This is a genomic window from Mycobacterium colombiense, from assembly GCF_001665835.1.
Taxonomy (GTDB): Bacteria; Actinomycetota; Actinomycetes; order Mycobacteriales; family Mycobacteriaceae; genus Mycobacterium; species Mycobacterium colombiense_A.
This window is the reverse complement of record NZ_LZSX01000088.1, coordinates 57044-113811: the sequence shown is the minus strand read 5'-3', so window position 1 is coordinate 113811 and position 56768 is coordinate 57044. Positions and strand designations below refer to the sequence as shown.

58 protein-coding genes and 1 pseudogene (2 of these 59 running past the window's edge) are annotated in these 56768 nt (G+C 67.3%); 40 read left to right on the top strand and 19 right to left on the bottom strand.

Features of this window, described 5'->3' with window-relative positions:
- The 5 genes in view from ftsX to prfB are tightly spaced (at most 43 nt apart) and all read right to left on the bottom strand, a layout consistent with a single transcriptional unit that may run on beyond the window.
- A protein-coding gene (ftsX, locus tag A5760_RS21435) for a permease-like cell division protein FtsX (protein WP_064884490.1) crosses the window boundary here: on the bottom strand, positions 1–143 show its start. The gene continues 751 nt to the left of window position 1, outside the view; only the first 143 of its 894 coding nucleotides appear in the window; it begins with the start codon at positions 141–143; its stop codon lies beyond the left edge, outside the window.
- Positions 144–833: a cell division ATP-binding protein FtsE gene (gene ftsE / locus A5760_RS21430; protein ID WP_064884670.1), complete on the bottom strand. Its 690-nt coding sequence runs from the start codon at positions 831–833 to the stop codon at positions 144–146.
- Positions 834–876: 43 nt separating this feature from the next.
- Positions 877–1374, bottom strand: a complete 498-nt coding sequence (locus A5760_RS21425; protein WP_064884488.1) for a hypothetical protein — start codon at positions 1372–1374, stop codon at positions 877–879.
- Positions 1371–2324 (bottom strand): mechanosensitive ion channel family protein, encoded by a 954-nt coding sequence (locus tag A5760_RS21420; RefSeq protein ID WP_064884486.1) that lies wholly within the window; start codon positions 2322–2324, stop codon positions 1371–1373. The genes A5760_RS21425 and A5760_RS21420 overlap by 4 nt, the downstream gene beginning before the upstream one ends.
- A 40-nt stretch (positions 2325–2364) precedes the next feature.
- The gene (gene prfB / locus A5760_RS21415; protein ID WP_064884484.1) at positions 2365–3486 is read right to left on the bottom strand and encodes a peptide chain release factor 2; all 1122 of its coding nucleotides are present in this window, start codon (positions 3484–3486) and stop codon (positions 2365–2367) included.
- 162 nt (positions 3487–3648) lie between these two features.
- Here prfB and A5760_RS21410 point away from each other — a divergent pair, with 162 nt between their 5' ends.
- The gene (locus tag A5760_RS21410) at positions 3649–5010 is read left to right on the top strand and encodes an FAD-dependent oxidoreductase (protein ID WP_064884482.1); all 1362 of its coding nucleotides are present in this window, start codon (positions 3649–3651) and stop codon (positions 5008–5010) included.
- Positions 5011–5072: 62 nt separating this feature from the next.
- Positions 5073–5504 carry a pyridoxamine 5'-phosphate oxidase family protein gene (locus tag A5760_RS21405; RefSeq protein WP_064884480.1) on the top strand — a complete coding sequence of 144 codons (432 nt, stop codon included), beginning with the start codon at positions 5073–5075 and terminating at the stop codon, positions 5502–5504.
- Here A5760_RS21405 and A5760_RS21400 read toward each other — a convergent pair.
- A complete protein-coding gene (locus A5760_RS21400) occupies positions 5446–5919 on the bottom strand; it encodes a group III truncated hemoglobin (RefSeq protein ID WP_064884478.1) in 474 nt (157 codons plus the stop codon). The two genes, A5760_RS21405 and A5760_RS21400, sit on opposite strands and share 59 nt — an antisense overlap.
- A gap of 206 nt (positions 5920–6125) precedes the next feature.
- Complete coding sequence (locus A5760_RS21395) at positions 6126–6923, bottom strand: universal stress protein (RefSeq protein WP_064884668.1); 798 nt, start codon at positions 6921–6923, stop codon at positions 6126–6128.
- Positions 6924–7058: 135 nt separating this feature from the next.
- On the opposite strand from A5760_RS21395, the pseudogene A5760_RS27025 reads away from it, so the two are divergent.
- The 3 genes and pseudogenes from A5760_RS27025 to A5760_RS21385 form a co-directional block, all read left to right on the top strand.
- A pseudogene (locus A5760_RS27025) lies at positions 7059–7166 on the top strand (slipin family protein); the annotation flags it as partial.
- Between the two features lie 438 nt (positions 7167–7604).
- Positions 7605–8771 (top strand): PPE family protein, encoded by a 1167-nt coding sequence (locus tag A5760_RS21390; protein ID WP_064884476.1) that lies wholly within the window; start codon positions 7605–7607, stop codon positions 8769–8771.
- Positions 8772–8863: 92 nt separating this feature from the next.
- On the top strand, positions 8864–9967 hold the full coding sequence (locus A5760_RS21385; protein WP_064884474.1) for a PPE family protein: 1104 nt from the start codon (positions 8864–8866) through the stop codon (positions 9965–9967).
- A gap of 8 nt (positions 9968–9975) precedes the next feature.
- Here A5760_RS21385 and A5760_RS21380 read toward each other — a convergent pair whose 3' ends face one another.
- Entirely contained in the window at positions 9976–10335 is a 360-nt protein-coding gene (locus tag A5760_RS21380) for a hypothetical protein (protein ID WP_064884472.1), read from the bottom strand.
- Between the two features lie 33 nt (positions 10336–10368).
- Here A5760_RS21380 and hisN point away from each other — a divergent pair, with 33 nt between their 5' ends.
- The 3 genes from hisN to A5760_RS21365 all read left to right on the top strand — a co-directional run bounded on the left by hisN (position 10369) and on the right by A5760_RS21365 (position 13888).
- Positions 10369–11160 carry a histidinol-phosphatase gene (hisN, locus tag A5760_RS21375; RefSeq protein ID WP_064884470.1) on the top strand — a complete coding sequence of 264 codons (792 nt, stop codon included), beginning with the start codon at positions 10369–10371 and terminating at the stop codon, positions 11158–11160.
- A gap of 86 nt (positions 11161–11246) precedes the next feature.
- Complete coding sequence (locus A5760_RS21370; RefSeq protein WP_064884468.1) at positions 11247–12650, top strand: acyl-CoA dehydrogenase family protein; 1404 nt, start codon at positions 11247–11249, stop codon at positions 12648–12650.
- 32 nt (positions 12651–12682) lie between these two features.
- Complete coding sequence (locus tag A5760_RS21365; protein ID WP_064884466.1) at positions 12683–13888, top strand: acyl-CoA dehydrogenase family protein; 1206 nt, start codon at positions 12683–12685, stop codon at positions 13886–13888.
- On the opposite strand, the gene A5760_RS21360 is transcribed toward A5760_RS21365, so the two are convergent.
- A complete protein-coding gene (locus A5760_RS21360) occupies positions 13881–14738 on the bottom strand; it encodes an oxidoreductase (protein ID WP_064884464.1) in 858 nt (285 codons plus the stop codon). The genes A5760_RS21365 and A5760_RS21360 overlap by 8 nt on opposite strands.
- A 22-nt stretch (positions 14739–14760) precedes the next feature.
- Here A5760_RS21360 and A5760_RS21355 point away from each other — a divergent pair, with 22 nt between their 5' ends.
- The 27 genes from A5760_RS21355 (at position 14761) to nuoN (ending at position 42009) form a co-directional block, all read left to right on the top strand.
- Positions 14761–15759, top strand: coding sequence for an oxidoreductase (locus tag A5760_RS21355; protein WP_064884462.1), 999 nt, complete (start codon positions 14761–14763; stop codon positions 15757–15759).
- Between the two features lie 32 nt (positions 15760–15791).
- The gene (locus A5760_RS21350; protein ID WP_064884460.1) at positions 15792–16763 is read left to right on the top strand and encodes an NADPH:quinone oxidoreductase family protein; all 972 of its coding nucleotides are present in this window, start codon (positions 15792–15794) and stop codon (positions 16761–16763) included.
- Positions 16764–16897: 134 nt separating this feature from the next.
- Positions 16898–17986 carry a homogentisate 1,2-dioxygenase gene (locus tag A5760_RS21345; protein ID WP_064884458.1) on the top strand — a complete coding sequence of 363 codons (1089 nt, stop codon included), beginning with the start codon at positions 16898–16900 and terminating at the stop codon, positions 17984–17986.
- Positions 17986–19188: an alpha/beta hydrolase family protein gene (locus A5760_RS21340; protein WP_064884456.1), complete on the top strand. Its 1203-nt coding sequence runs from the start codon at positions 17986–17988 to the stop codon at positions 19186–19188. Before A5760_RS21345 ends, A5760_RS21340 begins: the two co-directional genes overlap by 1 nt.
- On the top strand, positions 19185–20390 hold the full coding sequence (locus A5760_RS21335) for a CaiB/BaiF CoA transferase family protein (RefSeq protein WP_064884454.1): 1206 nt from the start codon (positions 19185–19187) through the stop codon (positions 20388–20390). Before A5760_RS21340 ends, A5760_RS21335 begins: the two co-directional genes overlap by 4 nt.
- Entirely contained in the window at positions 20387–21283 is an 897-nt protein-coding gene (locus tag A5760_RS21330) for a hydroxymethylglutaryl-CoA lyase (RefSeq protein ID WP_064884452.1), read from the top strand. Before A5760_RS21335 ends, A5760_RS21330 begins: the two co-directional genes overlap by 4 nt.
- 14 nt (positions 21284–21297) lie before the next feature.
- Entirely contained in the window at positions 21298–21942 is a 645-nt protein-coding gene (locus tag A5760_RS21325) for a TetR/AcrR family transcriptional regulator (protein WP_064884450.1), read from the top strand.
- Positions 21943–21950: 8 nt separating this feature from the next.
- Positions 21951–23189 (top strand): acyl-CoA dehydrogenase family protein, encoded by a 1239-nt coding sequence (locus A5760_RS21320; protein WP_064884448.1) that lies wholly within the window; start codon positions 21951–21953, stop codon positions 23187–23189.
- A complete protein-coding gene (locus tag A5760_RS21315) occupies positions 23189–24193 on the top strand; it encodes a phosphotransferase family protein (protein WP_064884446.1) in 1005 nt (334 codons plus the stop codon). The genes A5760_RS21320 and A5760_RS21315 overlap by 1 nt, the downstream gene beginning before the upstream one ends.
- Positions 24190–24528 carry a DUF6285 domain-containing protein gene (locus A5760_RS26765; RefSeq protein ID WP_064884444.1) on the top strand — a complete coding sequence of 113 codons (339 nt, stop codon included), beginning with the start codon at positions 24190–24192 and terminating at the stop codon, positions 24526–24528. The genes A5760_RS21315 and A5760_RS26765 overlap by 4 nt, the downstream gene beginning before the upstream one ends.
- Before the next feature lie 25 nt (positions 24529–24553).
- Positions 24554–24955 carry a nuclear transport factor 2 family protein gene (locus A5760_RS21305; RefSeq protein WP_064884442.1) on the top strand — a complete coding sequence of 134 codons (402 nt, stop codon included), beginning with the start codon at positions 24554–24556 and terminating at the stop codon, positions 24953–24955.
- 33 nt (positions 24956–24988) lie between these two features.
- Positions 24989–25525, top strand: a complete 537-nt coding sequence (locus A5760_RS21300) for a YceI family protein (protein WP_064884440.1) — start codon at positions 24989–24991, stop codon at positions 25523–25525.
- Between the two features lie 54 nt (positions 25526–25579).
- The gene (locus A5760_RS21295) at positions 25580–25993 is read left to right on the top strand and encodes a hypothetical protein (protein ID WP_064884439.1); all 414 of its coding nucleotides are present in this window, start codon (positions 25580–25582) and stop codon (positions 25991–25993) included.
- A 441-nt stretch (positions 25994–26434) separates the two neighbouring features.
- On the top strand, positions 26435–26812 hold the full coding sequence (locus A5760_RS21290) for an NADH-quinone oxidoreductase subunit A (RefSeq protein WP_064884437.1): 378 nt from the start codon (positions 26435–26437) through the stop codon (positions 26810–26812).
- Between the two features lie 8 nt (positions 26813–26820).
- Complete coding sequence (locus A5760_RS21285; protein WP_064884435.1) at positions 26821–27375, top strand: NuoB/complex I 20 kDa subunit family protein; 555 nt, start codon at positions 26821–26823, stop codon at positions 27373–27375.
- Positions 27372–28082 carry an NADH-quinone oxidoreductase subunit C gene (locus A5760_RS21280; RefSeq protein WP_064884433.1) on the top strand — a complete coding sequence of 237 codons (711 nt, stop codon included), beginning with the start codon at positions 27372–27374 and terminating at the stop codon, positions 28080–28082. Before A5760_RS21285 ends, A5760_RS21280 begins: the two co-directional genes overlap by 4 nt.
- Positions 28082–29407, top strand: coding sequence for an NADH dehydrogenase (quinone) subunit D (gene nuoD / locus A5760_RS21275; protein ID WP_064884431.1), 1326 nt, complete (start codon positions 28082–28084; stop codon positions 29405–29407). The genes A5760_RS21280 and nuoD overlap by 1 nt, the downstream gene beginning before the upstream one ends.
- A complete protein-coding gene (gene nuoE, locus A5760_RS21270) occupies positions 29404–30159 on the top strand; it encodes an NADH-quinone oxidoreductase subunit NuoE (RefSeq protein WP_064884429.1) in 756 nt (251 codons plus the stop codon). The genes nuoD and nuoE overlap by 4 nt, the downstream gene beginning before the upstream one ends.
- Entirely contained in the window at positions 30159–31499 is a 1341-nt protein-coding gene (gene nuoF / locus A5760_RS21265; protein WP_064884427.1) for an NADH-quinone oxidoreductase subunit NuoF, read from the top strand. Before nuoE ends, nuoF begins: the two co-directional genes overlap by 1 nt.
- A gap of 60 nt (positions 31500–31559) precedes the next feature.
- Positions 31560–33977, top strand: a complete 2418-nt coding sequence (locus tag A5760_RS21260) for an NADH-quinone oxidoreductase subunit G (RefSeq protein WP_064884425.1) — start codon at positions 31560–31562, stop codon at positions 33975–33977.
- A gap of 5 nt (positions 33978–33982) precedes the next feature.
- Complete coding sequence (gene nuoH, locus A5760_RS21255) at positions 33983–35254, top strand: NADH-quinone oxidoreductase subunit NuoH (RefSeq protein WP_064884666.1); 1272 nt, start codon at positions 33983–33985, stop codon at positions 35252–35254.
- Positions 35247–35792 (top strand): NADH-quinone oxidoreductase subunit NuoI, encoded by a 546-nt coding sequence (gene nuoI, locus A5760_RS21250; RefSeq protein ID WP_064884423.1) that lies wholly within the window; start codon positions 35247–35249, stop codon positions 35790–35792. The genes nuoH and nuoI overlap by 8 nt, the downstream gene beginning before the upstream one ends.
- A gap of 26 nt (positions 35793–35818) precedes the next feature.
- Positions 35819–36613, top strand: coding sequence for an NADH-quinone oxidoreductase subunit J (locus A5760_RS21245; protein WP_196772165.1), 795 nt, complete (start codon positions 35819–35821; stop codon positions 36611–36613).
- The gene (gene nuoK, locus A5760_RS21240) at positions 36610–36909 is read left to right on the top strand and encodes an NADH-quinone oxidoreductase subunit NuoK (protein ID WP_007772892.1); all 300 of its coding nucleotides are present in this window, start codon (positions 36610–36612) and stop codon (positions 36907–36909) included. The genes A5760_RS21245 and nuoK overlap by 4 nt, the downstream gene beginning before the upstream one ends.
- A 10-nt stretch (positions 36910–36919) precedes the next feature.
- Positions 36920–38806, top strand: a complete 1887-nt coding sequence (gene nuoL, locus A5760_RS21235) for an NADH-quinone oxidoreductase subunit L (protein ID WP_064884419.1) — start codon at positions 36920–36922, stop codon at positions 38804–38806.
- Positions 38807–38839: 33 nt separating this feature from the next.
- Positions 38840–40423 (top strand): NADH-quinone oxidoreductase subunit M, encoded by a 1584-nt coding sequence (locus tag A5760_RS21230; protein WP_064884417.1) that lies wholly within the window; start codon positions 38840–38842, stop codon positions 40421–40423.
- Complete coding sequence (gene nuoN / locus A5760_RS21225) at positions 40420–42009, top strand: NADH-quinone oxidoreductase subunit NuoN (protein WP_064884415.1); 1590 nt, start codon at positions 40420–40422, stop codon at positions 42007–42009. Before A5760_RS21230 ends, nuoN begins: the two co-directional genes overlap by 4 nt.
- 20 nt (positions 42010–42029) lie before the next feature.
- On the opposite strand, the gene A5760_RS21220 is transcribed toward nuoN, so the two are convergent.
- From A5760_RS21220 to A5760_RS21200, 5 genes are all read right to left on the bottom strand, one after another.
- The gene (locus A5760_RS21220) at positions 42030–42494 is read right to left on the bottom strand and encodes a hypothetical protein (protein ID WP_082279550.1); all 465 of its coding nucleotides are present in this window, start codon (positions 42492–42494) and stop codon (positions 42030–42032) included.
- Entirely contained in the window at positions 42487–43662 is a 1176-nt protein-coding gene (locus tag A5760_RS21215) for a DUF58 domain-containing protein (RefSeq protein WP_231122708.1), read from the bottom strand. The genes A5760_RS21220 and A5760_RS21215 overlap by 8 nt, the downstream gene beginning before the upstream one ends.
- Positions 43663–43750: 88 nt before the next feature.
- Positions 43751–44728, bottom strand: a complete 978-nt coding sequence (locus A5760_RS21210) for an AAA family ATPase (RefSeq protein WP_064884409.1) — start codon at positions 44726–44728, stop codon at positions 43751–43753.
- A 19-nt stretch (positions 44729–44747) separates the two neighbouring features.
- Positions 44748–45230, bottom strand: coding sequence for a hypothetical protein (locus A5760_RS21205; RefSeq protein WP_064884407.1), 483 nt, complete (start codon positions 45228–45230; stop codon positions 44748–44750).
- Positions 45227–46162 carry a DUF4129 domain-containing protein gene (locus tag A5760_RS21200; protein ID WP_064884405.1) on the bottom strand — a complete coding sequence of 312 codons (936 nt, stop codon included), beginning with the start codon at positions 46160–46162 and terminating at the stop codon, positions 45227–45229. The genes A5760_RS21205 and A5760_RS21200 overlap by 4 nt, the downstream gene beginning before the upstream one ends.
- A 197-nt stretch (positions 46163–46359) precedes the next feature.
- Here A5760_RS21200 and A5760_RS21195 point away from each other — a divergent pair, with 197 nt between their 5' ends.
- Positions 46360–47733 carry an HNH endonuclease signature motif containing protein gene (locus A5760_RS21195; RefSeq protein WP_419538267.1) on the top strand — a complete coding sequence of 458 codons (1374 nt, stop codon included), beginning with the start codon at positions 46360–46362 and terminating at the stop codon, positions 47731–47733.
- On the opposite strand, the gene A5760_RS21190 is transcribed toward A5760_RS21195, so the two are convergent.
- On the bottom strand, positions 47730–48611 hold the full coding sequence (locus tag A5760_RS21190; protein WP_064884403.1) for an SDR family NAD(P)-dependent oxidoreductase: 882 nt from the start codon (positions 48609–48611) through the stop codon (positions 47730–47732). The genes A5760_RS21195 and A5760_RS21190 overlap by 4 nt on opposite strands.
- Positions 48608–49210 carry a TetR/AcrR family transcriptional regulator gene (locus A5760_RS21185; protein ID WP_064884401.1) on the bottom strand — a complete coding sequence of 201 codons (603 nt, stop codon included), beginning with the start codon at positions 49208–49210 and terminating at the stop codon, positions 48608–48610. Before A5760_RS21185 ends, A5760_RS21190 begins: the two co-directional genes overlap by 4 nt.
- Positions 49211–49256: 46 nt before the next feature.
- Between A5760_RS21185 and A5760_RS21180 the strand changes: the two genes are divergently transcribed.
- Both A5760_RS21180 and A5760_RS21175 read left to right on the top strand, forming a co-directional pair.
- The gene (locus tag A5760_RS21180; RefSeq protein WP_064884399.1) at positions 49257–50393 is read left to right on the top strand and encodes a phosphotransferase family protein; all 1137 of its coding nucleotides are present in this window, start codon (positions 49257–49259) and stop codon (positions 50391–50393) included.
- Positions 50393–51508: a hypothetical protein gene (locus A5760_RS21175; protein WP_064884397.1), complete on the top strand. Its 1116-nt coding sequence runs from the start codon at positions 50393–50395 to the stop codon at positions 51506–51508. Before A5760_RS21180 ends, A5760_RS21175 begins: the two co-directional genes overlap by 1 nt.
- 1 nt (position 51509) lies before the next feature.
- Here A5760_RS21175 and A5760_RS21170 read toward each other — a convergent pair whose 3' ends face one another.
- Together A5760_RS21170 and A5760_RS21165 are read right to left on the bottom strand one after the other, a co-directional pair.
- On the bottom strand, positions 51510–52877 hold the full coding sequence (locus A5760_RS21170; RefSeq protein WP_064884395.1) for an LLM class flavin-dependent oxidoreductase: 1368 nt from the start codon (positions 52875–52877) through the stop codon (positions 51510–51512).
- A complete protein-coding gene (locus A5760_RS21165) occupies positions 52874–54190 on the bottom strand; it encodes an MFS transporter (protein ID WP_064884662.1) in 1317 nt (438 codons plus the stop codon). The genes A5760_RS21170 and A5760_RS21165 overlap by 4 nt, the downstream gene beginning before the upstream one ends.
- A gap of 145 nt (positions 54191–54335) precedes the next feature.
- Between A5760_RS21165 and A5760_RS21160 the strand changes: the two genes are divergently transcribed.
- Positions 54336–55682, top strand: coding sequence for a flavin monoamine oxidase family protein (locus A5760_RS21160; protein WP_064884393.1), 1347 nt, complete (start codon positions 54336–54338; stop codon positions 55680–55682).
- On the opposite strand, the gene A5760_RS21155 is transcribed toward A5760_RS21160, so the two are convergent.
- Positions 55677–56642, bottom strand: coding sequence for an alpha/beta fold hydrolase (locus A5760_RS21155; protein ID WP_064884660.1), 966 nt, complete (start codon positions 56640–56642; stop codon positions 55677–55679). The two genes, A5760_RS21160 and A5760_RS21155, sit on opposite strands and share 6 nt — an antisense overlap.
- A gap of 120 nt (positions 56643–56762) precedes the next feature.
- Here A5760_RS21155 and A5760_RS21150 point away from each other — a divergent pair, with 120 nt between their 5' ends.
- Positions 56763–56768 carry the 5' portion of a flavin monoamine oxidase family protein gene (locus A5760_RS21150; RefSeq protein ID WP_064884391.1) on the top strand. 1383 nt of this gene lie beyond the right edge of the window, so 6 of the gene's 1389 nt are visible here — the first part of the coding sequence; it begins with the start codon at positions 56763–56765; its stop codon lies off the right edge, out of view.

Here is a 56768-nt window from a genome sequence, read left to right as displayed (position 1 = left end):
GAGTTGTCGGCCAGCCGGACGACCAGCAGACCGCCGCCGAACAGGCCGATGGAGATCGCGGTCGTCAGGATCATCGCGGCCGTCATCGTGATGTTGCGACGAAACCCGGTCAGGACCTCGTTGAGTAGGAAACCGAAGCGCACTTAGCGGTCCATCCCATAGATGCCGCGCTGCTCGTCGCGAACCAGCCTGCCCAGCGACAACTCGACGACGCGCTGGCGCATCGAGTCGACGATGTGGTGATCGTGCGTTGCCATCAGCACCGTCGTCCCCGTGCGGTTGATCCGCTCCAACAAATCCATGATGTCCTTACTGGTATCTGGGTCGAGGTTGCCCGTCGGCTCGTCCGCCAGCAGGACCAGCGGCCGGTTGACGAACGCGCGGGCGATCGCCACCCGCTGCTGTTCACCACCGGACAACTCGTGGGGCAACCGATTGGCTTTGCCGGACAGGCCGACGGTTTCCAGCACGTCCGGCACCACCCGGTTGATCGCGTCGGTTCGTTTGCCGATCACTTCCAGCGCGAACGCGACGTTCTCGTAGACCGTCTTTTGCTGCAGCAGGCGGAAGTCCTGGAAAACGCAACCGATGACCTGGCGCAGCTTCGGGACGTGCCGCCCGCGCAGCTTGTTGACGTGGAACTTTGACACCCGGACGTCGCCGCTGGTCGGGTTCTCCGCGCCGAGCAGTAGCCGCATGAAGGTGGACTTGCCCGACCCCGACGGGCCGATCAGGAAGACGAATTCACCCTTGTCGATCTTGACGTTGACGTCTTCCAGCGCCGGGCGGGCCGACGCTTTGTACTTCTTACTGACATGGTCCAGGGTGATCATCACGGCACGCCAGTGTAGCGGTGAATTTCGCTGGCAGGCGACGTCAACTGGCCGGTGGCGGCGAAGTCGGCACCGGCCCGGGCCCCGGCTGGGGTTGCTGCGGCGGCGGTGTGGCGGGGCTTGAGCTGGGCGGGCAGAACGGCGCCGGCAGGATGCACGGCAGCTGCGGCAGCTGGAACGGCGGTGTGGTGGTCGTGGTCGTCGTCACCGGTGGTGGCGGCGGTGGCGGGGGCGGCGGCGTGCTCGTCGGCGTCGGCGTCGGGGTGTAGGTGACGGTCGCCGGCGGCGCCTGCAGGCGGCTGCGCGGCACCCAGGTGTAGTTGGGGTCGGGCACGAAGCCGGGCGGCACCACTTGCTGGGCCGGGGGCTTGGGCGCCGGTTCCGGGCGGTAGGTGTCGTAGACCCACCACACGACGAAGAAAGTGACGATCAATACGAACGTCGACGTGCGCATTCGCCCGCCGAACACGTGCTTCGGCCAGCGATGCTCCGCATCCGAGTCGTCGCCGCGCTTCTCGAGGATGTTCAGGGTGAACTTCAACGCTTCTGCACCGCACCTTGGACTTCATCATCGTTTTGCTGTTCGGCGGCCTGGGCGACCGGAACCGAGGGGTCTTCCACCAGGCCCACCCTCGCGTCCGCCGCGGTCACGATCCCGACGCGGGCCAGCGCCCGGATGACCAGCACACGCAGCTGCCGGCCGACCTCGAACTGCTTGCCGGGAAGCGTCCGGGCCACCAGACGCAACGTCACCGTGTCGACCGCGATGCTTTCCACACCCATCACGGTGGGTGGATCCAACAGCAGCTCCCCGAGCACGGGGTTGTCCATTGCGCGGGCGCATTCCTGATGCAAGACCTCGTTGACCCGGTTGAGGTCGGCGCTGGTCGACACGGGGATGTCCACCACCGCGCGGGCCCAATCCTTCGACAGGTTGACCACCTTGACGATCTGCCCGTTCGGAATGGTCAACACTTCCCCATCCGCTGACCGCAGCCGGGTCACCCGCAAGGTCACGTTCTCGACCGTGCCGCTGGCGTCCGTCGCGGACACCACGGTGATGGTGACCAGGTCTCCGAAGCCGTACTGGCGCTCCACCAGAATGAAGAAGCCCGCCAACAGGTCTCGTACCAACTGTTGTGCGCCGAAACCGAGCGCGGCGCCGACCACGGTGGCCGGCGCGACCAATCCGCCTACTGAGAACTGCAGCACGGACGAGATCTGCATGATGACCCAGATGCCAATAATGACGACCGACACCCAGGAGATCACCGATGCCAGCGCCTGCCGGTGCTTGGACGCTTCCGACCGCACCAGCGCATCGCTTTCGGCGAATCCCAGGTTGAGCTGGTGCGTCACCTGCTGCGCCACCCAGTTGACGAACCGGGCCGCCAGCACCGCGGCGATCAGGACCATGACGATCCGCAGACCCCGGGTGATGATCCACTCACCGAGCTCGCCCCGCCAGAAGTCGTGCCAGCGGTGCGTCATCGATGCGGCGAGAACGTCTCTTCCCGCAAGAAGGGTTGTGTTATTCGTCATCTTTTCGGTTGCGCCAACGGATTCCCGCTTCCAGGAACCCGTCGATGTCTCCATCCAGGACGGCCGCGGGATTGCCGACCTCGTACTCGGTCCGCAGATCCTTGACCATCTGATACGGCTGCAGAACGTAGGAGCGCATCTGGTTGCCCCACGAACTGCCACCTTCGCCTTTTAACGCGTCTAGCTCGGCGCGTTCTTCGGAACGCTTGCGCTCCAACAACTTTGCCTGAAGAACTCGCATCGCCGAAATCTTGTTCTGCAACTGCGATTTTTCGTTCTGACAAGTCACGACGATACCCGTTGGGATATGGGTTAAACGTACCGCAGAGTCGGTGGTGTTCACCGACTGGCCTCCCGGGCCACTCGAGCGGTAAACGTCAACGCGCACATCGCCTTCCGGAATGTCGATGTGGTCGGTGGTCTCCACCACCGGAAGCACCTCGACTTCGGCGAACGATGTCTGACGGCGGCTCTGGTTGTCAAACGGGCTGATTCGCACCAGCCGGTGGGTGCCCTGCTCCACGGACAGCGTGCCGTAGGCGAACGGGGCGTGCACGGCGAATGTCGCACTCTTGATGCCGGCTTCTTCGGCGTAGGACGTGTCGAACACCTCGACGGGATACTTGTGTTGCTCGGCCCACCGGATGTACATCCGCATCAGCATCTCGGCCCAGTCCGCGGCGTCCACTCCACCCGCGCCGGAACGGATGGTGACCAGCGCCTCGCGTTCGTCGTAGTCGCCCGACAGCAGGGTGCGCACCTCGGTGGCTTCGATGTCCGCGCGCAGCGCCTTCAGCTCGGCGTCGGCCTCGGCCAGCGCGTCCATTTTGCTGGCGGCGTCTCCACCTTCTTCGCCCGCCAGCTCGTAGAGCACCGGCAGATCGTCCAGGCGGCCCCGCAACTCCTCGACCCGGCGCAGCTCGCCCTGAGCGTGCGACAACTCGCTGGTCACCCGCTGGGCGCGCGCTTGGTCATCCCACAGTTGGGGATCGGATGCCTCGTGTTCGAGCTTCCCGATGCGCGCGCGCAGACCGTCCACATCGAGCACTCGCTCCACCGTGGTCAGGGTGGCGTCGAGGGCGGCGATATCGGCTTGACGGTCGGGTTCCACAGGCGACAACGTTACCGGGGCCCTCCGGGCAGCTTCCGCTCGCAGCGAGTGTCCAGGTCACGACCAGCGGTCATGCGTTTAGCATCGAGTCACGATCATGTGCGCCCCGCTTTGCGCGCGACAGTCCCTTGCGCGCATTCGGGCACGAATAGAAGGTCGAGAATGCGCCCTTACCACGTTGCAATCGTCGGCTCCGGACCGTCGGGCTTCTTCGCCGCGTCCTCCTTGCTGAAGGCGGCCGACGGGTCCGAAGACGTCGATGTCGCCGTCGACATGCTGGAGATGCTGCCCACCCCGTGGGGGCTGGTGCGCTCCGGCGTCGCGCCCGATCACCCGAAGATCAAGTCGATCAGCAAGCAGTTCGAGAAGACGTCCCAGGACCCGCGCTTCCGCTTCTTCGGCAACATCTCGGTCGGGGAACACGTGCAGGCCGACGAACTCGCGGAGCGCTACGACGCCGTCGTCTACGCGGTCGGCGCGCAATCCGACCGTGCGCTGAACATCCCCGGCGAGGACCTTCCGGGCAGCATCGCCGCCGTCGACTTTGTCGGCTGGTACAACGCGCACCCGAACTTCGAGGAGGCCACGCCCGATCTCTCGGGTTCCCGGGCCGTCGTCGTCGGTAACGGCAACGTCGCCCTCGACGTCGCGCGCATTCTGGTCACCGATCCCGAGGTGCTGGGACAGACCGACATCGCCGACCACGCGCTGGACTCGCTGCGCCCGTGCGGCGTCGACGAAGTGGTGGTGATCGGTCGACGCGGGCCGCTGCAGACCGCGTTCACCACCCTCGAACTCCGTGAGCTGGGAGACCTGGACAACGTCGACGTGATCGTCGACCCCGCCCAGCTGGAGGGCGTGAGCGACGAGGACGCGGCCGCGGCCGGCAAGACGGCCAAGCAGAACATCAACGTGCTGCGCGATTACGCGAAGCGCGACCCGCGCCCCGGACACCGCCGCATCGTGCTGCGCTTCATGACCTCCCCGATCGAGATCAAGGGCGACCAGAGGGTCGAAGGGATCGTGCTCGGCCGCAACGAGCTGGTCACCGATGACAACGGGCGGGTGTCCGCCAACGACACCGGCGAGCGGGAGGAGCTACCCGTTCAGCTGGTGGTGCGCTCGGTCGGCTATCGCGGCGTGCCCACCCCGGGGCTGCCGTTCGACGAGAAGACCGCAACGATCCCCAACAGCGGCGGCCGGGTCGAGGGCAGCCGCAACGAATACGTGGTCGGGTGGATCAAGCGCGGGCCGACCGGTGTCATCGGCACCAATAAGAAGGACTCCCAGGACACCGTGGACACGCTGCTCGCCGATTTGTCCGGCGCCGCCGGTCTGGCGGATTTCCCCGGCGACCACGCCGAAAAGCTGGCCGACTGGCTGGCATCGCGCCAGCCAAAGCTGGTCACCTCGGCGCACTGGGACCTCATCGACGCCCACGAGCGCGCGGCCGGCGAACCGCACGGACGTCCCCGCGTCAAGCTGCCGAGTTTGGCGAAGTTGCTTGGGGTCAGCCACGGCTGAGCCTGCTCCGGGAGTACGAAGGGCTCTACTCAATGCCGGTAATTCTCCGTAGCGTTGGGGGCGTGGGTAGCGACCAACCGGTAACCGTGCTTTCCGAGGACGAGAACTGGAATCTGTTAGGCAGTGTTTCGCTAGGCCGCCTGGTCACCAACTTCGCCGGTGAGCCCGAGATCTTTCCCGTCAACTTCGTCGTGCAAGACCGCACCGTGCTGTTCCGCACCGCCGAGGGCACCAAACTGTTCTCGGCCGTGGCCAATCACGCGGTGGTCTTCGAGGTCGACGACCACAACCTCATCGAGGGATGGAGCGTGATCGTGCGCGGTCGCGCGCGACTGCTGAAGGCAGACGCGGACATTCAACAAGCCGAACGCGCGCAGCTGTTGCCGTGGACGGCAACGCTCAAACCGCACTATGTGCGCATAACGCCGACCGAAGTCACCGGCCGTCATTTCCGGTTCGGTCCGGAGCCCGACCGCCACGAGCCGGTCGCGTGACGAGCAACTCGGGCGCGTCGGCGCCGGTCAGTCGCCGGTGCATGGCCCACGCGATCCGGCCGGCCTGAACTTTCGCCCGATCGGCCGCCGGCCCGCGATACATCTCGTCAACGGTGTTGTGCCACAAGGTGAGCCAGCGCCGGAAGTGACGATCCGACAGTGGGGCACGCCGGTGGATTTCGCGGTGCGCCTGCAACGCACTGCCGCGATAGAGGCCCGCTCGGAACAGCACGGTCTCCCAGAAGTCGCACATCGTCGAAACGTGGGTCTCCAACCCCGTGGCCCGCAACTCGGCGAACGGTTCGGCCAGGACCTCGTCGTCCAACGCCCGCCCGTAGAAGCGGCGCAGCAACGCCTCCACGTCGGCGCGGTCGACCAGGTCGACTCCCGCCTCGGCCGTCGTCAGCTGGCTCATAGTCAGCAACCCTTCGATATATCTGCAACTCCGAGTAACACCATCTTGGCGGAGAGCCCGGCCTCACAACAGGGCCATTGGTCCCTTGACACCGCCGCGAAAAACCGGGCGTGCGGGAGGAGATTCCCGGTATACGCAGGCCCCGGCTTCGATGAACGCTGTTGCAGAGCAGTATGTTTCAGATCACACTGCCAGTGCTGCCCGAGTTACAGGTTGCCGCAACGTATCGCAAGCACGGAGTGACCCTCGTGACACAGGGCCTCGGCCCGGTAGCAGTCGGTGACCAGCAGCTGTCCGGCATCGGGGTGGACGCGCAGATACCGGTCCACCCCGCCGGTGACGATCGCCGACTCGGCCTGCACGTCGGGATACAGCCGCATCCACCGCGCCAGCCTGCGATCCAATTGCCCTTGCGCTGAGGCCTTTCCGGGCGTCCCGTACCCAGCGCCCGCGGCTTTCGATACCGACACCGCCCGCAGCGTCGCTCGGCGCAGCCTCGCTTCGTCGAATGCGTGCCGCAGCACCGTGCCGTTGTCCACTTCGGCCACCACGTGGCTGACCCGGGGCGCCGTCGGACGGCTCGCCGACTGCTGGATCACGGCGACCGGACACACCGCGGAGCGGACCAGGGAGGCCGCGACGGCGGGTCCGCCGTGACAGGCATGGTTGAGTCCGATCTGCCCGATGCAGAGCATGACCGCAGACCTCGATGCCTCGAGCAGCTTGAAAACCGTCCTGCCCCAGAGAATTTCGGTTTCGATCTTGACCGGTTCGCCCACGGCGTCGACGGCCCGATGGGCATCGGTCAACGCGGCGCGGGCGACGGCAAGCCGGGTGTCACCGTCGCGCGCGCCCGATGAGTCGTGCGGATCGATGACATATACCAATCGCAGCGGAATGTCGCGGCTGACCGCCTCATCGATCGCCCATAAGGCCGCATGAATCGCCGCCCTGGATCCGTCGACACCTACCAGAATTGCGGGAGCTGGATATACGTTGCTCATCGCGACTTCCTTCATTGCGCGGTAGAAAAGTGTTCATTACACCGTTCAGGTGAGACTTTATGACCCGTAAACACCACTCCCCCAGAGGCATTGGTCCCGAAATAGGTGCCATTGGACCCTATGGTCCGCTCATACCGCGGCGAGCTGCAGGCCTCGGAGGAACTGCGCGAAGCCGCCGAGACCCTCTCGAAGAGTCCGGCGTTGCTGCAGCGTGTGGTCGATAACTTGAACCATCGCGGGTGACCCCGAGCGCACACCCACCAGATATCAAGCACTTCAAATACTTTCGTTGTTCAAAGGTGTAAATCTCGGCCCCGTCCTTGGTTAACAGAAGATGAACGTAAGATTAATGCAAGCTGAATTCTGCCCGGTCGCTGCCGGAAGATAGGCAAAACCCCGCACGCATCAGCCGCACCTGCGACTTTTGAAGGGCCCGAAAACCGAAGGTCCTTTGTAATGCCCCGCGCACACGCTCCGCCAACCCAGTAAAACGCGCCACGCTGACCGCTAGTCGGCGGTGGCGCGATCGCGCCGGGCTGCCCTCTCACCTGACGCGGGGTGAGCTTTGCCGACCCGCAAAGCGAATCCGGGAGCGGCCTTTTCTCAGAACACGCCGATGCGGCGAGCGCCGGCGCCAGTGGCGTTTACCCGAAAACCGCACTTTGAGGGGATGTATCACAGATGGATTGGGCTTTTGTTCCACCCGAAATCAATTCGGCCCGGATGTACACCGGCCCCGGATTGGCCTCGCTGTTAGCCGCCGCCGGAAGCTGGGACGCGCTGTCGGCCGAGCTGGCCTCCACCGCCGAGTCCTACGAATCGGTGCTCGCGGGCCTGAACCTGCAGTGGCGCGGCCCCGCCGCCGAGTCGATGGCGTATTCGGCCGCCCGCTACATGGGTTGGCTGCAAGCGACCGCCGAGCAGACGAAGCAGACGGCCATGCAGGCGCGGACGGCCGCGGCGGCCTACGAGCAGGCGTATGCGATGACCGTGCCGCCGCCGGTAATCACCGCCAACCGTGCGCTGCTGGCAACGCTGGTGGCGACGAACATCGTGGGGCAGAACACCGCTGCCATCGCCGACACCGAGGCGCAGTACTCCGACTTTTGGGCGCAGGACGCCGCCGCCATGGCCGGCTACTCGGCGTCGTCGACGGCGGCGACGACGCAGTTGCCCCGGTTCGTCACCGCGAACAAATCCACCACCGAATCCGGCGTGAACGCCCAGAACGCGGCCGTGGCCACGGCCAACACCAACGCGAGTGTGAATAAGGCTGCTGCGCAGATGTTTTCACCGCTGACCACGCAGCAACCGAATTCGGGAACGGGGGACGTCTACTACCTGGACGCATCGACAACGAGCTCGGGCAACAACGCCTTCCGTGTCCTCGACGCGATTCAGGGGACAGGCCTCGGCTTCAGCGCTCCCTACAACATGGAGCAGTTCGTGTCCGGCATCATCGGGGCGGAAAACAATTTGGGCATCCTGGCCAAGCCCGGGGCGGCCGCGGCCAATCTCGCTCCCGCGATCGCGGCGCCCGCACTCCGCGGCGCGACGGCAGGCCTCGGCGGTGGCTTGGGCAACGTCACCGCGACCCTCTCGCACGCCGGCACGATCGGGCCGATGTCGGTCCCCGCAAGCTGGGCCGCGCCCACGAGCACCCATATCTCGCCGCTGGAACCCGCGGGCTTCACCACGATTCCGGGGACCGAGGAGCCGATGGCGTCCGGGTATCCCGGGTACCCCGGCATGCCGGGCGGCGGTGCCGCGCGATCGGCCGGAGCGGGAGTCCCGCCACGCTACGGCGTGCGGCTCACCGTGATGCCACGCCCGCCAGCCGCCGGGTGACGTGCCGCCACTGGGCCAACTGCTGCCGGTCATAGGACGAACCTTTCGCCGCAAGCAGTTTCGCTTCACGCAGCTTTTAGAGCTGTAAGACAATGGAATTCGGCTTTCTTCCACCAGAGATGAACTCTGGCCGGATGTACGCGGGCCCCGGGTCGGGCTCGCTGCTGGCTGCCGCGGCAACCTGGGACTCACTGTCGGCCGAGCTCGGCATCACAGCCGCGGTGTACGAATCGGTGCTGTCCGGCCTGACCGGCTTGTTCTGGCACGGGCCCGCGGCCGGCGCGATGGCGGCGAGTGCGGCGCCCTATGTGGCGTGGCTGTACTCGACCGCCGAGGGTGCACAGCAGACGGCCATGCAGGCTCGGGCGGCCGCCGCGGCCTACGAGCTGGCGCATGCCATGACCGTGCCCCCGCCCGCGGTCGCGGCCAACCGCACTCAACTGGCCACGCTGGTGGCAACGAACTTCTTCGGCCAGAACACCGCGGCCATCGCGGCCACCGAAGCCCAGTACGCCGAATACTGGGCTCAGGATGCCGCAGCGATGTACGGGTATTCCGCCAGTTCTACTGCGGCGGTCCAGTTCTCGCCGTTCTCCTCCCCGCGCCAGACCACCACCACCGATGGGGTGACGGCGCAGCAGGACGCCGTCGCGCAAGCTGCCGCGAACGCCTCGAACTCGGGTACGGACCCGGGATCGCAGGTGGTGGTGGTGAATTCCTCGGCTTCCAATTCGTCGTCGGGACTCTTCCGAATCCTTGACACCATTCAGGGCGCCCAGACCACATTCAGATCCATTTTCACTGCCGAGGGGACTACTGCCGGAATCATCCAGGCCGACAAGAACTTAGGGATTCTGCCGACCCTGGGCGCGGTCCCGGCCGCGCTGCCCAAGGCTCCCGCGCTCAGCGGCGCGACGTCGGGACTGGGCAACGTCAACGCGGTGCTGGCGCGTGCCGAACGGATCGGCCCGATGTCGGTGCCCACCGGCTGGGCCAGCGCGACCGGCAACCAAGTCGCGGCATTGCCGGGCGGCGGCTGGTCCGACCTGACGGCGAGCGACGCGGTCGCCCGGCCCGGATCCGGGACGCCCGGCATCCCCGGGATCCCGGGCGGGACGGTCAGACGGGCAGCGCTGGTGGTCCCGCGCTACGGCAGGCGGATCACGGTGATGACGCGCCCACCCGCGGCCGGTTGACACCAAACTCAGCTCGTTGGGGGCTGCGGCGACTCGGGCGGCCCAGGCGGCGGTACCGCGGGAGCGAACTTCCAGTTGTCCGGATTCTTCGGCGAATACACCACCGGGAACAGCTGGCCGATGGTCGGCCATTGATTCACGTCCACGGCCATCCGCTGATACACCGCGTGCTCGTTGACGGTGGGCCCGTTGATCACGCCGGCGATGGTCACGAACTGCTCACCGGTGGCGTCGGGTCGGGGGCTTATCCCCGTCACCAGCAGCGTGCCGCTCAGCAGCTCACCGCGGGGACCGCGCGGGACGAACCGCTGAACAAGAAATACCCCCAATATCGCCACCAGCAGGAGCAGCAGTCCGAATTCCCACACGACGCCATGGTAGGTCCGTGATAAGACTGCGTCATGAATCGCACCGGCGATCTGGCGCTGGCGCTCACGCTGGCCGACCGCGCAGACACATTGACGTCCGCCCGCTTCGGCGCGCTGGACCTGCGCATCGACACCAAACCCGACCTGACGCCGGTGACCGACGCCGATCGCGCGGTGGAAACCGAACTGCGCGAGGTGCTCGGGCGCGAACGGCCGGACGACAGCATTGTCGGCGAAGAGTTCGGCGGCGACACCACCTTCACCGGACGTCAATGGATCATCGACCCGATCGACGGCACCAAGAACTTCGTGCGCGGGGTGCCGGTGTGGGCCACCCTGATCGCACTGCTACAAGACGGTGTCCCCGCCGTCGGTGTCGTCAGTGCCCCGGCATTGCAACGCCGGTGGTGGGCTGCGCACACCCGGGGCGCCTTCGTCACGGTCAACGGTGCGCCCGCGCGTCGGCTCTCGGTTTCCTCAGTGGCACAACTCAATTCGGCCAGCCTTTCGTTCTCCAGCCTGTCCGGGTGGGCGCAACTCGGGGTGCGGGACCAGTTCATCGCGCTGACCGACGCGGTGTGGCGGGTGCGCGCCTTCGGCGACTTTCTGTCCTACTGCCTGCTCGCGGAAGGCGCGGTCGATATCGCCGCCGAACCGGAAGTTTCGGTGTGGGACCTCGCCGCACTCGACGTCCTGGTGCGCGAAGCGGGCGGGTCGCTGACCGCATTGGATGGCACCGCGGGCCCCCATCACGGCAGCGCCGTGGCCACCAACGGCCTGCTGCACCAGCAGGTGCTGGGCAGCCTCTCGGCCCCGCGGGTGTGAATTAGTTAACAAGTGTTCTCTGCGATCTTACTCCGGAGTAAGATCGGAGCTATCCGCATTGCCCATCGACCTGAGGCTGCTGAAAAATGACCGGTTCCGGTTCCAAAGAGACTTCAAAACCCGCCCGCTCCCGCGTCAAACGGCGCGACCACAAGTCCGCGGTCGGGCTGCAACCACACAAGCGCACCGGCATCGACATCGCGATCGCGCTGATCACCCCGCTCGTCGGTCAGGAGTTCCTGGACAAGTACCAGCTGCGCGACCCGCTCAACCGCGCTCTGGGGTATGGCACGAAGACGGTCTTCTCCACGGCCGCCACTTCTTCCCGCGAGTTCAAGCGGATCCAGAACCTGCGCGGCGGGCCGACCCGGCTCAAGTCCAGCGGCAAGGACTACTTCGACCTGACGCCCGACGACGAGCAGAAGATGATCGTCGAGACTCTCGACGAGTTCGCCGAGGAGGTGCTGCGGCCCGCCGCGCACGACGCCGACGAGGCGGCGACCTACCCGCACGAACTGATCAGCAAGGCCGCCGAACTCGGTATCACCGCGATCAACATCCCCGAGGATTTCGACGGCATCGCCGCGCACCGGTCCAGTGTGACCAACGTGCTGGTCGCCGAGGCGCTGGCCTACGGCGACATGGGTCTGGCGCTGCCACTGCTGGCGCCGGGGGGCGTGGCCTCCGCGCTGACCCATTGGGGCAGCGCCGATCAGCAGGCCACCTACCTGCCCGAGTTCGCCGGTGAGAACGTGCCCCAGGCGTGCGTGGCCATCGCCGAGCCCCAACCGCTCTTCGACCCCACCCGGCTGAAGACCACCGCGGTGCGGACCCCGAGCGGGTACCGCCTCGACGGGGTGAAGTCGTTGGTCCCGGCCGCCGCCGACGCGGAGCTGTTCATCGTCGGCGCGCAGCTGGACGGCAAGCCGGCCTTGTTCATCGTCGAGTCTTCGTCGAAAGGCCTTACTGTCAAAGCGGATCCGAGCATGGGGATTCGCGCGGCGGCCCTGGGCCACCTGGAACTGTCCGGGGTGACGGTGCCGCCGAGCGCCCGGCTCGGTGAGGACGAGGCGACCGATGAGGATTACTCCGAGGCGATCGCGCTGGCCCGGCTGGGCTGGGCGGCGCTGACGGTCGGCACCTCCCACGCGGTGCTCGACTACGTCGTGCCGTACGTGAAGGAGCGCCAGGCCTTCGGTGAGCCGATCGCTCACCGGCAGGCGGTGGCCTTCATGTGCGCCAACATCGCCATCGAATTGGACGGGCTGCGGCTGATCACGTGGCGCGGCGCCGCACGGGCCGAGCAAGGCCTGCCGTTCGTCCGCGAGGCGGCCCTGGCCAAGCGGCTCGGCGCCGACAAGGGCATGCAGATCGGCCTGGACGGCGTTCAGCTGCTCGGCGGCCACGGCTACACGAAGGAGCACCCGGTCGAACGCTGGTACCGCGACCTGCGGGCCATCGGCGTCGCCGAGGGTGTCGTCGTCATCTAAGTCGTTATCCACCTCGAACTGAAAGTTCAATCATGGCAATCAATCTGGAACTTCCCCGCAAGATGCAAGCGGTGACGACGAAGACGCATCAGGGCGCCGCCGAGTTGATGCGACCGATCGCCCGCAAGTACGACCTCAAGGAGCACGCGTACCCGGTCGAGCTGGACACGCTGTTCAGTCTCTTCGAAGGGGCCTCGGAGTCAATCGAATTCGCGGGAGCGAACGCGCTGGGCGGCGAGGACGAAGAACGGGACAAGAACCACAACGGCGCCAACATGGCCGCACTGCTGCAGACGCTGGAAGCCAGCTGGGGCGACCTGGCGATGATGTTGTCCGTCCCCTATCAGGGGCTGGGGAACGCGGCCATCTCCGCCGTCGCCAACCAGGAGCAGCTGCAACGCCTGGGCAAGGTGTGGGCGGCGATGGCCATCACCGAGCCCGGCTTCGGGTCGGACTCGGCGGCCGTGTCGACGACCGCCACCCTGGACGGCGACGAGTACGTGATCAACGGCGAGAAGATCTTCGTCACCGCCGGATCCCGCGCCACCCACATCGTGGTGTGGGCGACGCTCGACAAGACACAGGGCCGCGCGGCGATCAAGTCGTTCGTCGTGCCGCGCGAGCACCCCGGTGTCACGGTCGAACGGCTCGAGCACAAGCTCGGCATCAAGGGTTCCGACACCGCGGTCATCCGGTTCGACAACGCCCGCATCCCGAAGGACAACCTGCTCGGCAACCCCGAAATCGAGGTGGGCAAGGGCTTTTCCGGAGTGATGGAGACCTTCGACAACACCCGGCCCATCGTCGCGGCGATGGCGGTCGGTGTCGGCCGCGCCGCGCTGGAGGAGATTCGCAAGATCCTCACCGAGGCCGGCGTGGAGATCTCCTACGACAAGCCCTCGCACGTCCAGAGCGCGGCGGCATCGGAGTTCTTGCGGATGGAAGCCGACTGGGAGGCCGCCTATCTGCTGTCGCTGCGCGCGGCGTGGCAGGCCGACAACAAGATCCCCAACTCCAAAGAAGCGTCGATGAGTAAGGCCAAGGCCGGCCGGATGGCCACCGACGTCACGCTCAAGACCGTCGAATTGGCAGGCACCGCAGGCTATTCCGAGCAGTTGCTGCTGGAGAAATGGGCGCGCGACTCGAAGATCCTGGACATCTTCGAAGGCACGCAACAGATTCAGCAGTTGGTGGTCGCGCGCCGCCTACTGGGCCTGTCCTCCTCCGAGCTCAAGTAGCGATCGCGTTCAGCCGCTCGCGGGCTTCGTCGTCCAGTTCGATGGACGCGACGTCCATGTTCTCTTCCAGATGGCTCAGCGACGAGGTGCCGGGAATCAGCAGCACGTTGGGCGCCACGCCGAGCGTCCACGCCAGCGCGACCTGAGCCGGTGTGCACTCCAGCCGCTGCGCGATCTCCCGGACCACCGGGTGGCCGAGCACCGGGTTCGGCCACATGAAGGCCGCACCGAGCGGGAAGAACGGGACGAAGGCAATCCCCCGCGCCTCGCACTCCTCGAGCACCGGGGCCGACTCCCGGTGCACCAGATTGAATGCGTTTTGCACACAAGCGATCTCGGTGCGCCCCACGGCATGCAGCAGGTGCTCGCGGTTGACATTGCTCAGCCCGACACCGCCGATCAATCCCCGGTCGCGGGCCTCGATCATGGCCGAGAGCTGGTCATCGAACTCCCGGTCCGGGCCGTCGCTGTCGAACACGCGCAGGTTGACCACGGCCAGTCGCTCGACGCCGAGACTGCGCAGGTTCGTTTCGATGTCACGGGTCAATTCGGCCGGCGCACCGGCCGGCAGCCAGGCGCCCTTGTCGTCGCGGCGCCCGCCGACCTTGCTGACCAGCGCCAGGTTCGGCGGATAGGGATGCAGCGCGGCACGAATCAGTTCGTTGGCGACGTCGGGACCGTAAAACTGCGAGGTGTCGATGTGGTCGACGCCGAGTTCGACCGCGCGGCGCAGCACGGCCAGCGCCTCGTCGCGGTCGCGCGGCGGACCGAACGCGTTGGGCCCGGGCAACTGCATGGCCCCGAAGCCGACGCGGTTGACCGAAAACCCACCGAGTGGAAAGGGATCCATACGGTGAGGTTAGCGTCGAAGGATGGACACCTTTCACGCGCTCGTCGCGCGCCAAGATGGCGACCGGATAACCGCGTCGGTCGAGACGCTGAACCACTCCGACCTGCCGCCCGGCGATGTGACCATCCGGGTCCTGTATTCCAGCGTCAACTACAAAGACGCGCTGGCGCTGACGCCGGGTGGCGGCGTGGTGCGCAACTACCCGGTGGTCCCGGGCATCGACCTGACCGGTGAGGTCGTGGAGTCGACGTCGGCCGACTTCGCCGTCGGCGACCAGGTACTGGCCCACGGGTATGCCATCGGCACCGGCCACCACGGCGGTTACGCCGAATACGCACGCTTGCCGGCCGACCAGGTGGTGGCGCTCGGCGCGTTGAGCCCGCACGAGGGCGCCGCGATCGGGACGGCCGGCTTCACCGCCGCGATGAGCGTGCAGGCACTGATCGACTGGGGCATCACGCCCGACGCCGGTCCCATCGTCGTCACCGGAGCCACCGGCGGCGTCGGCTCGGTCAGCGTCGACCTGCTGGCGAGCGCCGGCTATCAGGTCGTCGCCTCGAGCGGCAAAGCCGAGGCCGCCGACCGGCTCAAAGCCCTTGGTGCCGCAGAGGTTATCGGCCGGCTGCCCGCGGACCCCGACGCCAAGCCGCGGCCGCTCGGTAAGGCGCGCTGGGCCGGCGGGGTGGACTGTGTCGGCGGCGCGACGCTGGCCGACGTGCTCAGCACCGTCGATTACGGCGGCGCGGTGGCGGCCAGCGGCCTCACCGGCGGCCCGGCCCTGCACACGACGGTGCTGCCCTTCATCCTGCGCGGCGTCGCGCTGCTGGGCATGGACTCGGTGCTGATGCCGATCGGACCGCGCCGCGAATTGTGGGCCCGGCTCGGCGATTCGTTGCGGCCACGTCAGTTGGACTCGCTGGTCACCGATGTCGACGTGAAAGACGTCCTCGGCGTGATCGATCAGGTACGCGCCGGCAAATTCTCCGGCCGGGCCGTGGTGCGGGTCGCAGGCGGATTCTGAACGGGCCGGGTCCGCCTATAGGCTGTCCGGCTATGCGCGCGGTACAGGTGACTCGGCTCGATGGTCCAGACGCGGTCGAGTTGACCGACATCGACGAACCGTCGGGCGACGGGGTCGTCGTCGACGTGCACGCCGCCGGGGTGGCCTTCCCGGACGCCCTACTCACCCGGGGTCTCTACCAATACCGCCCGGAGTTGCCGTTCGTGCTCGGCGCCGAGATCGCCGGCGTGGTCCGATCCGCACCCGAGGGCGCGCACGTCAGCGCCGGTGACCGGGTCGTCGGCCTCACCATGCTGTCCGGCGGCATGGCCGAAGTCGCCGTGTTGGCACCGGACCGGGTGTTCAGGCTGCCCGACAACGTGAGCTTCGAGGCGGGCGCCGGCCTGCTGTTCAACGACCTGACGGTCTACTTCGCGCTGACCGTGCGGGGCCGGCTGCAGCGCGGCGAAACGGTTTTGGTGCACGGCGCGGCCGGAGGCATCGGGACCTCGGCGCTGCGGCTGGCGCCGGTGCTGGGCGCGTCCCGCACCATCGCCGTGGTCAGCACGCAGGACAAGGCCGACATTGCCACGGCGGCTGGCGCGACGGATGTGGTGCTGGCCGACGGTTTCAAGGACGCGGTGAAGGAGTTGACCCACGGCCGTGGCGTCGACATCGTCGTCGACCCGGTCGGCGGCGACCGGTTCACCGACTCCCTGCGTTCACTTGCTCCCGGCGGGCGGCTGCTTGTCGTCGGATTCACCGGCGGCGAGATTCCCACCGTCAAGGTAAACCGGTTGCTGCTCAACAACGTTGACGTGGTCGGCGTGGGCTGGGGCGCCTGGGCGGGGACGCATCCGGGCGCGCTGGACGAGCAGTGGGCCGGACTCGAGCGATTACTCACCTCCGGGGAACTGGCCCCGCCCGAGCCGGTGACCTACCCGCTGGAGCAAGTCGCGACCGCCGTCGCCTCCCTGGAGAACCGCAGCGCCAAGGGAAAGGTCGTGCTGCGCGTTCGCGGTTAGGCGCTGCGCGACGGCGATCACCGAACACGTGGCTGGACCCCGACCTTGTGCGGTCCAAAAAGAGAAAGTAATGTCACTTTCAGTTTTGCGAACCCTGATCGCCACCCAGCTGGTCCCCATCGGAGGAGCCGTCCATGGAATCCTTTGTGCACCTGCGGAAAGGCCGAACACCGCGCCGCCTGCACGCCGACCTCGAAGGCCTCAAGGACGACGAGTTGGGCCGGGGCGGATTCACCGGCCGCACCGCCAACCTGTACCGGCGCCACGACCCCACCGCGTACCGATCGGTCGGTCCGCTGCGGCCCATCGACGTGCTCTCCAGCGAGCTCAAGCCCAGCGACGCCACCGCAGCTGACGGTGGGCCGCTGCTGATGTTCAGCAACGACGACTGCCGCATCCTGTTGAGCCGTCGTCACGAGCCGATGCCGTTCTTCGTCCGTCACGTCGACGGCGACCTGCTGTGCTTCGTCCACCAGGGCAGCGGCCTGGCCGAGACCGAATTCGGGCCGCTGCGCTACCGGGAGGGCGACTGGCTGTACATCCCGAAGGCATGCACCTGGCGCCAGCTGCCCGACAGCGTGACGACGATGCTGATGATCGAGGCCACCGACGAGTTCCGGGTGCCGCCACCCGGTGCGCTGGGCCGCCACTTCCCCTTCGACCCGTCGCAGGTGGTCATTCCCGAGCCGGTGCCGGCCGACGAGGCCGACGGCGAATTCGAGGTCCGGCTCATCCACGAGGGCGGCCCGACAACGCTGTTCTACCAACACAATCCGCTCGACGTCGAGGGCTGGCGCGGCGACAACTTCGCGTTCACGTTCAACATCGCCGACTACAACGTGGTCACCTCCGACAGCGTCCACCTGCCGCCGACGGTGCATCTGTTCATGCAGGCCACCGGCGTCTACGTGATGAACTTCCTGCCCAAGCCCGCCGAGGGGATTCCGGGCACCGAACGCACACCTTGGTATCACCGCAACGTCGACTACGACGAGATCGCCTTCTTCCACGGCGGCTCGCTGTACGGCATCCCGATGCCGCCCGGTTTGATTTCCCATGCGCCGCAAGGGGTTCACCACGGCGCACCGGAAAAGGCTCGCGAACGGGCGCGCCGCAAATTCGACGACTACTCCCGCGTCGACTGGCAAGTGATCGCCATCGACACACGCCGGCGGCTCACCCCGTCGGCAGAGGTACTGGCCCACGACCTAGGACAACATTGATGACGCAAGCGCAAGCCGTGAAACCCAAGAAGCACGAGTACGAGCGAATCCCCTATCTCGTTGCCTTCCAGAACAATTCCGGGGTCCGCGACGTCTACGGCGGCCTGGCCGAGATCACCGTGCTGGAGAGCTACCTGCTCAAGCCGAAGGACAAGCCGTCGGACACCGTGCTGGTGTTCATGCATCCCATCGGCGGCGGCGCCTACCTGCCGATGATCAACGCACTCGCGCGGGCCGGCCATCACGTCATCTATTGCAACAGCCGCTTCCGCGGCACCGACTCCGCGCTGCTGATGGAGAAGGTCGTCGAGGATCTCGGCGAGTGCATCAAGGACGCCAAGAAGCGGCTGGGCTACCAGAAGGTGGTGCTGGCCGGATGGAGTGGCGGCGGTTCGCTATCGGTGTTCTACCAGCAGCAGGCGCAGAACCCCACCATCACGGCCAGCCCGACCGGCGACGGCCCCGACCTGACCAAACTCGACCTGCCCGCGGCCGACGGCATCATGCTGCTGGCCGCGCACATCAGCCGGCACGGCACGCTGACCGAATGGCTGGACGCGTCGATCCTCGACGAATCCGACCCCACCAAGCGCGATCCCGAGCTGGACCTGTACAACCCCGAGAACCCCAATCAGCCGCCCTACAGCCAAGAATTCCTGGACCGCTACCGGCAGGCGCAGATCGATCGCAACCGTCGGATCACCGCATGGGTCAGGGGCAAGCTCGCCGAGTTGGCAGCCGCCGGCCGGCCCGACGACGAGTTCGGTTTCGTCGTACACGGCACCATGGCCGACCCGCGCTGGCTGGACCCGGCCGTCGATCCCAACGAACGCGTCCCCGGCACCTGCTACCTGGGGGATCCTCAGGTGGTGAACATGAGCCCGGTCGGGCTGGCCCGGTTCTGCACCCTGCGCGGCTGGCTTTCGCAGTGGAGCTACGACGACGCCCGCGGCGATGCGGTGGCCTGCGGACCCGACATCGCGATCCCCGCGCTGGTGATCGGTAACCTGGCGGATGACGCCTGCACGCCCAGCCACACCCGGCGGCTGTTCCAGGCGATCGGACACGAGGACAAGGAGATGCACGAAATCCCCGGCGCCACACACTATTACGCGGGCCCCGACCAACGCGACGCATTGCGGGCCGCCGTCACTATCGTCACCGACTGGCTGGTGCGGCACGATTTCGCGAGCGCCGAATGACGGTGACCGGCCCGCTGGACGGCGTTCGGGTGCTCGAACTGGGCACCCTGATCGCCGGGCCCTTCGCCGGCCGGCTGCTCGGCGACATGGGCGCCGACGTCATCAAGGTAGAACTACCCAAGGCACCGGACCCGCTGCGCACCTGGGGTCAGGCCGAGCTCGACGGCCAGCACGTCTTCTGGACGGTGCACGCGCGCAACAAGAAGGCGATCACCCTGGACCTGCGCCACCCTCGTGGGCGTGAACTGTTCTGCGAGCTCGTCGAGAAGTCCGACATCGTGGTGGAGAACTTCCGTCCGGGCACCCTGGAAAAGTGGAACCTGGGTTACGACGTGCTCAGCGAACGCAATCCGGGCATCATCCTGGTCCGGGTGTCCGGCTACGGGCAGACCGGACCGGACGCCACGAAGGCCGGCTATGCCTCGGTCGCCGAAGCGGCCAGCGGTCTGCGCCACCTCAACGGTTTTCCGGGTGGCCCGCCGCCCCGGCTGGCGCTCTCGCTCGGCGACAGCCTGGCCGGCATGTTCGGCGCCCAGGGTGCGCTGGCCGCGCTGTACCGGCGCAGCGTCACCGGGCGCGGCCAGGTGGTCGACGTCGCGCTGACCGAATCATGCTTGGCCGTACAGGAATCCACCATCCCCGACTACGACGTGGGCGGCGTGGTGCGCGGGCCGTCGGGCACCCGGCTGGAGGGCATCGCCCCGTCCAACATCTACCGCAGCGCCGACGGCTCGTGGGTGGTGATCGCCGCCAACCAGGACACCGTCTTCGCCCGGCTGTGCAAGGCGATGGGCCGCCCGGAGCTGGCCACCGACGACCGGTTCGCCACGCACGTCGCCCGGGGCCGCAATCAAGACGAACTCGACAACATCATCGGCGCGTGGGCCGCGGAACGCCAGCCCGGCGAGATCATCGAAACCCTCTCCGCCGCAGGGGTGATCGCGGGACCGATCAACACCGTAGCCGAGGTGGTCAACGACCCGCAGCTGCGGGCGCGCGGCATGCTGGTCGAGCACTACGACGAGCGTGTGCAGCGCAACGTGTTGGGCCCTGGCATCGTGCCGATGCTCTCGGAATCGCCGGGGCAGGTCCGCAACGCCGGCCCCGCACGGCCGGGCCAGCACAACGACGACGTCTTCATCGGGCTGCTGGGGAAGACGGCCGAGGAGCTCGAGGAGTTGCGCGCCGAGGAGGTGTTATGACCACCCATGTAGACATTCGAGAAGTGGCCCTGCGCGACGGTCTGCAGATCGAAACGCCAATTCCGTTGTCGGCCAAGCTTGAACTGCTGGCCGCGGTGGCGGCCACCGGGGTTCGCGAGGTGGAGGTCACCGCGTTCGTCTCCCCGACCAAGGTGCCGTCGATGGCCGATGCCGCCGAGCTGGCCGCCCATCTGCATGACTGCCCCGACATCGAATTCTCGGCTCTGGTGGCCAGCCCCAACGGCGCCAAGCGGGCCGTCGCCGCGGGGCTGCGCTCCATCGAATACGTGGTGGCCGCCGACGACGCCTTCAGCAAGGCCAACGTCGGGCGCACCAGCACCGAGGCCACCAACCAGATCGACGAGATCGTCGCCATCGCGCACGACAGCAACGTCACCGTCGAAGTCGTCATCGCCACCGCCTGGGACTCACCGTTCGAAGGCCCCACCCCACCCCAGCGGGTGCTCGAGATCGCCGCGGCCGCCCGCGACCGCGGCGCCGACCGCCTGTCGATTGCCGACACCATCGGCACCACCACCCCGGGCCGGGTGAGTTCGCTGATCGCACAACTGCGTCCGGTAATCGGCGACCTGCCGCTGGGCGGGCATTTTCACAACACCCGCGGCTCCGGCCTGGCCAGCGCCTACGCCGCGGTCAGCTCCGGGGTGACCCGGCTGGACGCGTCGGTCGGCGGCCTGGGCGGCTGCCCCTTCGCGCCGGGCGCCACTGGCAACATCGCCACCGAGGATCTCGTATACCTGCTGGGCGACAGCGGCATCGAGGTGGACGTCGACCTGCAGGCCGCCATCGCCGCGGCCGGCGTGGCGAAATCGGTGGTGGGTCACGACCTGCCGAGCGCCCTGTTGCGCGCCGGCGACCGACGGAGACATTAAGTGCGGGGGAACTGATGTCCGCCCCGGAGGCGAACCGCGAGCTGACCGCCAAAGGCCGCCAGACCAGGGAGGCCATCGAGCAGGCCGCTCGGAAGCTGTTCGCCGAACGGGGTTTTCACGGCACCACCCTGGCCGACATCACCTCGGCCGCGGGAAAATCGCCGGCGGTGTTCTACCGATACTTCACCGACAAGGAAGACCTGCTGGCCGCACTCGCGGAATCGTTCCTGCACGAGGTGGTGACGCCGTCGGGACTCAGCGTCCACCTGCCGGACTCCCCCGACGACGACGCCTTCTTCACCTCGGTGGTCACCGGCTACTGGAACATGTTCAAGCAGAACATCGGCATCATGATCGCCGTGGCCCAGCTGGCAGCCACCCAGCAGCGCTTCGCGGCCGTGCAGAACGAATTCCGGCGGTTCGGAGTGGATCTCGTGGCGGCATCGGTGCGGAGGGCCCAGGATCAGGGCTACGGCGCCGAGCTGCACCCCCAGCACACCGCGGCGGCCATCGCGTTGCTGTTCGAGAACTTCACTACCGTGTTCGTCGGACCATCCGGGCCGGCGGGCCTCGGTCTGAACATCAGCGACGAAGACGCCATCGCGACCTTGTCGACGGTCTGGAAGAAAACCCTGTACGGCTGCCTCACGAGATCTTAGGAGACGACGTGGATTTCACTCTGCCAGAGCACCTTCCGGGCCTGCTCGCCGAGATGGACGAGTTCATCGAGGCCGAGATCAAGCCGCTGGAACGCGAGAACATGCAGTACTTCGACCAGCGTCGCGAGCACGCGCGCACCGATTGGGACAACGACGGGATCCCGACGCGCGAGTGGGAGGATCTGCTCTCCGAGATGCGCCGGCGAGCCGACAAGGCCGGCTGGCTGCGTTACGGACTGCCGGCCGCACTGGGCGGTCGGGACGGCAGCAACGTCGACATGGCGGTCATCCGGGAACACTTGGCGCACAAAGGTCTTGGCTTACACAACGACCTGCAGAACGAATCGTCGATCGTCGGGAACTTCCCGCAGGTGATCATGATGGAGCGGTTCGGCACCGACGAGCAACGCAAGGAGTGGTCGGAGGCGCTGATCACCGGCGAGCGGTCCATGGCGTTCGGCCTCACCGAGCCGCAACACGGATCGGATGCCACCTGGCTCGAGACGCACGCCGAACGCGATGGCGACAGCTGGGTGATCAACGGCTCCAAGCGGTTCAACACCGGCGTGCACCGCGCCACCCACGACCTGGTCTTCGCCCGCACCTCCGGCGAACCGGGAGCTGCCCGGGGCATCACCGCGTTCCTGGTGCCCACCGATTCGCCCGGCTTCAACGTCCCCTACTACTGGTGGACCTTCAACATGCCCACCGACCACGGCGAAGTCGAGTTGACCGATGTTCGAATTCCCGCCGACGCGGTGCTCGGCGAGGTGGACCGCGGCCTCGAAGTCGCCCAAACCTTCCTGCACGAGAACCGGATTCGCCAAGCCGCGAGCAGCCTGGGCGCGGCCCAATACTGCATCGACCGCGCCGCCGAATACGCGACCGGCCGAAAGGTCTTCGGCAGGCCGCTGTCGGTGAACCAGGCCGTGCAATGGCCGCTGGCCGAGTTGGCGACCGAAGCGCAGATGGTGCGACTGCTCGTGCAGTACGCCGCCTGGCATCTGGACCGCGACCACCACATGGAGGTCTCCGACAAGGTCTCGATGGCGAACTACCGCGCCAACCGGCTGGTCTGTGACGCCGCCGACCGCGCCATGCAGGTTTACGGCGGCCTCGGCTACAGCCGGCACGAGCAGTTCGAACACATCTACCGCCATCACCGTCGCTACCGGATCACCGAGGGCGCCGAGGAAATCCAGATTCGCCGGGTGGCGCAGCGGCTGTTCAAATTCGGCAGCAAGTGATGGACAGCGACGAGTCGGCGGAACTGGGCACCAAACTGGCCTCCAAACTGGCCAGGGTGCTCACGGCGGCCATCGGCGCCGACACCGCGGTCGACAACCTGCGCGCGCTGACCGGTGGCGCCAGCAGAACCACCTGGGCGTTCGAGACCGTCATCAACGCGCAGCCTCGTGCGCTGATCTTGCGCACCGGCCCACCCGACGATGTGCATGCCGGTATGGAGCTGGAAGCCAGGACGCAGGCCGCCGCGGCGGCCGCCGGCGCGCCGGTCCCCCACGTGCTGATCGCCGACAATTCCCCTGTCGCACTGGGTAATCCGTATTTGATCTGTGACGAGATCAAGGGCGAGACCATCGTGCGGCGCATCCAGCGTCAGCTCGACGCCGTCGACGGGCACGCGGCCCGCACCCGATTGCTGCAGCAATGCGCGCAGGCGGTGGCCGCCATTCACCGCGCCGACACGAACATTCCGGACCTGACCCACGAGGACCAGCTCGCCGAATGGCGCCAGCGCCTCGACGACATGGGCGACACCACCGCGACATTCGAATGGGGGTTCCGCTGGCTGGCCGCCCACCGTCCCCCGCCGTCGCCGCCGGTGTTGGTGCACGGGGACTTTCGGATGGGCAACCTCATCGTCGACGGATCCAACCTCGCCGCGGTGCTGGACTGGGAGCTGGTGCACGTCGGGCAGGCCTACGAAGACCTGGCGTGGTTCTGCATCCGGGCCTGGCGATTCGGCGCCTCGGCCAGCCTGGGCGCGGGCGGCCTGGGCAGCATCGAAAGCTTTTTGCGCGCCTACGAGCAGGCCAGCGGGACTACCGTCGACCGGGTGGCGTTTCACTGGTGGCTGGTGCTGGCCACCCTGCGCTGGGGTGTCATCTGCCGCTTCCAGGCCGAACGGCACCTGAGCGGGCAACACCGCTCGGTCGAGTTGGCCACCATCGGGCGTCGCGTCTGCGAGACCGAGTGGGACCTGCTCAACCTGCTCGAGGCGCGGCCATGATCGGCGCATACGGCCGCCCGCTGGCCGGCGAACTCGTGGCCGCGGTTGCCGAATTCCTGGAAACCGACGTGCGCGGTGCGACCGAAGGACAGGTCAACTTCCACGCCCGGGTCGCCGCCAACGCGCTGCGCATCGTCGAGCGCGAACTGCTCGACGAGAGCGAGGCGGAATCCCGCACCACGCTGGCCGGCCTGGGCTTCGCCGACGAGGAGGAGCTGGCCGCGGCGATACGGGCCGGCGAGCTGGACGGGCAAGCCGATCAGGTCACCGCCTGCCTGCGCGCCCTGGTACGGCGCCGATTGGCCGTCGCCCACCCCGGATACGACAGCGAATAGCCCCGCGATCAGTGAGGAGCCAGACATGCCCGCTTCCAGCACCGAGACGGTCCTCGATGCGGCCAACCGCCTGTTCACGGCGATCGAGCGAAGCGACATCGCCGCCGTTGACGCGATGTGGAGCAACGACATCGCGGTGTGGCGTGTCGGCTCGCGGCGCGACGACGACAAGGCCCGCGCAATGCGGGTCATCGATTGGTTCATCGGCGCGACCACGCGGCGTCGCTACGAAATCCTGGACCGGCAGCTCTTCGATGACGGATCCGCGCGGGGCTTCGTTCAGCAGCACATCTTGCACGCCACGGGACATGCCGGGCAGTCGATCTCGCTGCGGGTCTGCATCGTGATCCGGGTGGGCACCGACGGACTGATCGAGCGGATCGATGAATATTTCGACCCCGCCGGGATCGCGCCGCTGATGAACTAGCGCTAGATTCGCCACGACACATTGGGGGTGACGATGACGACCTTGGAGACACTGCTTCACGATCCCGACATGGCCGGCGTGTGGACCCTGGCCCGGGATCGCTCGGCCATCACTTTCAAGATCAGGAACATGTGGGGCCTGCTGATCGTCAAGGGCCGCTTCACCGACTTCACCGGCGACGGCCAACTGACCGGCAAGGGAGCGGTTTTCGGCCGCGTGGACATCCGGGCCGCCTCGGTGGACACCGGCATCGGCCGCCGCGACAAACACCTGCGCTCGGCCGACTTCTTCGACGTCGACCGCTTCGCGGAGATCAGCGTCGTCGTCACGGGGGTGCAGCCGACCAAAGGCAAGGACGCCGACCTGCGGACCACATTCACCATCAAGGGCGTCACCGCGGAGGTGCAGCTGCCCGTCACGATCTCCGAGCTCGACGACGGCTCGATCCGAATCACCGGCGAAACCAAGCTCGATCGGGACCGGTTCGACCTGGGTTGGAACCGGCTCGGCATGGTGGGCTCGACGGCAACCGTCGCGGCCGACGCCATCTTCGTGCGGGTATCGCAATAAGGATTTCTGCGGGCACCCCGCTGAACCCGGTGCGACACCAGTAGCATCTGCACCGTGCCCGACTCCACCCCGCAATCCACCGTCGCCCTGCGGATCCTCGTCTACAGCAACAATGTCCAAACCCGCGAACGGGTGATGCGGGCGCTGGGCAAGCAGCTGCATCCCGATCTGCCCGAACTGAGCTACGTCGAGGTGGCGACCGGGCCCATGGTGGTGGCGACGATGGACAAGGGCGGCATCGACTTGGCCATCCTGGACGGCGAGGCCACTCCGACCGGCGGCATGGGAATCGCAAAGCAGCTCAAAGACGAACTCGAGACCTGCCCGCCTCTGGTCGTGCTGACCGGGCGGCCCGACGATGCGTGGTTGGCCTCCTGGTCGCGCGCCGAGGGCGCGGTGCCGCATCCCATCGACCCCATCCTGCTGGGCCGCACGGTGCTCAGCCTGCTGCGAGCCCCGGTTCGCTGATTCATTCCACGACGCGATCTTTGCCGCGGCTGTTGACTCCCGCCCGCCGAACGCGGCAGTCCTGACCACTTCGGCCACCGACGGCACGGCGACAGTCGCTAGTCACGACGTTGCTGACGACGGGCCATCCGTGCTGGCGACGCCCCTGATCTTTGGTGCCGCAGCGATCGGCGCGGCCGCACCTTTGCTGGTGCTCATCTAGCGGTTGGTGCGGCGGATCCCGTCCGGCGGTGAGCCTTGGTTGCACCGGCTATGGAGTTTGCGCAGCACAGCGCGACATGGCACCGCCAATACTGCAAAACGCCCACCCCGGGCAAGCGCGCCGCACGCCGCGACGCTATGTTGTAAATCACTGTGACGGGCTTCAGATCCAGTCCGTCACAGCAGCCCGGTTACCGCCTGGCCGCTGCAGGCGGCTCGTACGACGGATCATGGAGCGAGTTGAACGTCTACATACCCATCCTGGTGCTAGGCGCCATCGCCGCAGCCTTTGCCGTGGGCTCGGTGGCGATCGCGAGCCTGGCCGGCCCATCACGTTTCAACAAGTCGAAGATGGCGGCCTACGAGTGCGGAATCGAACCCACCGAGACATCGGTGAGCGGCCCGCATGCGACGGCCGGGCAGCGCTTTCCGGTGAAGTACTACCTCACCGCGATGCTGTTCATCGTCTTCGACATCGAAATCGTGTTCCTGTATCCCTGGGCGGTCAGCTATGACGCGCTGGGCACGTTCGCTCTGGTCGAAATGGTGATTTTCATGCTGACGGTTTTCGTGGCCTACGCCTATGTGTGGCGCCGCGGCGGCCTGACGTGGGATTGAGGTAAGACGTGGGTCTTGAGGAACAGCTGCCCGGCGGGATCCTGCTGTCAACAGTCGAGAAGGTCGCGGGCTACGTCCGCAAGAACTCACTGTGGCCGGCGACGTTCGGGTTGGCCTGCTGCGCCATCGAGATGATGGCAACGGCCGGGCCAAGATTCGACATCGCGCGCTTCGGCATGGAGCGATTCTCGGCCACCCCGCGGCAGGCCGATCTGATGATCGTCGCCGGGCGGGTCAGCCAGAAGATGGCTCCGGTGCTGCGACAGATCTACGACCAGATGGCCGAGCCGAAATGGGTGCTGGCCATGGGCGTGTGCGCGTCATCTGGCGGGATGTTCAACAACTACGCGGTCGTGCAGGGCGTCGATCACGTGGTTCCGGTGGACATCTACCTGCCCGGCTGCCCACCGCGGCCCGAGATGCTGTTGTACGCAATCCTGAAGCTGCACGAGAAGATTCAGGAGATGCCGCTGGGCGTCAACCGGGAAACCGCCAGGGCCGAAGCCGAGCAGGCGGCGCTGTCGGTCCGGCCCACGATCGAGATGCGCGGACTGCTGCGATGAGCTCACCGGATCAAGATCCCAAAGAAGCAATCAGCAGCGCCGACGAGGAAGTCATCGACGTGCGCCGCGGCATGTTCGGCGCCAAGGGCTCGGGTGACACGTCCGGTTACGGACGGCTGGTGCGCGAGGTCCTGCTGCCGGGCAGCAGCCCGCGGCCCTACGGCGGCTACTTCGACGAGGTGGTCGACGGACTGGCCGCGGCGTTGAAGGACAAGGACAACGTCGAATTCACCGACGCCATCGAAAAAGTCGTGGTGTATCGCGACGAGCTGACCTTGCACGTCCGTCGCGACGCGCTGGAGCGGGTCGCTCAGCTGCTGCGTGACGACCCGCAGCTGCGCTTCGAAATGTGCCTGGGCGTCAGCGGGGTGCACTACCCGCACGAGACGGGACGCGAACTGCACGCGGTGTATCCGCTGCAGTCGATCACGCACAATCGCCGCGTCCGCCTGGAAGTGGCTGCGCCCGACGGTGATCCGCACATCCCCTCGCTGTTCGGGATCTATCCGACCACCGACTGGCACGAGCGCGAGACCTACGACTTCTTCGGGATCATCTTCGACGGGCACCCGTCGCTGACCCGCATCGAGATGCCCGACGACTGGCACGGGCATCCCCAGCGCAAGGACTACCCCCTCGGCGGGATTCCGGTCGAATACAAAGGCGCACAGATACCCCCGCCCGACGAGCGGAGAGCGTACAACTGATGAGCACCACCACTGAATCGACGCACGACGGCGCCGGCGAAACCTTCGTGGTCGCCGGCGGCCAGGACTGGGACAAGGTCGTCGAGGCCGCCCGCGGGGTCGACCCCGGCGAACGCATCATCGTCAACATGGGGCCGCAGCATCCGTCCACGCACGGGGTGTTGCGGCTGATCCTGGAGATCGAGGGCGAGACGGTCACCGACGCCCGTTGCGGCATCGGGTATTTGCACACCGGCATCGAGAAGAACCTCGAATATCGCTACTGGACCCAGGGTGTCACGTTCGTGACCCGGATGGATTACCTCGCACCGTTTTTCAACGAGACGGCCTACTGCCTGGGTGTGGAGAAGCTGCTCGGCATCACCGATCAGATTCCGGAGCGGGTCAACGTCATCCGGGTAATGATGATGGAGCTCAACCGGATCTCGTCGCATCTGGTGGCGCTGGCGACCGGCGGCATGGAACTGGGCGCCATGACTCCGATGTTCGTCGGATTCCGGGGACGCGAGATCGTGCTGACCCTGTTCGAATCGATCACCGGCCTGCGAATGAACAGCGCCTACGTCCGACCCGGCGGTGTGGCGCAGGACCTGCCGCCCAACGCCGAGGCCGAGATCGTGGAGGGCCTCAAGGGACTCAGGCAGGTGCTGCGCGAAATGGGCGGCCTGCTCAACGAAAACGCCATCTGGAAGGCCCGCACCCAGGACGTCGGATACCTGGACCTGACCGGATGCATGGCGCTGGGCATCACCGGCCCCATCCTGCGCGCCACCGGGTTGCCCCACGATCTGCGCAAGAGCGAACCGTACTGCGGATACGAAAACTACGAATTCGACGTAATCACCGAAGACACGTGTGATGCTTACGGGCGCTACATGATTCGTGTCAACGAGATGTGGGAGTCGATCAAGATCGTCGAGCAGTGTCTGGACAAGCTGAAGCCGGGCCCGACCATGGTCGAGGACCGCAAGATCGCCTGGCCGGCCGACCTGAAGGTGGGTCCCGACGGCTTGGGCAACTCACAGGAACACATCGCCAAGATCATGGGCGGCTCGATGGAGGCATTGATTCACCACTTCAAACTGGTCACCGAGGGCATCAGGGTTCCCGCCGGCCAGGTCTACACGGCGGTCGAATCACCGCGCGGCGAGCTGGGCGTGCACATGGTCAGCGACGGCGGCACCCGGCCCTACCGGGTGCACTATCGAGACCCCTCGTTCACGAATCTGCAGGCGGTGGCGGCGATGTGCGAAGGCGGGATGGTCGCCGACCTGATCACCGCGGTCGCCAGTATCGATCCGGTCATGGGCGGGGTGGACCGGTGACCGGGCCGCAGGGACAGCCGGTCTTCATCCGGCTCGGCCCACCGCCCGACGAGCCCAACGCGTTCGTCGTCGAGGGCGCGCCCGAGACGTATCCACCCGAGGTGCGGGCTCGGCTGGAGGTCGACGCCAAGGAGATCATCGGCCGCTACCCCAGCAAGCGTTCGGCGCTGTTGCCGTTGCTGCACCTGGTGCAATCGCAGGATTCCTACCTGACACCGGCGGGCCTGGAGTTCTGCGGCGAGCTGCTGGGGCTCACCGGGGCCGAGGTGTCCGCGGTGGCGAGCTTCTACACCATGTATCGCCGCGGCCCCACCGGCGATTATCTGGTGGGTGTCTGCACAAACACGTTGTGCGCCATCATGGGTGGCGACGCCATCTTCGACGCCCTGAAAGAGCACCTGGACGTCGGCAACGACGAGACCACCGCCGACGGCTCGGTCACGTTGCAACACATCGAATGTAACGCCGCCTGCGATTACGCACCGGTGGTGATGGTGAACTGGGAGTTCTACGACAACCAGACGCCGGAGTCGGCGCGCGAACTCGTCGACTCGCTGCGTTCCGGCGAGCCCCAGCCGCCCACTCGCGGCGCCCCGCTGTGCGTCTTCCGCGAGACGTCGCGCATCCTGGCCGGCCTGCCCGACGAGCGTCCCGACCAGGGGCAGGGCGGCGCCGGAGCGGCCACCCTGGCCGGCCTGAAGGTAGCCAAGGAACACGGCATGCAGGCACCGGATGCGCCGGAAGGCCAGTAATGACAACAACTTCTGACACTTCACAGTTGACGCCGCTGACTCCGGTCATCAGCCGCTTCTGGGACGATCCCGAGTCCTGGACCCTCGAGACTTACCACCGCCACGGCGGCTACGAGGCGATGAAGAAGGCGCTGGCGATGGAGCCCGACGCAGTGATCGGGGTGGTGAAGGACTCCGGACTGCGCGGGCGCGGCGGCGCGGGATTCTCGACCGGCACCAAGTGGTCCTTCATCCCGCAGGGCGACACCGGCGCGGCCGCCAAACCGCACTACCTGGTGGTCAACGCCGACGAGTCGGAACCCGGTACGTGCAAAGACATTCCGCTGATGCTGGCGACACCGCACGTCCTGGTCGAGGGCGTGATCATCGCCGCGTACGCGATCCGCGCCAGCCATGCGTTCATCTATGTGCGCGGGGAGGTGCTGCCGGTCCTGCGCCGCCTGCAGAACGCGGTGGCCGAGGCCTACGCCGCCGGCTACCTGGGCCGCGACATCAACGGCTCGGGCTTCGACCTCGAGCTGGTGGTGCACGCCGGTGCCGGTGCCTACATCTGCGGTGAGGAAACCGCGCTGCTGGATTCGCTGGAAGGCCGGCGCGGCCAGCCGCGGCTGCGCCCGCCCTTCCCCGCGGTGGCCGGGCTGTACGGCTGCCCCACGGTGATCAACAACGTCGAGACCATCGCGAGCGTGCCGTCGATCATCGGCAACGGCGTCGACTGGTTCCGCTCGATGGGCAGCGAGAAATCCCCTGGCTTCACGCTCTATTCGCTGTCCGGCCACGTAGCCCGGCCCGGCCAGTACGAGGCTCCGCTGGGAATCACGTTGCGGGAATTGCTCGCCTACGCCGGCGGTGTGCGGGCCGGGCATCGGCTCAAGTTCTGGACGCCGGGCGGCTCGTCGACCCCGCTGCTGACCGACGAGCACCTCGACGTGCCGCTGGACTACGAGGGCGTCGGCGGCGTCGGCTCCATGCTGGGCACCAAGGCGCTGGAGATCTTCGACGAGACCACCTGCGTGGTGCGTGCCGTCCGGCGCTGGACCTACTTTTACAAGCACGAGTCGTGCGGAAAATGCACGCCGTGCCGCGAGGGTACCTTCTGGCTCGACCAGATCTACGAGCGGCTGGAAACCGGCAAGGGCACCAGCGAGGACATCCAGAAGCTGCTGGACATCTCCGACACCATTCTCGGAAAGTCGTTCTGCGCGTTGGGCGATGGTGCGGCCAGCCCGGTGATGTCGTCGATCAAGTTCTTCCGCGACGAATACGTCGCGCACGTCGAGGGCGGCGGATGCCCCTTCGATCCACGAGACGCGATGCTGACGGCGAACGGAAAGGCTTGACGCCCCGATGACGCGCGCCGGTGACGATGCAGAGCGAAGCGATGAGGAGGAGCGGCGCTCATGACTAGTGCGGCCAAGACCCAGACGGGTGACGAGGTAACCCCGCCGGACATGGTGGCGCTGACCATCGACGGCAACGAAATCAGCGTTCCCAAGGGAACTCTGGTGATCCGGGCCGCCGAATTGATGGGCATCCAGATCCCCCGGTTCTGCGATCACCCGCTGCTGGAGCCGGTCGGTGCGTGCCGGCAGTGCCTGGTCGAGGTCGAAGGCCAGCGCAAGCCGATGGCCTCGTGCACCACGGTCGCCACCGACGACATGGTGGTGCGCACCCAGCTCACGTCGGAGGCCGCCGACAAGGCCCAGCACGGCGTGATGGAGCTGCTGCTCATCAACCACCCGCTGGACTGCCCGATGTGCGACAAGGGCGGCGAATGCCCGCTGCAGAACCAGGCAATGTCCAACGGCCGCAGCGATTCTCGCTTTACCGACGTCAAGCGCACCTTCGCCAAGCCGATCAACATCTCCTCGCAGGTGCTGCTGGACCGGGAGCGCTGCATTCTGTGTGCGCGCTGCACCCGGTTCTCCGAGCAGATCGCCGGGGACCCCTTCATCGACATGCAGGAACGGGGTGCCCTGCAGCAGGTCGGCATCTACGCCAACGAACCGTTCGACTCCTACTTTTCGGGCAACTCGGTGCAAATCTGCCCGGTCGGCGCATTGACCGGGTCCTCGTACCGGTTCCGGGCCCGCCCGTTCGACTTGGTCTCCAGCCCCAGCGTCTGCGAGCACTGCGCTTCCGGGTGCGCGCAGCGCACCGACCACCGTCGCGGCAAGGTGCTGCGCCGGCTGGCCGGCGACGATCCCGAGGTCAACGAGGAGTGGAACTGCGACAAGGGCCGGTGGGCGTTCACCTACGCAACCCAGGCCGATGTGCTCACCACTCCCCTGATCCGCGATGCGGACGGCTCGCTGCAGCCGGCCTCGTGGTCGCACGCGATCGCGGTCGCGACCAAGGGCCTCGAGGCGGCGCGCGGCCGCACGGGGGTGCTGGTCGGCGGCCGGGCGACCCTCGAGGACGCCTACGCCTATTCGAAATTCGCGCGAATCGTGCTGGACAGCAACGACATCGACTTCCGCGCCCGGCCGAGTTCCGCCGAGGAGGCCGACTTCCTGGCCGCACGCATCGCGGGCAAGCCGATCACCGTCAGCTACGCTGATCTGGAATCGGCCCCGGTTGTCGTGCTGGTCGGATTCGAGCCCGAGGACGAGTCGCCCATCGTCTTCCTGCGGTTGCGCAAGGCGGCCCGCAAGCACGGGTTGCCGGTCTACGCCATCGCGCCTTTCGCCAACCGCGCGCTGACCAAGATGTCCGGGCGGCTGATCAAAACCATTCCCGGCGCCGAGGCTTCGGCGCTCGACGGGTTGGCCACCGGCGAGGTTGGTGACCTGCTCTCTACCGCGGGTGCGGTCATCATGGTCGGCGAACGACTGGCCACGGTGCCCGGCGGGTTGTCCGCCGCGGCCCGGCTCGCCGACACCACCGGCGCCCGCCTGGCCTGGGTGCCGCGGCGCGCCGGTGAGCGGGGCGCGCTCGAAGCCGGCGCGCTGCCGGGGCTGCTGCCCGGCGGCCGTCCGGTCGGCGACGAGACCGCCCGCGCGCAGGTCGCCCAGGCGTGGAACGTGTCCGAATTGCCTTCCGGCCGTGGACGTGACACCGACGCGATCCTGGCCGCCGCCACCGACGGCACGCTGGGCGCGCTGCTGGTGGGCGGTGTCGAGCCCGATGACTTCACCGACCCGCAAGCGGTGCTGGCGGCACTGGAGGGCGTCGGCTTCGTGGTCAGCCTGGAGTTGCGGCAGAGCGCCGTGACCGAACGCGCCGACGTCGTTTTCCCGGTCGCGTCGACGACACAGAAGGCCGGTGCATTCGTCAACTGGGAGGGCCGCTTCCGGCCGTTCGAAGCCGCACTGCGCGGCACCGCCCAGCAGGCCAGCCAATCCGACCACCAGGTGCTCGACACGCTGGCCGACGAGATGGGCGTCTACTTGGGCATGTCCACCGTCGGCGCGGCCCGCGAGGAACTGGCCGCGCTGCGGCACTGGGACGGCAAGCGTGCCGCGAACCCGGACGTCGCGGCCCCGGAGCCGGCCCAGCCCGCGTCGGGTGAGGCGGTATTGGCCGGCTGGCGGATGATGCTGGACAACGGCCGGATGCAAGACGGCGAGCCACATCTGGCGGGCACGGCCCGCAAACCCGTCGCTCGGCTGTCCGCCGAAACGGCCGCCGAGATCGGCGCCGCTGACGGCGACGCGGTCACGGTCAGCACGTCACACGGATCCATCAGCCTGCCGCTGGCGATCACCGACATGCCCGACCGGGTGGTGTGGCTTCCGGTGAACTCGCCCGGCTCTTCGGTGCATCGCCAACTCGGCGTATCGGCCGGGAGCACAGTCAAGATCGGAGTTGGCGAATGACCGGCTTGACCGCGTTCGGGCACGACACCTGGTGGCTGGTGCTCGGCAAAGCGCTGGCGATCTTTGTGTTCCTCATGCTGAACGTGCTGGTGGCGATTCTGCTCGAACGCAAGATCCTCGGCTGGATGCAGCTGCGGCCCGGGCCCAACCGGGCGGGGCCGTGGGGTGTCCTGCAGAGCCTGGCCGACGGAATCAAGTTGGCGCTCAAGGAAACCATCACCCCGGGTGGGGTCGACAAGTTCGTCTATTTCGCGGCGCCGGTCATCTCCACGATTCCGGCGTTCACCGCCTTCGCGTTCATCCCGTTCGGTCCGGTGGTTTCGGTGTTCGGCCACCGCACACCGCTGCAGCTGACCGACCTGCCGGTCGCGGTGCTGTTCATCCTCGGACTGTCGGCGATCGGGGTGTACGGAATCGTGCTCGGCGGTTGGGCTTCCGGGTCCACCTACCCGCTGCTGGGCGGGGTGCGTTCCACCGCCCAGGTCATTTCCTACGAGGTGGCGATGGGGCTGTCGTTCGCCGCGGTCTTCCTCTACGCCGGCACCATGTCGACGTCGCAGATCGTCGCTGCGCAGGACCGGGTCTGGTACGTTTTTCTGCTGCTGCCGTCGTTCGTCATCTACCTCATCTCGATGGTCGGTGAAACCAACCGGGCGCCTTTCGATTTGCCCGAGGCCGAGGGTGAGCTGGTCGCCGGGTTCCACACCGAGTACTCGTCGTTGAAGTTCGCGATGTTCATGCTGGCCGAGTACGTCAACATGATGACGGTCTCCTCGCTGGCCACCGTCCTGTTCTTCGGCGGGTGGCACGCGCCGTGGCCGCTGAACATGTGGGCCGGCGCCAACACCGGCTGGTGGCCGGTGCTCTGGTTCACCGCGAAGATGTGGACCTTCCTGTTCGTCTACTTCTGGCTGCGAGCCTCGCTGCCCCGGCTGCGCTACGACCAGTTCATGGGGCTGGGCTGGAAGCTGCTGATCCCGGCCTCGCTGGTCTGGGTGCTGATCGCCGCCGTCATTCGCACGCTGCAGAACCAGGGCTATCAGCACTGGACCCCGATCCTGGTGGTCAGCAGCGTCGTGTTCGCCACCGCGCTCGTGCTGTTGCTGCGAAAGCCGTTCAGCGCGCCCGGCATTCGCGCGCTCGAGAAACAGCTGCGCCGCGACGCGAAGAAGCTGCCGGCCGCACTCGACACCACACCCGTATTCCCGACACCGCCGCTGCCATCGACGGCCCAGAAATCGCTGGCGGCGGCGAGCAAGGAGAAAGCACGTGGCTAAATTCTTGGACGCCGTAGCCGGATTCGGCGTGACCTTCGGATCGATGTTCAAAAAGAACGTCACCGAGGAGTATCCGGAGAAGCCGGGCCCCGTCATGCCGCGCTACCACGGCCGTCACCAGCTGAACCGTTACCCGGATGGTCTGGAGAAGTGCATCGGCTGCGAATTGTGCGCCTGGGCATGCCCGGCCGACGCGATCTACGTCGAGGGCGCGGACAACACCGAGGAACTCAGGTATTCGCCCGGGGAACGCTACGGCCGCGTCTACCAGATCAACTATCTGCGCTGCATCGGTTGCGGGCTGTGCGTCGAGGCGTGCCCCACCCGGGCGCTCACGATGACCAATGACTACGAGATGGCCGACGACAACCGCGCGGACCTGATCTACGAGAAGGACCGGTTGCTGGCGCCGCTGCTGCAGGACATGCTCGCGCCGCCGCACCCCAGGACCGAAGGCGCCACCGACAAGGACTACTACCAAGGCAATGTGACCGCACACGGGTTGCGGGATACCCCGCAGGCCGGAGACTCCCGGTGACCGGATTGGCCGGCCACGCCGTCGCCGTGGCGTCGAGTTTTGCGCAGGACACCATCGTCCGGACCTCCACCGGCGAAGCGGTCGCCTTCTGGGTGCTGGGCGTCCTGGCCGTGATCGGCGCGATCGGTGTGGTCACCGCCGTCAACGCCGTCTACTCGGCGATGTTCCTGGCGATGACCATGATCATCTTGGCGGTCTTCTACATGATCCAGGACGCGCTGTTTCTCGGTGTGGTTCAGGTCGTGGTCTACACCGGCGCGGTGATGATGCTGTTCTTGTTCGTGCTGATGCTCATCGGTGTGGACTCGGCGGAATCGCTCAAGGAGACGCTGCGCGGTCAGCGCTTCGTCGGCGTGGCCGCCGGGATCGGGTTCGGCATTCTGCTGATCGCCGCCATCGGCAACGTGACCACCGGCGGCTTCGCGGGACTGACCACCGCCAACGCCAACGGCAACGTGGAAGGGCTGGCGGCGCTGATCTTTTCGCGCTACCTGTGGGCGTTCGAGCTGACCAGCGCGCTGCTGATCACCGCGGCCGTCGGCGCGATGGTGCTGGCGCACCGCGAGCGCTTCGAACGCCGCAAGACGCAGCGCGAGCTCTCGCAGGAACGGTTCCGGTCGGGCGGGCACCCCACCCCGCTGCCCAGCCCCGGTGTGTACGCACGCCACAACGCCGTCGACGTTGCCGCGTTGCTGCCGGATGGCTCGTACTCGAAGCTCTCGGTCTCGCCGATGCTGCAAAGCCGCGGCGCCGACGGCAAGAAGACGCCGTCCCCGTCCCCCGAGCCGAGCCCGACTCTCTCCCAAGGAGGTACGTCGTGAATCCGGCCAATTACCTGTACCTTTCGGCGCTGCTGTTCACCATCGGAGCCTCCGGTGTGTTGTTGCGCCGCAACGCCATCGTGATGTTCATGTGCGTCGAGCTGATGCTCAACGCGGTCAACCTCGCGTTCGTCACGTTCGCGCGGATGCACGGCCACCTGGACGGGCAGATGATCGCGTTCTTCACGATGGTGGTCGCCGCCTGCGAGGTGGTCATCGGACTGGCCATCATCATGACCATCTTCCGTACCCGCAAATCGGCGTCCGTCGACGACGCGAACCTACTCAAAGGCTGAAGACGCCAACATGACTCAATACACCTGGCTGCTGGTCGCGCTGCCATTGGCGGGCGCCGCAATCCTGCTGTTCGGCGGGCGACGCACCGACCGGTGGGGGCATTGGCTGGGCTGCGCCACCGCCCTGGCGGCATTCGGGGTGGGCTTGAGCCTGCTCTCGGAGCTGCTCGGCCGCGCGGCCGACGACCGCGTCATCCACCAGAAGGTGTTCAGCTGGATCCCGGTCGGCCAGCTCCAGGTCGACCTCGGGCTGCAAATCGACCAGCTGTCGGTGTGTTTCGTGCTGCTGATCTCGGGGGTCGGGTCACTGATCCACATCTATTCGGTCGCCTACATGGCCGAAGACTTGGACCGCCGAAGGTTTTTCGGCTACCTCAACCTGTTCCTGGCCTCGATGCTGCTGCTGGTCGTCGCCGACAACTACGTGGTGCTCTACGTCGGCTGGGAAGGCGTCGGCCTGGCGTCCTACCTGCTGATCGGGTTCTGGTACCACAAGCCGACGGCGGCCACCGCGGCCAAGAAGGCGTTCGTGATGAACCGGGTCGGCGACGCCGGGCTGGCCCTGGGAATGTTCTTGATGTTCAGCACTTTCGGCACCCTGTCGTACGCCGGGGTGTTCGCCGGCGCGCCCGCCGCCGGCCACGGCGCGCTGACCGCCATGGGATTGCTGTTGCTGCTGGGCGCCTGCGCCAAGTCCGCCCAAGTCCCGCTGCAGGCGTGGCTGGGTGACGCCATGGAGGGCCCCACCCCGGTGTCCGCGCTGATCCACGCCGCCACCATGGTGACGGCCGGCGTGTACCTGATCGTGCGATCGAATCCGTTGTACAACCTGTCCCCTGACGCCCGGCTGGCAGTCGTCATCGTGGGTGCGGTCACGCTGCTGCTCGGAGCGTTCATCGGCTGCGCCAAGGACGACATCAAGCGGGCGCTGGCCGCGTCGACGATGAGCCAGATCGGCTACATGGTGCTGGCCGCGGGCCTCGGGCCGGCCGGCTACGCCTTCGCGATCATGCATCTGCTCACCCACGGCTTCTTCAAGGCCGGGCTGTTCCTCGGCTCCGGTGCGGTGATTCACGCGATGCAGGAGGAACAGGACATGCGCCGCTACGGCGGTTTGCGTGCGGCGCTGCCCATCACGTTCGTCACCTTCGGCCTGGGTTACCTCGCGATCATCGGCGTGCCGCCCTTCGCGGGTTACTTCTCCAAGGACGCCATCATCGAGGCGGCGCTGGCCTCGGGTGGCATCCGGGGTTATCTGCTGGGTGGGGCCGCGCTGCTGGGCGCCGGCGTCACCGCGTTCTACATGACGCGCGTGATGCTGATGACGTTCTTCGGCAAGAAGCGCTGGGGTCCCGGCACCCACCCGCATGAGGCACCCGGCCTGATGACGTGGCCGATGATTCTGCTCGCCGTCGGCTCGGTGTTCTCCGGCGGTCTGCTGGCGGTCGGCGGCACCCTGCAGCGCTGGCTCGAACCCGTCGTCGGAAAGCACGAGGAAGTCACCCACGCGTTCCCGGTCTGGGTCAGCTCCGCGCTGGCGCTGAGTGTCGTGGTCATCGGCATCGCGGTGGCCTACCGGTTGTACGCGAAGATACCGATCCCCCGGGTGGCTCCGCTCTCCGTGTCGGCGCTGACGACGGCGGTACGCAAGGACTTCTACGGCGACGCCTTCAACGAAGAGGTCTTCATGCGCCCGGGCGCGCAACTGACCCAGGCGCTCGTCGACGTCGACAACGCGGGTGTCGACGGCTCGGTCAACGCGCTGGCGGCGCTGGTGAGTTCGACGTCAAATCGGCTGCGGGGGCTGCAAACCGGCTTCGCCCGCAACTACGCACTGTCGATGCTGACGGGCGCGGTGCTGGTGATCGCGCTGATCCTGGCGGTGAGACTGTGGTGATTCGGGACGGCGAGATGAAAAGGAGCGGCGCTGGTGAATAGCGTTCCATGGCTGAGCGTGCTGTGGCTGGTACCGCTGGCCGGCTCCGTGCTGATCATTTTGATGCCACCCGGGCTGCGCCAGCTCGCCAAGTGGACGGGCCTGGTCTTCGGCATCCTGACCCTGGCGGTGGCGGTCGTCGTCACCGCCGGGTTCAAGACCGGTGGCGCGCCTTACCAATTCGTCGAAAGCCACCAATGGATCCCGGCGTTCGGCGCCGGCTACACCCTGGGCGTCGACGGCATCGCGGTGGTGCTGGTGCTGCTGACCGCGGTGCTGATTCCGGTGCTGCAGGTGGCCGGCTGGAACGACGGGGGCGAGCGTAGCCGCGGGGTGCAGGCCTACATCGCCCTGACGCTGGCCATCGAGTCGATGGTGCTGATCTCGGTCATCGCCCTGGACGTGCTGCTGTTCTACGTCTTCTTCGAGGCCATGCTCATCCCGATGTACTTCCTGATCGGGGGCTTCGGCGGCGGAACCGGCAGGTCGCGCGCGGCCGTGAAGTTCTTGTTGTACAACCTGTTCGGCGGTCTGATCATGCTGGCTGCGGTGATCGGGCTGTATGTGGTGACCTCGCAACACGGTTCGGGCACCTTCGACTTCCGCGAGATCGTGGCCGGCGTCGCCTCGGGCCGGTACGGCGCGGACTCGGCTGTGTTCAAGGCGCTGTTCCTGGGCTTCATGTTCGCGTTCGCGATCAAGGCCCCGCTATGGCCGTTCCACCGCTGGCTGCCCGACGCCGCCGTCGAGGCCACCCCTGCCACCGCGGTGCTGATGATGGCCGTGATGGACAAGGTCGGCACCTTCGGAATGCTGCGCTACTGCCTGCAGCTGTTCCCCGGTGCCTCAACGTATTTCCGCCCGCTGATCGTCGTGCTGGCGGTCATCGGGGTGATCTACGGCGCGATCGTCGCCATCGGCCAGACCGACATCATGCGGCTGATCGCCTACACCTCGATCTCGCACTTCGGTTTCATCATCCTGGGCATCTTCGTGATGACCAGCCAGGGACAGAGCGGGTCGACGCTGTACATGCTCAACCACGGCCTGTCCACGGCCGCGGTCTTCCTGATCGCCGGATTCCTGATATCGCGGCACGGCAGCCGGTCCATCGCCGACTACGGCGGCGTGCAGAAGGTGGCGCCCATACTGGCCGGCACCTTCCTGGTCTCGGCCATGGCCACCCTGTCGCTACCGGGCCTGGCCCCGTTCATCAGCGAATTCCTGGTCCTGCTGGGCACTTTCAACCGGTACTGGCTGGCCGCCGCGTTCGGGGTCACCGCGTTGGTGCTCTCGGCGGTCTACATGTTGTGGCTGTACCAGCGAGTGATGACCGGGCCGGTCCTCCGCGGCAACGAAAAGATCGGCGATCTGCGTGCACGCGAATTGATCGTCGTCGCACCGTTGATCGCGCTGCTGCTGGTGCTCGGCATCTATCCCAAGCCGGTGCTCGACATCATCAATCCCGCCGTCGAGAACACCATGACCACCATCGGCCAGCATGACCCCAAGCCGACCGTCCCGGTGGGAACACCCAGACCGGCCGACCTACACCGGACCGCCGAAGGACCGCGATGACCCTCCCTACCCCGAGCATCCAGTACTTCCTGCTGTGCCCGACGCTCATCGTGTTCGGCGTCGCCGTGGTGTGCGTCCTCGCAGAAGCATTCCTGCCCAGGCGAATTCGCTACACCGCGCAGGTGACGCTCTCGCTCGGCGGATTGATCGCGGCGTTCGTCGCGGTCATCGCCGTGAGCCGTTCGATCCAAAGCTCGGGCCGCGTCGCGGTGTTGGGCGCCATGGCCATTGACCGCCCGACGCTGTATCTGCAGGGCACCGTGCTGCTGGTCGCGGTGATGGCGGTGATCTTCATCGCCGAACGCACGCAGGCCAAGGCGGACAGCACGGTTTCCGTGGGAGTCGGCACGGCCGGCTCGGGCGGCCTGGACTCCTTCACGCCGCAGGCATCGGCGGTGCCCGACAGCGACGCCGAGCGCGAGGCGCAGCGGGCCGGGGCCGCCCAGACGGAGCTGTTCCCGCTTGCGCTGCTGTCGGTCGGCGGCATGATGGTCTTCCCCGCGTCCAACGACCTGTTGACCATGTTCGTTGCGCTGGAAGTGTTATCGCTGCCGCTGTACCTGATGTGCGGCCTGGCCCGTCACCGCCGCCTGCTCTCGCAGGAAGCGGCGATGAAGTACTTTCTGCTGGGTGCGTTTTCGTCGGCGTTCTTCCTTTACGGTGTCGCACTGCTCTACGGCGCGACCGGCACCCTGCTGCTGACCGGTATCCGTGATGCGCTTGCCGCGCGCGGCGACACCTCCATGGCGCTGGTCGGCGTCGCGCTGCTGTCGGTCGGCCTGCTGTTCAAGGTCGGCGCCGTTCCATTCCACTCGTGGATCCCGGACGTGTACCAGGGCGCACCCACCCCCATCACCGGGTTCATGGCGGCGGCCACCAAGGTCGCGGCTTTCGGTGCGCTGCTTCGGGTTATCTACGTGGCGCTGCCGCCGCTGCACGATCAGTGGCGCCCGGTGCTGTGGACCATCTCCATCCTGACGATGGCGGTCGGCACCATCACCGCGGTCAACCAGAGCGACGTCAAACGCATGCTGGCCTACTCGTCGGTCGCCCACGTCGGGTTCATCCTCACCGGCGTCATCGCGGACAACCACACGGGCCTGTCCGCCACGCTGTTCTATCTGCTGGCCTACAGCTTCAGCACCGTCGGCGCGTTCGCCATCGTCGGCCTGATCCGCGACGCCGACGGGGTCGAGGACGCGACGCTCTCACACTGGGCGGGGCTGGGTCAGCGCTCACCCATTGTGGGCGTGATGTTTTCGATGTTCTTGCTGGCGTTCGCCGGCATCCCCCTGACCAGTGGCTTCGTCAGCAAGCTCGCCGTCTTCAAGGCCGCCGCCCAGGGCGGCGCCGCGCCGCTGGTGATCGTCGGTGTGGTTGCCAGCGGGGTGGCCGCCTACTTCTACGTGCGGGTGATCGTGTCGATGTTCTTCACCGAAGCGACCGAGGACACTCCGCACGTGGTGGCGCCGGGCATCTTGAGCAAGGCTGCCATCGCGGTGTGCGCCGCGGTCACCGTCGTGCTTGGTATCTTCCCGCAGCCGCTGCTCGATCTCGCCGACCAGGCCGCCCAGCTGCTGCACTGACGGCGTCCGGCCGTCACCGGTCAGCTCATGAACGGCCGGACGGCCAGCAGGTAGATCACCAATGCCCCCAGCGGGGCTACCAACGGCACCCACGGCAACTGCAAGGGAAACGACGTCGCAACCAGTCCGGCGAACGTAAACCCCACGGCGCCAACGGCGGTCGGCCAGCTGTCCAGCACCACCGGGGCGGCCGCGCCGACCGCGTGGCGGCATACCAGGTAGGCGGCGGCGCACAATCCGGACAACGCAACGAAGATCAGGGGCGGGTCGGTCAGCATCACGGTGATCGCCGCCAGCAGCACGGCAACCGTTGCGGCGCGCCGGAATACGGTGCCCACCGCGACCGCGATCAGCGCCGCCACCCAGGCGGCCACCGCCGGGCCCTGCCAACCGTCGGCCGCCAGCCCCACCATCAGCAGGCCGAAACCCGTCGCGAACGCGGGCGCCCCCACCCGCGCCAGCGCCCCCGCACCGGCGTTATCCACGGAGCCTCCCCCGCACCCGTCGGCGGCGATCCGGCACCACACCCATCGACTGTTCCAAACCGCTGTCGCCCGCCCACGACACGATGTCCACGCCGATGGTGGCCATGTCGCGGTACATCGCGGAGCGCTGCAGCGCCCACATCCGATCCACCAGGGGATCCTGCTCGTCTTCGAACGGCGAACTGTCCAGAATGTCGACGGCCAGCACGACATGGCCACGCTTGCGCAGATTGATGAGGGCCAAGGCGAATTCGGTGTCGAGCAGCGTGGAGAACGCGATGACGATGGCGCCGGCGGGTACCGCCGCGCGCGGCGCCAGCGTGCCGGTGGTGTGTTCGAATCGGTCGCCGGCGTTCAAGACGGTGTCGAGCACCCGATAGAACTGGCGCTGCCCGATGTCGGCACCCAGCCAGCGCGGGTGGTTGCCCCCGAGAGCGACGATGCCGGCCCGGTCGCCGTGGCGCAGCGCGGTTTGCACCACTTGCGCCGCCCCGCGCACGACGCGCTCGGTGGCCTCGGTCGCCGGACCCGCGGGCTGGCGATACCCATCGATCAAGACGACGACGTCGGCGGCGCGGTCGGTCAGCCGCTGTGTCACATGCAGTTGGCCGCGACGCGCGCTCACCGGCCAATTCACCGCGCGCAGTTGATCGCCGGGCACGTAGAGACGGATGTCGGCGTATTCCACACCAGGCCCGATATGACGGGTCAGGTGGGCGCCCAACCGGTCGAGCAACTCGGTCTGCGGGATCGGCGTCGGCTGCGGCGGCGTCAACGGAAACACGATGACCTCGGCGGCCCCGACGGTGGCCGTGCCGGTGAGCAGCCCACCGCGGGCGACGACGTCGACGCGAGCACCGATGGAATACCGGCCCCAGCGCCACGCGGTGGCCGTGACGGTCTTCTCCTGGCCCGCAATGGCTTCGGGGATCTCGAGCTCCATGCCCGCGATGTCCGGAATGGTGACCTGGACGGCCGATGCGCCTTCCTGCGTCACCCATACCCTGACGTGTGCCTGCTCGGTTTCGAAGCAACGCTGGGCGTCGGGCTCGCCGTGCACATGAATCGTCGGGACGGGCCGCTGCCAGCTGATCGAGCACAGGACGCCGAGTAGCGGCGCGGCGAAGGCGATCAGCTGCCACCGGGCGCCGATCACGGCGGCGGCCATCGCGAACCCCGCGCACGTCGCGATCGCCCGCGTCAATCCCGATGCACGCCAGCGGAACTCGGCCGCAACGCTGGACGTCACGCCGGGCTCATCCGGCGTCTCCGGCGCCGGATCCGGTTCGCGGCACCGGCAGGCGGTGCAACAACTCTGCGATCACATCGGCTCCCTGGATCTTTCGCACCCACATTTCGGGGCGCAAAGTGATTCGGTGCGAGACCGCCGCGATGGCGAGCGCCTTCACATCCTCGGGAATGACGTAGTCGCGGCCGAGCAGCAACGCGCGGGCGCGGGCGAGTTGCACCACGTCGAGTTCGGCGCGCGGACTGGCGCCCACCGCAACCTGCGGGTGGTGTCGCGTCGCATTGGCCAGCGACACCACGTAGTGCAGGACGTCTTCGTGCACGGTCACCTGCTCGACCGATTCGCGCATGGCCAGCAGGTCATGCGCGTCCACCACCTGGTTGACCGTCGGTTCGGCCGAGCCGCGCTCGAGGCGGCGGCGCAGCATCGAGGTCTCGTCCTGCTCGCTGAGATACCGCAATTCCAGCCGGATCGCGAATCGGTCGAGTTGCGCCTCGGGCAGCGGATACGTGCCCTCGTACTCGATTGGGTTATCGGTGGCCAGGACGATGAAAGGCTTTGGCAGCTGGTGCGTTTCGCCGTCGATGCTGACCTGGCCTTCGGCCATCGCCTCCAGCAGCGCCGCCTGGGTTTTCGGCGGCGTGCGATTGATCTCGTCGGCCAGCAGCAAGTTGGTGAAGATGGGACCGGGCCGGAACGCGAAGCGGCCGGACTGCATGTCGTAGATCGTCGAGCCGAGCAGGTCCGCCGGCAACAGATCGGGCGTGAACTGCACCCGGGTGAATTGCAGCCCCAGCGCGGCGGCGAAGGATCTCGCGATCAGCGTCTTGCCCAGGCCGGGCAGGTCTTCGATGAGGACGTGGCCGCGCGCGAGGACCGTGGTGAGGATAAGCCGCAGTGCGGAGCGCTTTCCCACCACCACGCGCTCTATTTCGTCGAGAATCGCTTCGCAGTGTGCGGTCGTGGTTGCGGCCGGCAGCGTCATGTTGGGATCGCGCCTCCTGTCATACCTGCTCCAGCTTCAGCAGAATCTCTTCCAGCGCCGCACGACCCGGACCGGGTTCGTGGTCACCGCTGCGTCTGACGTTGTTGGGATTGACCCATTCCCACAGTTCCGCGCCGAAGAGCATGCGCCCGGTCGCGTGGAAGGCCGCAGGGTCTTTGGATTGCCTTTGGCCGGTTGTCATCTCGTAGCGACGCGCGAGCATCGGGCGCAGATGGCGGTCCCAGTCGGCCCGGGTGGCCTCCGACCACCGGATCGTCGTCTCGGTGGTGGAAAGCCAGCGGCGCAACGAATCCCCGAGCTCGTCGGCGCCCGGATCCGTGCGCGCATCGAAGCCGCGCGCCAGGGCTCGACGAAGACTGAGCAACACCACGGCCAGCCCGACACCGGCGGCCGCCAACACCCATCGCCGATCGTGCTGTGTCAGTGCCAGCAGTTCTACACCGACGATGAGGCAAACGCCCAGGGAAATAACCTTTTTCATGCGGCGCTCCGGGAGCCCAGCTCATCGAGGACCAGTCGAAGCACGCCCACCGCGATGTCGCGGTGGCCCTCGTTCATCACGTGGGGGCTGAACCGCGCCTCGGCGAACAGGTTCACCAATTGGATGGCGTTGTCGGCGTGCAGCGCATGGTGTTCAACAGCGCGGGCCAACACCTCGGTCGGGGTGTCGAACTCCTGGGGCACCGCGCCCGGAACGTGTGCGAGTTCGCGTTCCATCGCGGCATAGCAGGCGATGATCGCCTCTCGCGGTTCGCGGCTCAGGTCTGTCATCTCGGCCAGTCCACGCTCGGCGGCTCGCGCCAGCGACTCCGAACGCGGCGCGGGCGCCGGGGATTCCGCCGGCTCGTCGGCGTTGACGGGAGCCGGCGGACGCCGCCGCGCCGAGGCCACCGTCCCGGCAACGAACATCACCAACATGGCGACCGTGCAGACGAGCAGGATCCCCAGCAGGTCCTGGGAGCCGCCGCGCGGACGGTGCGGATGCTGCTGCGGCGGCTGTGCGGGCGGGTGCGTCGAGGCCGCCGCGCCACCGTCGGGCGATTGCGCGGAGGGGGCGACACCGTGGCCCAAGAACCGGGCCAGCAGTACCACGATCAGCAGCCAGGCCGCGATCACCGCGACTCCGATCAACAACACGCGCCAGCTCGGTCGTCCTTTACCGGTGCCCAGCATGTCGGACAGACCACCCGCAGTCGGTGCGGGAGCCCGGGGGTCGCGCAACCGCGCGACGACGGCGACCGCGATCAGCGCGAGCGTCACCGCGAGAATCGCTACCACGAACGTCAGCGCCGCCCGGCCGCCCGACTCGCTGCGCATCGCCTCGTGGCGAGCGGGGAGGTAGCCGCGCAGGGCGGCAGCGACCACGAGCAGCAGAACGATCAGGGCAACGACTCGCCCTGTCGGCTTGTCCATACCAGGCATTGGCACACCACTCGATTGGTTGCCTGCCGCCGTCGCGGCACTGACTTTCCTCATACTTGCACGTCAGGCGGCCCTAGGGCCAGGACCGGCGTTCCTGCTTATCCACAGTCGGCAGTTCATCCACATATTTCCCTTGCTTGGTTGAACTCGAACGTATGTTCTATAGCGTGGACTGGGTGGGCACTTTCATGGACGCCGAACGGGCGCGGGAGCGAATCTGCTCCGCGCTTGACGCGATCGATGCGGCCCATGAGGTGCTGCGTCAGACCCCGTCGGAGGTGGTCGGCAACGCCTTTCGGGTTGATCTGGCCGAACGCCTGGAAGTCCAGGACCGCATCAACCGGGGTCTGATGTATCGGGTCTTCGGTGAGATCGCCGACCCGCCGGACGAGGCGGGGTGCGTGCCCGGGGTGCGCGGCATCTTGTGGGCGCGGCTCCGCATCACGCCCAGAGAAGTCGCGCGCCGCTTCAGGCTCGCGGCGCGTCTGCGGCCGCGACGTTCGCTGACCGGCACACCATTGGCACCCGAGTTGCCGGCGTTGGCCGCGGCGGTGGCCGGCGGCGCGGTCGGCGAGGACCACATCCGCGCCGTGTGCGCCGCGGTCGACACGTTGCCGTCCTGCGTCTCCCCTGTCGATGCGGCCGACGCGGAGCGCACGCTGGTGCGGCACGCGACGAAGCTCGACGCCGCGGTGGTCACCAGGCTGGGCCACCGGATTGCCGACTATCTCAATCCCGACGGTCGTTTCACCGATGTCGATCGGGCCCGCCGCCGGGGTGTGCACCTGAGCCCGCAAGGGCCCGATGGGATGTCACGGCTCACCGGTCTATTGGATCCCGAGGCCCGGGCTTACTTCGAAGCCCTGGAAGCGGCGGTGCGCCCCGGCCGCCATCAGACGCCCGACAGCGATCCCGAGGCGCGCGACGACCGCACACCGGCCCAACGCTGCCACGACGCCCTCAAGCTCGGCCTCCAAACGGCTATCGCCTCCGGCGGTCTCGGGATGCACCGCGGCCATCCCGTCACCGTGATCGCCACCACCACGCTGGCCGAACTGGACCGGGCCGCGCACGCCTCGGTCGACTCGTCGATTCCGATGCCCGCACCGGCGCACACCGGCGGCGGCTCACGACTGCCGATGCCGGATCTGATTCGCATGGCCGCCAAGGTAATCCACTATCTCGCCGTGTTCGACGAGCACACCGGCCGGCCGCTGTATCTCGGGCGCCAGAAACGCATCGCGACCGCGGATCAGCGCCTCATCTGCTTCGCCCGGGACCGCGGATGTACCCACCCCAATTGCCTCGAACCCGGCTATCACTGCGAGGTTCACCATGCACACGAATGGGCGGACGGAGGCCGGACCGATGCCGACAACCTGTTCTTCGCCTGCGGCTCCGACCACGGCGCGGTGGGCAGGGGCGAATGGCGCACTTCGGTCGTCGGCAACGGGCGACTTGGCTGGACCGACGGCAACGGACCGCCCGCTGTGAATCACGCCCACCATCCCGACGAGCTCCTTCGCGGCGATCCCGACCCGCCTAACGGCGCGTCGGTCTAATCCGCCGCGAAGGGCCGGAAGCTGCCGTCGAGCACCTGAAGGTGGCCGATGGTGCGCCCGGTGACCTTGGCGGGATCGACCAGGACCAATTCGACTGCGGCGCTGGCGAATTCGTCCTCCGATGCGGTGTCATCGAAGTTGCGGGCATAGTAGGAGAGCCCCGGCGTGAGAATCGCTTTGGACGGCGACAACGCGTTGACCGCGATGTTGTAGTCGGTGAGATCGTATGCCGCGCACTGGGTCAGGTGCTCGAGCGCGGCCTTGGATCCGCCGTAGCCGGGCAGCACCCCGCCGCTGCGGTCGGCGTACGGGCCGTCGCCGGGCAGTCGCGAGGCGACCGAGGTGATGTTGATGATCGAGCCGCCACCGGCCTCGATCATGTCGGGGCACACCATCTGCATCAGCTCGTAAGCCGCGAACACCGCGATGTCGAAATGCCGGCGATACGCGTGCAGGGGCGTGCTGACGAACCCCGGCCAGCCGGGTTTGGCAGCCCCCGCCGGCTTACGGGCACCCTTGGCGGCTTTGTCACCCGGCTCGGCACCGGGCACCGGTGGCCGCCCGGGCGCGGTGAAGGCGGCATTATTGATCAGAATCCCGATGGGGCCCAATGCCTCTCGTGCCGAATCCACCAGCCGGGCGATCTGATCGCGGTCGGTCAGATCGGCGCGGACCGCGACGGCACGCCCGCCCGCCGCCTCGATGTCGGCGACCGTCTCGCCGATGGTTCCCGGCAACCGGTCGTCCCAGACTTCTTCGGTGCGCCCGGCAACCGCCACCGCGGCACCCTCGGCCGCCAATGCCAGCGCGATCGCCCGTCCCAGGCCGCGGCTGGCGCCGGTGACGATCGCGGCGCGGCCCGCGAGCCGCCCCGTCATCGCCGCACCCCGTGCACGACGATCGCCGTTGTCTGTTCCACCCACGCGTCGTCGAGCGCTTCTTCCGGACGCAGCAGCATCCGCAGCATCGTCGCTCCCCCAATCAACTCGATCAATCGGTCCGGATCCACATCGGGATGGGCTTCGCCCCGGTCAACCGCCTCGCGCAGCCGCACCCGCACCGCGGTGAACAAGTCCACGAACCGCGCCATCACCCGGGCATTGAGCGCGGGGTCGGCCGTCATGTCGGCGACCAAACCGGGCAGCGCCGCGCGTACCACCGGGGTGGTGAACACATCGCGGGTGGCCTCGATCATCATCCGCATGTCGGCGGCGATATCCCCGGCCGGCGACTCCAGCGCGGTCGGTGCGGTCGGGAAGGCCGCCTCGTGCACCAGTTCGGCCTTGCTCGACCACCGCCGGTACAACGCGGATTTCGTGGTGCCGGCGCGCTCGGCGACCGCGGCCAAACTGATGTTGGAATAACCTGTTTGGACAAGCAGTTCGGCGGTCGCCGATAGGATCGCCGAATCGATACGCGGATCGCGCGGGCGGCCGGCGCCGGAGGCCTTGTCAAGGCCGGACGGGTCTGCTTTCATAACGCTACCTACCGTATCGTAATTGCCTCAACGAAGGAGGCACCTTATGGCAACAGAACCCGCGGTCGACAACGTCGACCGGCTCCAGCGCTCCAGCCGTGACGTCACGACGTTGCCGACGGTGTTGTCACGCTGGCTCTCCACCGTACTGCCGGATGCCGCAAAACCCGAGGTGACCGTGGAAAGCGGCGTGGACTCGACGGGCATGTCGTCGGAGACCATCATCCTGAGCACCCGCTGGCAGCAGGACGGGCAACCGACCGAGCAGAAGCTGGTGGCGCGGGTCGCCCCCACCGCCGAGGACGTGCAGGTCTTCCCGACCTACCGGCTCGACCACCAATTCGACGTCATCCGGAAAGTCGGCGAGCTGACCGATGTGCCCGTGCCCCGGGTGCGCTGGCTGGAGAACACCGGCGACGTCCTCGGCACACCGTTCTTCGTGATGGACTACGTCGCCGGTGAGGTGCCGCCCGACGTCATGCCGTACACGTTCGGCGGCAACTGGTTCGCCGACGCGCCCGCCGAGAAGCAACGCGAGCTGCAGGACGCCACCGTCGGCGTGCTGGCCACGCTGCACTCGATTCCGGACGCGCAGAACACGTTTGGCTTCCTCACCGAGGGCCAGAGCGGGGACACCGCGATGCGCAAGCATTTCAACTGGGTGCGGTCCTGGTATGACTTCGCGGTACCCGACATCGGGCGATCACCGCTACTGGAGCGGACCTTCGACTGGCTGGAAGCCAACTGGCCGGCCGAGGCGGCCGCCGCCGAGCCCGTGCTGCTGTGGGGCGATGCCCGGGTGGGCAACGTGCTGTACAACGACTTCCGTCCGGTGGCGGTGCTGGACTGGGAGATGGTCACGTTGGGGCCGCGGGAGCTCGACGTGGCGTGGATGATTTTCGCGCACATGGTCTTTCAAGAACTCGCGGGCCTGGCGACCCTGCCGGGGCTGCCCGGGGTGATGCGCGAGGAGGACGTGCGGGCCACCTACGCGCGGCTGGCCGGGGTCGAAGTCGGCGACCTGCACTGGTTTTACGTGTACTCGGGCGTGATGTGGGCGTGCGTGTTCATGCGCACCGGCGCCCGCCGGGTGCACTTCGGCGAGACCGAGAAGCCCGACGATGTCGAATCGCTGTTCTACCACGCCGGATTGATGAAGCGTCTTATCGGAGAGGACCAGTAATGCTCGGACCACTCGACGAGTTCCCGGTACATCAGATTCCCCAGCCGATCGCGTGGCCGGGCTCCTCGGACCGCAACTTCTACGACCGCTCCTACTTCAACGCCCACGACCGCACCGGGAACATCTTCGTGATCAGCGGCATCGGGTACTACCCCAACCTCGGGGTCAAGGATGCGTTCCTGCTCGTCAGGCGCGGGGACACCCAGACCGCCGTGCACGTCTCGGACGCCATCGACCAGGACCGGCTCAACCAGCACGTCAACGGTTACCGCGTCGAGGTCATCGAACCGCTGCACCGGCTGCGGATCGTCCTCGACGAAACCGAAGGCATCGCAGCCGATCTCACCTGGAAAGGGCTGTTCGAGGTCGTCCAGGAACAACCGCACATCCTGCGGGCAGGCAACCGGGTGACGCTGGACGCGCAGCGTTTTGCGCAGCTGGGCAGCTGGAGCGGACACATCGTCATCGACGGCGAGGAGATCGCCGTCGACCCCGACACCTGGCTGGGCAGCCGCGACCGGTCCTGGGGCATCCGCCCGATCGGCGAGGCCGAGCCCGCGGGACGTCCCGCCGACCCGCCCTTCGAGGGCATGTGGTGGCTGTACGTGCCCATGGCCTTCGACGATTTCGCGATCGTGCTGATCATCCAGGAGGAGCCCAACGGGTTCCGCTCGCTCAACGACTGCACCCGGATCTGGCGCGACGGCCGCGTCGAGCAGCTGGGCTGGCCGCGGGTCAAGATCCACTACCGCTCCGGCACCCGCATCCCGACCGGCGCGACGATCGACGCCACCGCCCCCGACGGCACCCCCGTGCACTTCGACGTCGAATCCAAGCTGCCGGTGCCCATTCACGTCGGCGGCGGCTACGGCGGCGACTCCGACTGGATCCACGGCATGTGGAAGGGCGAGAAGTTCTCCGAGCGCCTGACCTACGACATGGCCGACCCGGCCATCATCGGCCGGGCGGGCTTCGGCGTGATCGACCATGTCGGCCGCGCCGTCTGCCGCGACGGCGACGGCGAGCCGGTCGAGGGCTGGGGCCTCTACGAGCACGGCGCGCTGGGCCGGCACGACCCGTCCGGATTCAAGGATTGGCTGACGGTCGCGCCATAGTTCAGCGGCGGTACTTCGCGCCCGGGTGGTCGGCCGGCAGTAGCGGCCCGGCGGCGCCCAGCCGTTGGCGCAGGGTGGCGCGCGCCGACTCCACGGGCACACGTCCCCGCCGACGCAGCTCGGGGACAACGAATTTCGCGAAATCGACGAAGGTGCCCGGGGTCGTCACGTAGGCCAGATTGAATCCGTCGACGTCGGCCTCGTCGACCCACCGCTCGAGTTCGTCGGCCACCTCGGTCGGTGAACCAACCAGCACCGGGCCGCGGCCGCCGATGCCGATCTCGTCGGCCAGCTCCCGCACGGTCCAGGCCCGCTCCGGCGCGGCGGTGGTGAACGACGCCAGCGCCGAGCGGTTGGCGTCGGTCTCGACATATGTCAACGGTGCCTCGGGGTCGAGCTCGGCCAGGTCGACGCCGGTCCAGCCGCCGAACAAGGCGAGCGCGCCCGCGGGGCTGACGAACCGCCGGTAGTCCCGCAGCTTGGCGACGGCCTCGTCGTGCGTCTCGCCGACCACCGGAGTCACCATGGTGAACACCTTGATGGAACGGGGGTCCCGGCCCAGCTCGGCGGCGGCCGCGCGCAGCGCCCGCACCGGGCCGGACACGATCTGCGGCGTCGGCCCCGAGACGAAGACCGCCTCGGCGTGCGCCGCCGCGAACCGGACGCCGCGCGGTGAGGCCCCGGCCTGGAACAGCACCGGAGTGCGTTGCGGCGACGGCTCGCACAGGAAAGGGCCGGGCACCGAGAAATAGCGGCCCTTGTGCTCGATGTCGTGCACCTTGGCCGGGTCGGTGAACACGCCCCGCTCCGCGTCGCGCACCACGGCGTCGGCCTCCCACGAGCCCTCCCACAGCTTGTAGCAGACCTCGAGGTACTCGTCGGCGATCTCGTAACGCTGGTCGTGCGGGATCTGGGCGTCCAGCCCCAAATTCCTTGCGGCACTGTCCAAATAGGAGGTGACGATGTTCCACGCCACCCGGCCGCCGGTCAGGTGGTCCAGTGTCGAGAGCCTGCGCGCCAGCGCATACGGCTGCTCGTAGGTCAACGACAAAGTGATCCCGAAGCCGAGGCTCTCGGTCACCGCCGCCATCGCCGAGACCGCGGCCGTCGGGTCGTTGACCGGGAACTGGGCGGCGTCGACGACCGCCGCGTCGCGCGACGCCCCGTACACGTCGTAGACCCCGAGCACGTCGGCGAGGAACAGCGCGTCGAACCCGCCGGCCTCCAGGATGCGGGCCAACTCGGTCCAGTAGCCCAGTTCCCGGTAGCGATAGCCCTGGTCGTCGGGGTGGCGCCACAGCCCCGCCGACTGATGCCCGACGCAGGCCATGTCGAAGGCGTTGAGAAAGATCCTTCGCGGTGCACTCATCCCAGGTAATCCTCACGCGTTTCGCCCGCCGCGTACGCCGCGGCGGCCGTGATCGCCGCCAGCACCGCGAAGTAGCCCACGATCAACCACGGCCGGCCGCCGCCGACCACCAACAACGACGCGGCGATCAAGGGCGCAAATCCGCCGGAGAGCACCGCGCCGATCTGATAGCCCAACGAGGCGCCGCTGTAACGCACCCGGGTGTCGAAGAGTTCGGCGAACCAGGCCGCCTGCGGCCCGTACATGGCGTCGTGAACGACGTTGATGCCGAACACGATTGACAGCACCACCCACAGCGCCGACCCGCTGCCGGCGGCCACGAAGAACAACACCAGGGCAACCACTCCGGCCACCGCGCCGAACAGATACGGTGGCCGCCGTCCCACCCGATCGGACAGCAGCGCCCAGCCCGGTGTACTCAGGAACCCCAGGGCCGACGAGACCAGCACCGCGATCAAACCGACGGAGCTGCCCTTGCCGAACGAATCCTGCAGATAGGTAAGCGAATACGTCGTCAGCAACACGAAAAGCCCGATTTGCGACAGTCGCAAACCCGTGGTGATGGCAACGTTACGCGAATCGGTGCGCAGCACTTCGACTATCGGCAGCCGGGCCAGCTCATCACGCGCCTTGACCCGGTCGAAGATCTCGGCGTCGGTCAGCCTGAGCCGGACGAACAGGCCTATCCCGACCAGAAACACGCTGAGCAGGAACGGGATTCGCCATCCGTATGCCAGGAACGCGGTGGGCCCGGTGACCTTGCGGGCGAAAAAGAACACCGAGGTCGCCAGCAGCATGCCGGCCGGGGAACCCAGCTGCGTGAAGCTGCCGAACAATCCGCGACGATCGGGCGGTGCATGCTCCACCGAGAGCACCGCGGCGCCACCCCATTCGGCGCCCACGGCGAGCCCCTGCAGCACACGCAGCGACGCCAGCAGGGCCGGCGCCAGCAGCCCTGCCTCGGCATAGCTCGGCAGCACTCCGATCGCGGTGGTGACCAAACCCATTACCACCAACGCGCCCACCAGAACCGCTTTGCGGCCCAACCGGTCGCCGAAGTGCCCGGACAGCACCGCGCCCAGGGGCCGGGCTCCGAATCCGGCGGCATAGGTGGCGAACGAGGCCAATGTCCCCGCGGTCGGTGAGATGTTCGGGAAGAAAAGCGGTTTGAAGACCAGCGCCGACGCGGTCGCGTACAGGTAGAAGTCATACCACTCGATGGTGGTCCCGATCATGCTGCCCAGAGCCACGGTTCGCAGGTCGGGCTTGGTGCCGGCGACCGGCGCCGCGCGGGTCGGACTGGTGGCAGGAATTGCGGGAAGCACGTGGTCGCAGCGTAATCAACATGGGCAGGTCGGCATATGTTTGCCATCGCTGTGATGCGAAAAGCCCAGTGATTCGGCAGTTAGCTTGCAGAAACTGCCGTGAAAACCGCAGAAATGCGGTTCACTAGACCGCGTGTCAAAACCCCCGCGGATTGTCGACGTTGTCGTGGTCGGTGCGGGCTTTGCCGGACTCGCCGCGGCGCGCGAGCTGTATCAACAAGGCCATGACGTGGCGGTTTTCGAGGGTCGCGACCGGGTCGGTGGACGGTCGCTGACCGGCAGCGTCGCCGGATTGCCGGCCGATCTGGGCGGCACTTTCGTCGGGCCGACCCAGGACGCCGTCTTGGCGATGGCCGCCGAACTCGACGTCCCGACCACCCCGACGCACCACGACGGCAAGAACCTCATCCATTGGCGCGGGTGGACGCACGCGTACCACGGCACCATCCCCAAGCTTTCGCTGACGGGACTGCTGGACATCGGCAGGCTGCGGTGGCAGTTCGACAGGATCGCGCGCAGCATCCCGCTGGCGGCGCCGTGGGACGCCCGCCGGGCGCGCGAGCTCGACGGCCTGTCGCTCGGCGGCTGGTTGCGCTCGGTGCGGGCAACCGCTTCCTCGCACGCCTTGCTGGCAATCGTGGCGCGGGTGACCTGGGGATGTGAACCCGACGACGTGTCGATGCTGCACGCTGCCCGCTACGCGCACGCCGCCGGCGGCCTGGACCGGCTGCTCGACGTCCAGGACGGCGCCCAACAGGACCGCTTCCCCGGCGGCACCCAACAGATCGCCGAGGCCGCGGCCGCCGAACTGGGCACCCGGGTGGTGCTGAACGCCCCGGTGCGCCGAATCGAGCGCCACGGCGCGGGCGTCACCGTCACAACCGATGTCGGCGAGACCGAGGCCGGGTTCGTCATCGTCGCCATCCCGCCGGCCCATCGCGCCTCGATCGAGTTCACTCCCCCGCTGCCCGCCGAGTACGAGCAACTCGCCCGGCATTGGCCGCAGGGCCGGCTCAGCAAGGCGTACGCGGCCTATTCCACGCCGTTCTGGCGGACCAACGGTTTTTCCGGGCAGGCGCTGTCCGACGAGGGCCCGGTTTTCATCACCTTCGACGTCAGTCCGCACCCGGACGGTCCCGGCGTCCTGATGGGTTTTGTCGACGCCCGCGCGTTCGACTCGCTGCCCAGCGATCAGCGTCGTCGCGACGCCTTGCGTTGTTTCGCAACGCTTTTCGGCGATGACGCGCTCAAACCCCTGGACTATGTCGATCATCGTTGGGGGGTTGAGGAGTTCGCGCCTGGGGGTCCCACCGCCGCGGTGCCGCCCGGGTCGTGGACCCGGTTCGGGCCGTGGTTGCGCGAACCGGTCGGGCCGATTCACTGGGCCGGCACCGAAACCGCCGACGAGTGGACCGGGTTCCTCGACGGGGCGATCCGCTCCGGGCAGCGCGCGGCCGCCGAGATCACCGCCCTGCTATGAGCTGATTCGCCGGGTGGCGGCGTTGTGTACCGCTATCTCGGCGAGTGCGCGCAACTGGCGATTCACCTCGCGAGGATGTTCCAGCATCGAGCAGTGACCGCCGGGCAGCTCGACCAGCTCGATCAGGTTGGGTGCGGTGCGTGCGATCCTGCGCGACTGGCTGATGGGGGTCAGCCGGTCGCGTTCGCTGCCGATGACCAACGTCGGCACGGTCAGGCCGTCCAGGTTGAGATAGCGCGACCCCAGCGACGTCACCAGCGCCCTCGCGCAGCCGGCCCGCCCCGCCGGTGATGTCTGCTCGAAGAGCTCGTAGACGAGCCTGGCGATGCTCGGATCGGCGTCTCGACCGGTGGCCAGCATCGCCACCATGTAGCGGCTCGGGATGCGGGCGGCACCCGGGAGCGGGACGCCACCGAACGCGTTGATCAGGGCGCGCCCGGCGAGAACTCGGGCGGGGGACAACCCGTACGGCACCGGCAGCAGTTGCACCTGCCGGATCAGATCTCCGGTGGTGGTGTTGATCAGCGCGACGGCGTCGGCGCGCCGGGCAACCTTGTGGCGGTAGCGCTGCGACCACGCGGCGATGGTGATGCCGCCCATCGAGTGACCGGCGATCACGGCCCGCTCGTGCGGCGCCAGGGTCGCATCGAGCACCGAATCCAGGTCGCAGGCAAGGTGTTTGAGGCTGTAGTCGTTGGGGGGCGGCACGCTGCTTCGGCCGTGGCCGCGATGATCGAACGCGATCACCCGGTATTCGCCGGACAAGTCGGCGATCTGATATGCCCACGCCCGGATCGCGCAGGTGATCCCGTGCGTCAAGACGATCGGATAACCGTCAGGCGGCCCGAACACCTCGGCGTGCAGCCGGGTGCCGTCGGCCGCCCGGACCGACACCTTCTCGCTCGGCGGCAGTTGGTCGGGGAACGGGTCAACTGGGCGGACCGATCGTCGAGCACTCATCACCGCTCCCCCCATCGAGCGCGGCCCCATTGCCGCAGCTAAGGATGAGACGATTTTATCCCGGTTTTCGGCTCGCTTTTGGGAAATCGGGCAAACGATTCTTATGAGACGCTTAGACCCGTGTCT

What these genes read in the sequence shown, in the direction of transcription:
- ftsE (WP_064884670.1), bottom strand. Translation starts at nt 833, where the DNA reads ATGATCACCCTGGACCATGTCAGTAAGAAGTACAAAGCGTCGGCCCGC.
- A5760_RS21420 (WP_064884486.1), bottom strand. Translation starts at nt 2,324, where the DNA reads ATGACGCACCGCTGGCACGACTTCTGGCGGGGCGAGCTCGGTGAGTGG.
- A5760_RS21410 (WP_064884482.1), top strand. Translation starts at nt 3,649, where the DNA reads ATGCGCCCTTACCACGTTGCAATCGTCGGCTCCGGACCGTCGGGCTTC.
- A5760_RS21400 (WP_064884478.1), bottom strand. Translation starts at nt 5,919, where the DNA reads ATGAGCCAGCTGACGACGGCCGAGGCGGGAGTCGACCTGGTCGACCGC.
- A5760_RS21395 (WP_064884668.1), bottom strand. Translation starts at nt 6,923, where the DNA reads ATGAGCAACGTATATCCAGCTCCCGCAATTCTGGTAGGTGTCGACGGA.
- A5760_RS21390 (WP_064884476.1), top strand. Translation starts at nt 7,605, where the DNA reads ATGGATTGGGCTTTTGTTCCACCCGAAATCAATTCGGCCCGGATGTAC.
- A5760_RS21385 (WP_064884474.1), top strand. Translation starts at nt 8,864, where the DNA reads ATGGAATTCGGCTTTCTTCCACCAGAGATGAACTCTGGCCGGATGTAC.
- hisN (WP_064884470.1), top strand. Translation starts at nt 10,369, where the DNA reads ATGAATCGCACCGGCGATCTGGCGCTGGCGCTCACGCTGGCCGACCGC.
- A5760_RS21370 (WP_064884468.1), top strand. Translation starts at nt 11,247, where the DNA reads ATGACCGGTTCCGGTTCCAAAGAGACTTCAAAACCCGCCCGCTCCCGC.
- A5760_RS21365 (WP_064884466.1), top strand. Translation starts at nt 12,683, where the DNA reads ATGGCAATCAATCTGGAACTTCCCCGCAAGATGCAAGCGGTGACGACG.
- A5760_RS21360 (WP_064884464.1), bottom strand. Translation starts at nt 14,738, where the DNA reads ATGGATCCCTTTCCACTCGGTGGGTTTTCGGTCAACCGCGTCGGCTTC.
- A5760_RS21355 (WP_064884462.1), top strand. Translation starts at nt 14,761, where the DNA reads ATGGACACCTTTCACGCGCTCGTCGCGCGCCAAGATGGCGACCGGATA.
- A5760_RS21350 (WP_064884460.1), top strand. Translation starts at nt 15,792, where the DNA reads ATGCGCGCGGTACAGGTGACTCGGCTCGATGGTCCAGACGCGGTCGAG.
- A5760_RS21345 (WP_064884458.1), top strand. Translation starts at nt 16,898, where the DNA reads ATGGAATCCTTTGTGCACCTGCGGAAAGGCCGAACACCGCGCCGCCTG.
- A5760_RS21340 (WP_064884456.1), top strand. Translation starts at nt 17,986, where the DNA reads ATGACGCAAGCGCAAGCCGTGAAACCCAAGAAGCACGAGTACGAGCGA.
- A5760_RS21335 (WP_064884454.1), top strand. Translation starts at nt 19,185, where the DNA reads ATGACGGTGACCGGCCCGCTGGACGGCGTTCGGGTGCTCGAACTGGGC.
- A5760_RS21330 (WP_064884452.1), top strand. Translation starts at nt 20,387, where the DNA reads ATGACCACCCATGTAGACATTCGAGAAGTGGCCCTGCGCGACGGTCTG.
- A5760_RS21325 (WP_064884450.1), top strand. Translation starts at nt 21,298, where the DNA reads ATGTCCGCCCCGGAGGCGAACCGCGAGCTGACCGCCAAAGGCCGCCAG.
- A5760_RS21315 (WP_064884446.1), top strand. Translation starts at nt 23,189, where the DNA reads ATGGACAGCGACGAGTCGGCGGAACTGGGCACCAAACTGGCCTCCAAA.
- A5760_RS26765 (WP_064884444.1), top strand. Translation starts at nt 24,190, where the DNA reads ATGATCGGCGCATACGGCCGCCCGCTGGCCGGCGAACTCGTGGCCGCG.
- A5760_RS21305 (WP_064884442.1), top strand. Translation starts at nt 24,554, where the DNA reads ATGCCCGCTTCCAGCACCGAGACGGTCCTCGATGCGGCCAACCGCCTG.
- A5760_RS21300 (WP_064884440.1), top strand. Translation starts at nt 24,989, where the DNA reads ATGACGACCTTGGAGACACTGCTTCACGATCCCGACATGGCCGGCGTG.
- A5760_RS21280 (WP_064884433.1), top strand. Translation starts at nt 27,372, where the DNA reads ATGAGCTCACCGGATCAAGATCCCAAAGAAGCAATCAGCAGCGCCGAC.
- nuoD (WP_064884431.1), top strand. Translation starts at nt 28,082, where the DNA reads ATGAGCACCACCACTGAATCGACGCACGACGGCGCCGGCGAAACCTTC.
- nuoF (WP_064884427.1), top strand. Translation starts at nt 30,159, where the DNA reads ATGACAACAACTTCTGACACTTCACAGTTGACGCCGCTGACTCCGGTC.
- A5760_RS21260 (WP_064884425.1), top strand. Translation starts at nt 31,560, where the DNA reads ATGACTAGTGCGGCCAAGACCCAGACGGGTGACGAGGTAACCCCGCCG.
- nuoL (WP_064884419.1), top strand. Translation starts at nt 36,920, where the DNA reads ATGACTCAATACACCTGGCTGCTGGTCGCGCTGCCATTGGCGGGCGCC.
- nuoN (WP_064884415.1), top strand. Translation starts at nt 40,420, where the DNA reads ATGACCCTCCCTACCCCGAGCATCCAGTACTTCCTGCTGTGCCCGACG.
- A5760_RS21215 (WP_231122708.1), bottom strand. Translation starts at nt 43,662, where the DNA reads ATGGCCGCCGCCGTGATCGGCGCCCGGTGGCAGCTGATCGCCTTCGCC.
- A5760_RS21210 (WP_064884409.1), bottom strand. Translation starts at nt 44,728, where the DNA reads ATGACGCTGCCGGCCGCAACCACGACCGCACACTGCGAAGCGATTCTC.
- A5760_RS21205 (WP_064884407.1), bottom strand. Translation starts at nt 45,230, where the DNA reads ATGAAAAAGGTTATTTCCCTGGGCGTTTGCCTCATCGTCGGTGTAGAA.
- A5760_RS21200 (WP_064884405.1), bottom strand. Translation starts at nt 46,162, where the DNA reads ATGGACAAGCCGACAGGGCGAGTCGTTGCCCTGATCGTTCTGCTGCTC.
- A5760_RS21195 (WP_419538267.1), top strand. Translation starts at nt 46,360, where the DNA reads ATGGACGCCGAACGGGCGCGGGAGCGAATCTGCTCCGCGCTTGACGCG.
- A5760_RS21190 (WP_064884403.1), bottom strand. Translation starts at nt 48,611, where the DNA reads ATGACGGGGCGGCTCGCGGGCCGCGCCGCGATCGTCACCGGCGCCAGC.
- A5760_RS21185 (WP_064884401.1), bottom strand. Translation starts at nt 49,210, where the DNA reads ATGAAAGCAGACCCGTCCGGCCTTGACAAGGCCTCCGGCGCCGGCCGC.
- A5760_RS21180 (WP_064884399.1), top strand. Translation starts at nt 49,257, where the DNA reads ATGGCAACAGAACCCGCGGTCGACAACGTCGACCGGCTCCAGCGCTCC.
- A5760_RS21175 (WP_064884397.1), top strand. Translation starts at nt 50,393, where the DNA reads ATGCTCGGACCACTCGACGAGTTCCCGGTACATCAGATTCCCCAGCCG.
- A5760_RS21170 (WP_064884395.1), bottom strand. Translation starts at nt 52,877, where the DNA reads ATGAGTGCACCGCGAAGGATCTTTCTCAACGCCTTCGACATGGCCTGC.
- A5760_RS21155 (WP_064884660.1), bottom strand. Translation starts at nt 56,642, where the DNA reads ATGAGTGCTCGACGATCGGTCCGCCCAGTTGACCCGTTCCCCGACCAA.